At 71.8% G+C, this 55690-nt stretch carries 51 protein-coding genes and 1 tRNA gene (1 of these 52 cut by a window edge); 22 read left to right on the plus strand and 30 right to left on the minus strand.

Features of this window, described 5'->3' with window-relative positions; translation table 11 throughout:
- The coding region (locus tag ACFY8U_RS32085; RefSeq protein ID WP_389575720.1) for an acyl-CoA dehydrogenase family protein at positions 1-494 on the minus strand (494 nt) is incomplete at its 3' end.
- Positions 495-619: 125 nt separating this feature from the next.
- Here ACFY8U_RS32085 and ACFY8U_RS32090 point away from each other — a divergent pair.
- Complete coding sequence (locus ACFY8U_RS32090; protein ID WP_389575721.1) at positions 620-1948, plus strand: UDP-glucose dehydrogenase family protein; 1329 nt, start codon at positions 620-622, stop codon at positions 1946-1948.
- Between the two features lie 59 nt (positions 1949-2007).
- On the opposite strand, the gene ACFY8U_RS32095 is transcribed toward ACFY8U_RS32090, so the two are convergent.
- From ACFY8U_RS32095 to ACFY8U_RS32110, 4 genes are all read right to left on the minus strand, one after another.
- Complete coding sequence (locus ACFY8U_RS32095) at positions 2008-2922, minus strand: membrane dipeptidase (RefSeq protein WP_389575722.1); 915 nt, start codon at positions 2920-2922, stop codon at positions 2008-2010.
- Positions 2923-3224: 302 nt separating this feature from the next.
- A complete protein-coding gene (locus ACFY8U_RS32100; RefSeq protein WP_389575977.1) occupies positions 3225-4409 on the minus strand; it encodes a dipeptidase in 1185 nt (394 codons plus the stop codon).
- A 98-nt stretch (positions 4410-4507) separates the two neighbouring features.
- On the minus strand, positions 4508-5038 hold the full coding sequence (gene purE / locus ACFY8U_RS32105) for a 5-(carboxyamino)imidazole ribonucleotide mutase (RefSeq protein ID WP_361438702.1): 531 nt from the start codon (positions 5036-5038) through the stop codon (positions 4508-4510).
- Complete coding sequence (locus ACFY8U_RS32110) at positions 5035-6294, minus strand: 5-(carboxyamino)imidazole ribonucleotide synthase (protein ID WP_389575723.1); 1260 nt, start codon at positions 6292-6294, stop codon at positions 5035-5037. Before ACFY8U_RS32110 ends, purE begins: the two co-directional genes overlap by 4 nt.
- Before the next feature lie 43 nt (positions 6295-6337).
- Here ACFY8U_RS32110 and ACFY8U_RS32115 point away from each other — a divergent pair, with 43 nt between their 5' ends.
- Positions 6338-6856 carry a GtrA family protein gene (locus tag ACFY8U_RS32115; RefSeq protein WP_389575724.1) on the plus strand — a complete coding sequence of 173 codons (519 nt, stop codon included), beginning with the start codon at positions 6338-6340 and terminating at the stop codon, positions 6854-6856.
- A 90-nt stretch (positions 6857-6946) separates the two neighbouring features.
- Here ACFY8U_RS32115 and ACFY8U_RS32120 read toward each other — a convergent pair whose 3' ends face one another.
- Positions 6947-8218: an ATP-binding protein gene (locus ACFY8U_RS32120; protein ID WP_361601245.1), complete on the minus strand. Its 1272-nt coding sequence runs from the start codon at positions 8216-8218 to the stop codon at positions 6947-6949.
- A gap of 284 nt (positions 8219-8502) precedes the next feature.
- Positions 8503-9180 (minus strand): response regulator transcription factor, encoded by a 678-nt coding sequence (locus ACFY8U_RS32125; RefSeq protein WP_260230159.1) that lies wholly within the window; start codon positions 9178-9180, stop codon positions 8503-8505.
- A 426-nt stretch (positions 9181-9606) separates the two neighbouring features.
- Here ACFY8U_RS32125 and ACFY8U_RS32130 point away from each other — a divergent pair, with 426 nt between their 5' ends.
- Complete coding sequence (locus ACFY8U_RS32130) at positions 9607-11124, plus strand: peptide MFS transporter (RefSeq protein WP_389575725.1); 1518 nt, start codon at positions 9607-9609, stop codon at positions 11122-11124.
- An 82-nt stretch (positions 11125-11206) separates the two neighbouring features.
- Here ACFY8U_RS32130 and ACFY8U_RS32135 read toward each other — a convergent pair whose 3' ends face one another.
- The 6 genes from ACFY8U_RS32135 to ACFY8U_RS32160 form a co-directional block, all read right to left on the minus strand.
- Positions 11207-12508, minus strand: a complete 1302-nt coding sequence (locus tag ACFY8U_RS32135) for a hypothetical protein (RefSeq protein WP_389575726.1) — start codon at positions 12506-12508, stop codon at positions 11207-11209.
- Between the two features lie 14 nt (positions 12509-12522).
- Entirely contained in the window at positions 12523-13602 is a 1080-nt protein-coding gene (locus tag ACFY8U_RS32140; protein ID WP_389575727.1) for a hypothetical protein, read from the minus strand.
- Entirely contained in the window at positions 13599-14462 is an 864-nt protein-coding gene (locus tag ACFY8U_RS32145; protein ID WP_389575728.1) for a hypothetical protein, read from the minus strand. Before ACFY8U_RS32145 ends, ACFY8U_RS32140 begins: the two co-directional genes overlap by 4 nt.
- Positions 14462-15145 carry a peptidase gene (locus ACFY8U_RS32150; protein WP_389575729.1) on the minus strand — a complete coding sequence of 228 codons (684 nt, stop codon included), beginning with the start codon at positions 15143-15145 and terminating at the stop codon, positions 14462-14464. The genes ACFY8U_RS32145 and ACFY8U_RS32150 overlap by 1 nt, the downstream gene beginning before the upstream one ends.
- Positions 15146-15279: 134 nt before the next feature.
- On the minus strand, positions 15280-15753 hold the full coding sequence (locus ACFY8U_RS32155; RefSeq protein WP_389575730.1) for an ATP-binding protein: 474 nt from the start codon (positions 15751-15753) through the stop codon (positions 15280-15282).
- Between the two features lie 97 nt (positions 15754-15850).
- Positions 15851-16219, minus strand: a complete 369-nt coding sequence (locus ACFY8U_RS32160) for an STAS domain-containing protein (protein WP_361601230.1) — start codon at positions 16217-16219, stop codon at positions 15851-15853.
- A 209-nt stretch (positions 16220-16428) separates the two neighbouring features.
- Here ACFY8U_RS32160 and ACFY8U_RS32165 point away from each other — a divergent pair, with 209 nt between their 5' ends.
- From ACFY8U_RS32165 to ACFY8U_RS32175, 3 genes are all read left to right on the plus strand, one after another.
- Positions 16429-17340: an RNA polymerase sigma factor SigF gene (locus ACFY8U_RS32165; protein ID WP_389575731.1), complete on the plus strand. Its 912-nt coding sequence runs from the start codon at positions 16429-16431 to the stop codon at positions 17338-17340.
- Positions 17341-17461: 121 nt separating this feature from the next.
- Positions 17462-18634 carry a DegT/DnrJ/EryC1/StrS family aminotransferase gene (locus ACFY8U_RS32170; RefSeq protein ID WP_389575732.1) on the plus strand — a complete coding sequence of 391 codons (1173 nt, stop codon included), beginning with the start codon at positions 17462-17464 and terminating at the stop codon, positions 18632-18634.
- Complete coding sequence (locus ACFY8U_RS32175; RefSeq protein WP_389575733.1) at positions 18627-20705, plus strand: lipopolysaccharide biosynthesis protein; 2079 nt, start codon at positions 18627-18629, stop codon at positions 20703-20705. Before ACFY8U_RS32170 ends, ACFY8U_RS32175 begins: the two co-directional genes overlap by 8 nt.
- A 63-nt stretch (positions 20706-20768) precedes the next feature.
- Here the strand turns inward: ACFY8U_RS32175 and ACFY8U_RS32180 are convergent, their stop codons facing one another.
- The 7 genes from ACFY8U_RS32180 to ACFY8U_RS32210 all read right to left on the minus strand — a co-directional run bounded on the left by ACFY8U_RS32180 (position 20769) and on the right by ACFY8U_RS32210 (position 29401).
- Positions 20769-22193: a hypothetical protein gene (locus ACFY8U_RS32180; protein ID WP_389575734.1), complete on the minus strand. Its 1425-nt coding sequence runs from the start codon at positions 22191-22193 to the stop codon at positions 20769-20771.
- A gap of 148 nt (positions 22194-22341) precedes the next feature.
- Positions 22342-23406, minus strand: coding sequence for a glycosyl hydrolase (locus ACFY8U_RS32185; RefSeq protein ID WP_389575735.1), 1065 nt, complete (start codon positions 23404-23406; stop codon positions 22342-22344).
- Entirely contained in the window at positions 23403-23867 is a 465-nt protein-coding gene (locus ACFY8U_RS32190) for a hypothetical protein (RefSeq protein ID WP_389575736.1), read from the minus strand. Before ACFY8U_RS32190 ends, ACFY8U_RS32185 begins: the two co-directional genes overlap by 4 nt.
- A 149-nt stretch (positions 23868-24016) precedes the next feature.
- Positions 24017-25957: a hypothetical protein gene (locus tag ACFY8U_RS32195; RefSeq protein WP_389575737.1), complete on the minus strand. Its 1941-nt coding sequence runs from the start codon at positions 25955-25957 to the stop codon at positions 24017-24019.
- A gap of 214 nt (positions 25958-26171) precedes the next feature.
- Complete coding sequence (locus ACFY8U_RS32200; protein WP_389575738.1) at positions 26172-26978, minus strand: polysaccharide deacetylase family protein; 807 nt, start codon at positions 26976-26978, stop codon at positions 26172-26174.
- A complete protein-coding gene (locus ACFY8U_RS32205; RefSeq protein WP_389575739.1) occupies positions 26975-28243 on the minus strand; it encodes a glycosyltransferase in 1269 nt (422 codons plus the stop codon). Before ACFY8U_RS32205 ends, ACFY8U_RS32200 begins: the two co-directional genes overlap by 4 nt.
- A gap of 21 nt (positions 28244-28264) precedes the next feature.
- Positions 28265-29401: a GNAT family N-acetyltransferase gene (locus ACFY8U_RS32210; RefSeq protein ID WP_389575740.1), complete on the minus strand. Its 1137-nt coding sequence runs from the start codon at positions 29399-29401 to the stop codon at positions 28265-28267.
- A gap of 124 nt (positions 29402-29525) precedes the next feature.
- Between ACFY8U_RS32210 and ACFY8U_RS32215 the strand changes: the two genes are divergently transcribed.
- Positions 29526-29927: a phosphotransferase gene (locus tag ACFY8U_RS32215; protein ID WP_389575978.1), complete on the plus strand. Its 402-nt coding sequence runs from the start codon at positions 29526-29528 to the stop codon at positions 29925-29927.
- On the opposite strand, the gene ACFY8U_RS32220 is transcribed toward ACFY8U_RS32215, so the two are convergent.
- The 5 genes from ACFY8U_RS32220 to hutU all read right to left on the minus strand — a co-directional run bounded on the left by ACFY8U_RS32220 (position 29908) and on the right by hutU (position 36497).
- The gene (locus ACFY8U_RS32220; protein WP_389575741.1) at positions 29908-30936 is read right to left on the minus strand and encodes a S66 peptidase family protein; all 1029 of its coding nucleotides are present in this window, start codon (positions 30934-30936) and stop codon (positions 29908-29910) included. The two genes, ACFY8U_RS32215 and ACFY8U_RS32220, sit on opposite strands and share 20 nt — an antisense overlap.
- A gap of 89 nt (positions 30937-31025) precedes the next feature.
- On the minus strand, positions 31026-32273 hold the full coding sequence (gene hutI / locus ACFY8U_RS32225; RefSeq protein ID WP_389575742.1) for an imidazolonepropionase: 1248 nt from the start codon (positions 32271-32273) through the stop codon (positions 31026-31028).
- Between the two features lie 17 nt (positions 32274-32290).
- On the minus strand, positions 32291-33634 hold the full coding sequence (locus tag ACFY8U_RS32230; protein WP_389575743.1) for a formimidoylglutamate deiminase: 1344 nt from the start codon (positions 33632-33634) through the stop codon (positions 32291-32293).
- On the minus strand, positions 33625-34815 hold the full coding sequence (locus tag ACFY8U_RS32235; RefSeq protein ID WP_389575979.1) for an allantoate amidohydrolase: 1191 nt from the start codon (positions 34813-34815) through the stop codon (positions 33625-33627). The genes ACFY8U_RS32230 and ACFY8U_RS32235 overlap by 10 nt, the downstream gene beginning before the upstream one ends.
- Positions 34816-34832: 17 nt before the next feature.
- A complete protein-coding gene (gene hutU / locus ACFY8U_RS32240; RefSeq protein ID WP_389575744.1) occupies positions 34833-36497 on the minus strand; it encodes a urocanate hydratase in 1665 nt (554 codons plus the stop codon).
- A gap of 102 nt (positions 36498-36599) precedes the next feature.
- On the opposite strand from hutU, the gene ACFY8U_RS32245 reads away from it, so the two are divergent.
- From ACFY8U_RS32245 to ACFY8U_RS32275, 7 genes are all read left to right on the plus strand, one after another.
- On the plus strand, positions 36600-37922 hold the full coding sequence (locus tag ACFY8U_RS32245) for a diaminopimelate decarboxylase (protein ID WP_389575745.1): 1323 nt from the start codon (positions 36600-36602) through the stop codon (positions 37920-37922).
- A 41-nt stretch (positions 37923-37963) separates the two neighbouring features.
- Positions 37964-38428 carry an SRPBCC family protein gene (locus ACFY8U_RS32250; protein WP_389575746.1) on the plus strand — a complete coding sequence of 155 codons (465 nt, stop codon included), beginning with the start codon at positions 37964-37966 and terminating at the stop codon, positions 38426-38428.
- A gap of 154 nt (positions 38429-38582) precedes the next feature.
- Positions 38583-39956 (plus strand): APC family permease, encoded by a 1374-nt coding sequence (locus tag ACFY8U_RS32255; RefSeq protein WP_389575747.1) that lies wholly within the window; start codon positions 38583-38585, stop codon positions 39954-39956.
- Positions 39957-40126: 170 nt separating this feature from the next.
- Complete coding sequence (locus ACFY8U_RS32260) at positions 40127-40612, plus strand: hypothetical protein (RefSeq protein WP_389575748.1); 486 nt, start codon at positions 40127-40129, stop codon at positions 40610-40612.
- Complete coding sequence (locus ACFY8U_RS32265) at positions 40609-41367, plus strand: transcriptional regulator (RefSeq protein WP_361601173.1); 759 nt, start codon at positions 40609-40611, stop codon at positions 41365-41367. Before ACFY8U_RS32260 ends, ACFY8U_RS32265 begins: the two co-directional genes overlap by 4 nt.
- Before the next feature lie 41 nt (positions 41368-41408).
- Positions 41409-41813, plus strand: coding sequence for a roadblock/LC7 domain-containing protein (locus ACFY8U_RS32270; RefSeq protein WP_361438646.1), 405 nt, complete (start codon positions 41409-41411; stop codon positions 41811-41813).
- Between the two features lie 101 nt (positions 41814-41914).
- Entirely contained in the window at positions 41915-42286 is a 372-nt protein-coding gene (locus ACFY8U_RS32275) for a hypothetical protein (protein ID WP_389575749.1), read from the plus strand.
- A gap of 9 nt (positions 42287-42295) precedes the next feature.
- On the opposite strand, the gene ACFY8U_RS32280 is transcribed toward ACFY8U_RS32275, so the two are convergent.
- Positions 42296-43135 carry a MurR/RpiR family transcriptional regulator gene (locus ACFY8U_RS32280; protein WP_361601167.1) on the minus strand — a complete coding sequence of 280 codons (840 nt, stop codon included), beginning with the start codon at positions 43133-43135 and terminating at the stop codon, positions 42296-42298.
- A gap of 120 nt (positions 43136-43255) precedes the next feature.
- Between ACFY8U_RS32280 and ACFY8U_RS32285 the strand changes: the two genes are divergently transcribed.
- Positions 43256-43684 carry a hypothetical protein gene (locus tag ACFY8U_RS32285; protein WP_389575750.1) on the plus strand — a complete coding sequence of 143 codons (429 nt, stop codon included), beginning with the start codon at positions 43256-43258 and terminating at the stop codon, positions 43682-43684.
- A gap of 270 nt (positions 43685-43954) precedes the next feature.
- Here the strand turns inward: ACFY8U_RS32285 and ACFY8U_RS32290 are convergent, their stop codons facing one another.
- Positions 43955-45355, minus strand: coding sequence for a cystathionine beta-synthase (locus ACFY8U_RS32290; protein WP_361672062.1), 1401 nt, complete (start codon positions 45353-45355; stop codon positions 43955-43957).
- Positions 45356-45474: 119 nt separating this feature from the next.
- Between ACFY8U_RS32290 and ACFY8U_RS32295 the strand changes: the two genes are divergently transcribed.
- From ACFY8U_RS32295 to ACFY8U_RS32305, 3 genes are all read left to right on the plus strand, one after another.
- Positions 45475-46485 (plus strand): SGNH/GDSL hydrolase family protein, encoded by a 1011-nt coding sequence (locus tag ACFY8U_RS32295; RefSeq protein ID WP_389575980.1) that lies wholly within the window; start codon positions 45475-45477, stop codon positions 46483-46485.
- A gap of 153 nt (positions 46486-46638) precedes the next feature.
- Positions 46639-47859: an acetyl-CoA C-acetyltransferase gene (locus ACFY8U_RS32300; RefSeq protein WP_389575751.1), complete on the plus strand. Its 1221-nt coding sequence runs from the start codon at positions 46639-46641 to the stop codon at positions 47857-47859.
- 269 nt (positions 47860-48128) lie between these two features.
- Positions 48129-48983, plus strand: coding sequence for a hypothetical protein (locus ACFY8U_RS32305; RefSeq protein WP_389575752.1), 855 nt, complete (start codon positions 48129-48131; stop codon positions 48981-48983).
- Positions 48984-49058: 75 nt separating this feature from the next.
- Here the strand turns inward: ACFY8U_RS32305 and ACFY8U_RS32310 are convergent, their stop codons facing one another.
- On the minus strand, positions 49059-49397 hold the full coding sequence (locus ACFY8U_RS32310; protein WP_389575753.1) for a hypothetical protein: 339 nt from the start codon (positions 49395-49397) through the stop codon (positions 49059-49061).
- A 100-nt stretch (positions 49398-49497) separates the two neighbouring features.
- Here ACFY8U_RS32310 and ACFY8U_RS32315 point away from each other — a divergent pair, with 100 nt between their 5' ends.
- Positions 49498-49728, plus strand: a complete 231-nt coding sequence (locus tag ACFY8U_RS32315; RefSeq protein ID WP_352188531.1) for a DUF4287 domain-containing protein — start codon at positions 49498-49500, stop codon at positions 49726-49728.
- A 58-nt stretch (positions 49729-49786) separates the two neighbouring features.
- Positions 49787-50350, plus strand: a complete 564-nt coding sequence (locus ACFY8U_RS32320) for a TetR/AcrR family transcriptional regulator (RefSeq protein WP_389575754.1) — start codon at positions 49787-49789, stop codon at positions 50348-50350.
- 109 nt (positions 50351-50459) lie between these two features.
- On the opposite strand, the gene ACFY8U_RS32325 is transcribed toward ACFY8U_RS32320, so the two are convergent.
- Together ACFY8U_RS32325 and ACFY8U_RS32330 are read right to left on the minus strand one after the other, a co-directional pair.
- Positions 50460-51347 (minus strand): Bax inhibitor-1/YccA family protein, encoded by an 888-nt coding sequence (locus tag ACFY8U_RS32325; protein ID WP_361601146.1) that lies wholly within the window; start codon positions 51345-51347, stop codon positions 50460-50462.
- A gap of 311 nt (positions 51348-51658) precedes the next feature.
- A tRNA-Leu gene (locus tag ACFY8U_RS32330) sits at positions 51659-51740 on the minus strand.
- A gap of 389 nt (positions 51741-52129) precedes the next feature.
- On the opposite strand from ACFY8U_RS32330, the gene ACFY8U_RS32335 reads away from it, so the two are divergent.
- Both ACFY8U_RS32335 and ACFY8U_RS32340 read left to right on the plus strand, forming a co-directional pair.
- Entirely contained in the window at positions 52130-52900 is a 771-nt protein-coding gene (locus tag ACFY8U_RS32335) for an ABC transporter ATP-binding protein (RefSeq protein WP_361438626.1), read from the plus strand.
- 270 nt (positions 52901-53170) lie between these two features.
- Positions 53171-55690, plus strand: the 5' portion of a protein-coding gene (locus ACFY8U_RS32340; RefSeq protein ID WP_389575755.1) for an ABC transporter permease. Its footprint extends 18 nt past the window's final position; only the first 2520 of its 2538 coding nucleotides appear in the window; it begins with the start codon at positions 53171-53173; its stop codon lies off the right edge, out of view.

The raw sequence follows: 55690 nt of genomic DNA on the forward strand, positions 1-55690 counted from the left end.
TTGGTGATCCACCGCTTGACGCCGTTGAGGACCCAGAAGTCGCCGTCACGCACCGCGCGGGTCTTCATCCCGGCGGCGTCGGAGCCGGCGTCCGGCTCGGACAGGGCGTAGGAGAACATCGCCTCGCCCTTGGCGAGGGGGCCGAGGTACTTCTTCTTCAGCTCCTCCGAACCGGACAGGATCACCGGGAGCGAGCCGAGCTTGTTGACCGCCGGGATCAGCGAGGACGAACCGCAGGCGCGGGCGACCTCCTCGATCACGATCACCGTCGCCAGCGCGTCCGCGCCGGCGCCGCCGTAGGACTCCGGAACGTGCACCGCGTGCAGGTCGGCCGCGACCAGCGCGTCCAGCGCCTCCTGGGGGAACCGGCCCTCCTCGTCGACCGCCGCCGCGAACGGCGTGATCTTCGCCTCCGCCAGCGCACGGACCGTCTCCCGGAGCATGTCGTGCTCCTCGGACAGGCGATACAGGTCGAAATCGGCAGAAGCCGCCATGCTCATTCACTCCCACATCTGCTAACTACCGTTAAGTAACACAAATGGTAGGGCGTGTCCGGGCCCCCGGCCAGGGCCCGACTATGCTCGGGCAGGCATTCCGCCCGACCTCACTGGAGTCCCGTATGGCCCTCAAGATCACCGTGATCGGCACCGGCTACCTCGGCGCCACGCACGCAGCGGCCATGGCGGAGCTCGGCTTCGAGGTGCTCGGCCTCGACGTCGTGCCCGAGAAGATCGAGCTGCTCGCCACCGGTCGCGTACCGATGTACGAGCCCGGCCTCGAGGAGCTGCTCTCCCGGCACGTCGCCGGGATCGAGGGGTCGACGGGGCGGCTGCGCTTCACCACCTCCTGGGAGGAGGTCGGCGCCTTCGGCGATGTGCACTTCGTCTGCGTCAACACCCCGCAGAAGCACGGCGAGTACGCGTGTGACATGAGCTACGTCGACGCGGCCTTCGGCTCGCTGGCCGGTGTGGTGCGCGAGGGCGCGCTGGTCGTCGGCAAGTCGACCGTGCCGGTCGGCTCCGCCGAGCGGCTCGCGGAACTGCTGCCGGAGGGCGTCGAGCTGGCCTGGAACCCGGAGTTCCTGCGCGAGGGCTTCGCGGTGAACGACACGCTCCACCCGGACCGTGTGGTCGCCGGCGTGCGGAGCGAGCGGGCGGAGAAGCTGCTGCGCGAGGTGTACGCCGGGCCGATCGGCGAGGGCACGCCCTTCGTGGTGACGGACTTCCCGACGGCGGAGCTGGTGAAGACCGCGGCGAACTCCTTCCTCGCGACCAAGATCTCCTTCATCAACGCGATGGCGGAGGTCTGCGAGGCCGCAGGCGGTGATGTCGCGAAGCTGGCGGAGGCGATCGGCTACGACGAGCGGATCGGGTCCAAGTTCCTGCGGGCCGGGATCGGCTTCGGCGGCGGCTGTCTTCCGAAGGACATCCGCGCGTTCATGGCGCGGGCGGGCGAGCTGGGCGCGGACCAGGCGCTGACCTTCCTGCGCGAGATCGACTCCATCAACATGCGGCGGCGCGGCCAGATGGTCGAGATGGCGCGGGACGCGGTCGGCGGAGGGTCGTTCCTCGGCAAGCGGGTCGCGGTGCTCGGCGCGACGTTCAAGCCGGACTCGGACGACGTACGGGACTCGCCGGCGCTGAACGTGGCCGGACAGATCCACCTCCAGGGCGGACAGGTCACGGTCTACGACCCGAAGGGCATGGCGAACGCCCGCCGGCTCTTCCCGACGCTGGGGTACGCGGAGTCGGCCCTGGACGCGGTACGCGGGGCGGACGTCGTGCTGCACCTCACCGAGTGGCGCGAGTTCCGCGACGAACTCGACCCGGCGGAGCTGGCCGGAGCGGTCGGCTCGCGAGTGATCCTGGACGGCCGCAACGCGCTGGACGCGACGCGGTGGCGCGACGCGGGCTGGACGTACCGCGCGATGGGGCGTCCGCGGGCGTAGCGAATCGTTCGGACCGGGAAAGGTCCCGCCTCCCTCGGGGGGCGGGACCTTTCCCGTAATCAGGCCGCGCGGCGCAGACGGGACGTGCGGGCGAGGAACTCCGCCTCCCGCAGGGTCCGCGTGGCGTTGTCGTGGGAGAGCCCGATCAGGTCACGGGCGGGCCAGTCGCGGCGCAGGAGCTCGGCGAAGAGCGGGGCGTAGCCGGCCGCCGGGTCCGTGGTGTGCGACAGGCCCACACAGTGCGGGCCCGCCAGGGCGCGGACGCGGTCGAGGGCGTCGGCGGTCGCCGTCAGGTCCTCGGTCACCGGGAGCATGCAGACGCCGCCGTTCTCGCCGAGCAGGCCTAGGACGTCGTCCGTCACCTCCTCCGGTTCCGCGCGGGTCAGCAGGACCGGGGCCCTGGTGAGCGCGAGGGTCCGGCGGGCCGTCTCCGGGTCGGCCCCGGAGAGGTCCACGACGAGCCCGAGGCGGTTCACCTCCCGTACGGCCTCGCGGGCGAAGCCGTCGAAGCGGGTGAGGCTGACGGCCCGTACCCCGAGCGCGTGGTACGCCCGGACCGCGGCGATCGAGCCGGCGAGCGCCGACCAGCTCACCGGCCCCAGGAGCGCCGCGACCCGGCCGCAGTTGACGGCGTGGCCCATCTCGGCGGTGCTCTGGGCGAGGCGCAGCTCCTCGGGGTAGGCGGAGACGAGCGCGCGGAGCCCGTCGATCCGGCGCAGCGTGCCGACGACGCCCTCGTCGCGCAGGGACCAGAGCTGCGCCCCGGCCTCCGCCGCCCGCACCGGCGCAGGGTCCTCGGGATCGAACACGTGGGGTGGGATCGTGTGCCCCTCGACGACGGGCTGCGCGGCGAGCAGTGCCTGCGCACGGGTCAACTCGTCGAGAGGCAGCGGTTGTTCGGGGGCGTCTAGGTCATCGGATGCGGCACCGGTGTGCTCGACGGCGAAGGGATGGTGATCTTCAAGATCTGCCATGGCGTAACAACTCCGAACTGAACGAGGCAGTACCGCCCACCGTGGCACGAAGCCCCTTGTGACGAGCGGTGGAGTAGGCCGTTCGGGGGAGGCGTGAGCGCTCGGTCGTCCGTGGCCGTGATCCACTCCGCGCCGACGCCGTACGCCGGTCGCTCAGCGGCCGGGGCCCGTCGTCTCGGCTGCGGGAGCCGGCGGGCGGCGCCTACGGGACGCGGCGCGGCCGGCCCTGGACCGAGCGCTCCCGGTTCGACGGAGCGCGAACCGGGAGCGGGGCGCCATCGGCCCGCGGGACTGACGTCCCGTCACGACCCTTGCGCGTCCAGGGAGTCGATCGTCGCGTTCGACGGTCCGCGGCGGGCGCGCAGGTCGCGGGAGACCGCCTCGGCGTCGCGCAGGACGCGGACCGTGTTGGACCACGTCAGCTTCGCCAGGTCGGCGTGGGACCAGCCGCGGTGGAGGAGCTCGGCGATCAGGTTCGGATAGCCCGCGACGTCGTCGAGGCCGGCCGGTGTGAACGCCGTACCGTCGTAGTCGCCGCCGATGCCGATGTGATCGACGCCGGCAACCTCGCGCATGTGGTCGAGGTGGTCCGCCACCGTCGCCGCGGTGGCGATCGGGCGCGGGTTCTCGGCCTCGAAGGCGCGGTGGAGCTTCATCGCCTCGGCGGTGGTGTCGAGGTGGTGGAAGCCGTGCGCCCGCAGGTTGTCGTCCGCGCGGGCCGTCCACTCGACGGCGGCGGGCAGGATGAACTTCGGTACGAACGTGGCCATCGCGACCCCGCCGTTCCCCGGCAGCCGCTCCAGCACGTCGTCCGGGATGTTCCGCGGGTGGTCGCAGATGGCGAGCGACGAGGAGTGCGAGAAGATCACCGGCGCGACGGAGGTGTCCAGCGCGTCCCGCATCGTCGTCGCGGCGACGTGCGAGAGGTCGACGAGGACGCCGGTGCGGTTCATCTCCCGGACGACCTCGTGGCCGAACGGCGAGAGCCCGCCGACGCCCGGCTCGTCGGTCGCCGAGTCGGCCCACGCGGTGTTGTCGTTGTGCGTGAGCGTCATGTAGCGCACGCCCAGGGTGTGCAGCGCGCGCAGGGTGGCGAGGGAGTTGTTGAGGGAGTGGCCGCCCTCGGCGCCCTTGAGGGACGCGATACGGCCCTGCTTCCGCGCCGACTCCATGTCGTCCGCGGTCAGGGCGGGGGCCAGCTCGCCCGCGTACCGCTCCAGGAGCTGGTCGACGACGTCGATCTGCTCCAGGGTGGCGCTGACCGCGTCGTCCCCGGTCAGCTCCGTGGAGACGTACACCGACCAGAACTGCGCGCCGACGCCGCCGGCCCGCAGCCGGGCGAGGTCGGTGTGGAGCGCGCCGGTCTGGTCGGCCGCGATGTCGAGCCGGTCCAGGTCGTATCCGGCGTTCTTGCGCAGCGCCCAGGGGAGATCGTTGTGGCCGTCGACGACGGGGTGGTCCGCCAGCAGTTCGAGGGCTTCCGCCAGGCGTTCCGACGCGCCCGCCGAAACGCCTGCCGGCGTACCCGTCGAAGCGCCCGTCGAAGCACCTGCCGACGCGCCTGCCGGCGTGCTCGCCGGGCGGCTCACTTGGCGAAGCCGAACGACTCCGAGCCCTCGACCTTGGCCCGCAGCCGCTTGCCCTTCTCGGTCGCCTGGTCGTTCAGCTCCTGCTGGAACTCCCGCATCCTGCCGAGCAGTTCGGCGTCGTGCGTGGCGAGGATCCGGGCCGCGAGCAGACCGGCGTTGCGCGCGCCGCCGACGGAGACCGTGGCCACCGGCACACCGGCCGGCATCTGCACGATGGAGAGGAGCGAGTCCATGCCGTCGAGGTACTTCAGCGGGACCGGTACGCCGATGACCGGGAGCGGGGTCACCGAGGCGAGCATCCCGGGGAGATGGGCGGCGCCGCCGGCGCCCGCGATGATCGCCTTCAGACCGCGGTCGGCGGCCTCCTCGCCGTACGCGACCATCTCGCGCGGCATCCGGTGCGCGGAGACGACGTCGACCTCGTACGCGATCTCGAACTCGTCCAGGGCCTGCGCCGCGGCCTCCATGACGGGCCAGTCGGAGTCGGATCCCATGACGATGCCTACGACGGGGCTCACAGGGCTCATTCGGTGATCGTTCCTCGCAGATAGCCGGCGGCGTGACGCGCGCGCTCCAGCACGTCGTCCAGGTCGTCGCCGTAGGTGTTGACGTGCCCCACCTTGCGGCCGGGCTTCACGTCCTTGCCGTACATGTGGATCTTGAGCTGGGGGTCACGGGCCATGCAGTGCAGGTAGGCGTAGTACATGTCCGGGTAGTCCCCGCCCAGCACATTGCACATGACCGTCCACGGGGCGCGCGGGCGCGGATCGCCCAGCGGGAGGTCGAGGACGGCGCGGACGTGGTTGGCGAACTGCGAGGTGATCGCCCCGTCCTGGGTCCAGTGACCGGAGTTGTGCGGACGCATGGCGAGCTCGTTGACGAGGATCCGGCCGTCGCGCGTCTCGAACAGCTCCACGGCGAGGTGCCCGACGACGTCGAGTTCCTTGGCGATCCGCAGGGCGAGCTCCTGCGCCTGGCCGGCCAGCTCGTCGGACAGGTTCGGCGCGGGCGCGATCACGGTGTCACAGACGCCGTCGACCTGCCGGGACTCGACGACCGGGTAGGCGACGGCCTGGCCGTGCGGGGAGCGGACGATGTTCGCCGCCAGCTCGCGCGTGAAGTCGACCTTCTCCTCGGCGAGGACCCGGACGCCCGCCCGGAACGGGTCCTGGGCGTCCTCCTCCGTACGGACGAACCAGACGCCCTTGCCGTCGTAGCCGCCGCTGACGGTCTTGAGGATGATCGGGAAGCCGCCGACCTCGGCCGCGAAGGCCGCCGCGTCCGCCGGATCGGCGACGATCCGGTGGCGGGGGCTCGGTGCGCCGATCTCGTCGAGCTTCGCGCGCATCACCCCCTTGTCCTGGGCGTGCACCAGCGCGGCAAGCCCGGGGCGGACGACGACGCCGTCCTCCTCCAGGGCGCGCAGATGTGCGGCCGGGACGTGTTCGTGATCGAACGTGATCACGTCACAGCCACGCGCGAAGTCACGCAGCGTAGCCAGGTCGCGATAGTCGCCGAGGACGACCTCGCTCACCACCTGGGCCGCCGAATCCTGCGGGGTGTCACTGAGCAGCTTGAACTTGATACCGAGGGGGATGCCCGCCTCGTGGGTCATACGGGCGAGCTGACCGCCACCGACCATACCGACTACCGGGAACGTCACCCTCTTAGGGTATCCGCACCATCCGGTGAGCCCTCCCCGCCTGTGCTTTACGACAGCGGAACCGGATTTTCCGAGGTTTGCAATCTCCTCGGGCGGGTCACTGGTGGTGCTGGTTAGCATGGCTTGGTTGACGAAACCGAACGGACGGGGCTGAGCAATCACCATGAGTGAACGAAGCGCACTGCGTGTGCGGCTTGACCGGCTCACACGTGAGTTCGCCAAGTTCGGAGCGGTCGGTGGTGTCGGCCTTCTGGTGGACCTCGGGGTCTTCAACCTCGTCCGCCATGTGACGGAGCTTCCCGTCGTCCGGGCGAGCGTCATCGCCACGGTCGTGGCGATCGGGTTCAACTATCTGGGCTTCCGGTACTTCACCTACCGGGACCGCGACAAGAGCAGCCGGACGAAGGAGCTGACGCTCTTCCTGCTCTTCAGCGTCGCGGGTCTGGTGATCCAGAACGGCATTCTCTACGCGGCGACGTACGGCTTCGGCTGGGACACCCCGCTGCAGAGCAACGTCTTCAAGTTCTTCGGGATCGGCGTCGCGACCCTGTTCCGCTTCTGGTCGTACCGCACGTGGGTGTTCCGGACGCTGCCGGCCCGGGAGGCCGTGCAGACCGCCGAATCGTTCCTGGAGCAGGCGCCGAAGCAGCCGACGAGGAAGCAGCCGGACCGGGTTCGCTGATTGCGGGGCGGGTGCGGCTGACCGCGTGGCGGGAGCCGCTGACCGCGTTGCGGGGGCCGACTGCTGTGGGGCGGGCGCTCGCCGGTGTGATCACCGGACGGGGCGGTCCCGCGCCTCCTCCCCGCGGCCTCTGACCTCGCGGCTCAGGAAGAGCGCGAAGACCGGCGGCTGCTGCTGGAGGAGCTCCAGCCGGCCGCCGTCCGCCTCCGCGAGATCCCGGGCGACGGCCAGACCGATGCCGGTGGAGCTGCGGCCGCTGACCGCCCGCTCGAAGATCCGCGCGCCGAGGTCGGCGGGGACGCCGGGGCCCTCGTCGGTGACCTCGATCACGGACTGGTTGCCGGTGACCCGGGTCCGCAGGGCGACGGTGCCGCCGCCGTGCATGAGGGAGTTCTCGATCAGCGCGGCGAGGACCTGGGCCACGGCCCCCGGGGTGCCGACCGCGCGCATGCCCTGCTTGCCCGAGTGGACGATGGCGCGGCCGGCGCTGCGGTAGGCGGGGCGCCACTCCTCGATCTGCTGCTTGATGACCTCGTCGAGGTCGAAGGCGAGGGCGGAGCCGGTGCGGGGGTCGCGGGAGTTCGTCAGCAGCCGCTCGACGACGTCGGTGAGCCGCTCGACCTGCGTGAGCGCGATCGTCGCCTCCTCCTTGACCGTGTGGAGGTCGTCGGCGACGGCGACCTCCTCCAGGCGCATCGAGAGCGCCGTGAGGGGCGTACGGAGCTGGTGCGAGGCGTCCGCGGCGAGCCGGCGCTCGGCGGTGAGCATCCGGGCGATGCGCTCGGCGGACGCGTCGAGGACGTCGGCGACCCGGTCCAGCTCCGGGACCCCGTACCGCTTGTGGCGCGGGCGCGGATCACCGGACCCGAGGCGCTCGGCGGTCTCGGCGAGGTCCGTGAGCGGGGACGTCAGCTTGTTCGCCTGCCGTACGGCGAGGAGGACGGCGGCCACGACGGCGAGGAGGGCCACGGCGCCGATGATCAGCAGGGTGCGGGCGACCTCGCTGGTGATCGTGGAGCGGGACTCCTCGACGGTCACGGTCTCGCCGCGCTCGCCCTCGGCGCTGCCGCGGATGACGCTGCCCTCGGGGCGGGTGCCGATCTCGATGGGGGCGCGGCCGGGGATCTCGATCAGGGCGTACCGCTTGGCGCCGCTCTGCTCGGCGAGGATGTCGGGGTTGACGGGTTCCCCGCCGAAGAGCCGGCTGTCGACGATGGAGACGAGCCGGAGGGCCTCGGAGTCCACGCTCTCCTGGGCGCTGGAGGAGATCGTGCGCGTCTCGACGATGACGAGGGAGACCCCGAAGACGGCGATGACGACGAGGACGACGGCGAGGGTGGAGTTGATCAGACGACGACGCACGGGGCCCTCCGGACGGGCGGTGTAGAGGCACCCCCGAGCCTACGGCGACGCCCCGTCTTCACATGCCAGGGAGTCCGGCCGGCGGGGGGGGTAGGCGCCTCCCGGCGCGGCAGCGCCCGGCCCAGCGAGCCGGTGCCTCCCGGCCGGGGTCCGGCCGCCCGGCACGGCGGGCCGGCATCTCCCGGCGCGGGGGCCAGTGCCGCCAGGCTCGGGTGCCGGGCCGCGCCGCGGCGGCCGACCGGCCCAGCGCGCCGGCGCGGCGCGGGGGTCCGGCCCAGCGGGCGTCAGCTCTTCTCGAAGCGGAAGCCGACGCCGCGGACCGTTGCGATGTAGCGGGGGTTCGCCGCGTCGTCGCCCAGCTTCTTGCGGAGCCAGGAGATGTGCATGTCCAGCGTCTTCGTCGAGGACCACCACGTGGTGTCCCAGACCTCCCGCATCAGCTGGTCGCGGGTGACCACGCGGCCCGCGTCGCGGACCAGGACCCGGAGGAGGTCGAACTCCTTCGCCGTGAGCTGGAGCTCCTCGTCGCCCATCCACGCGCGGTGCGACTCGACGTCGATCCGGACGCCGTGCGTGGCCGGGGCGACCGCCGGTTCCGTGGAGCCGCGCCGGAGCAGGGCCCGGACCCGGGCGAGAAGTTCGGCGAGGCGGAACGGCTTCGTCACGTAGTCGTCGGCGCCGGCGTCGAGCCCGACCACCGTGTCGACCTCGTCCGCACGGGCCGTCAGGACCAGGATCGGAACCGTGTGACCCTCGGAGCGCAGCCGCCGGGCGACCTCCAGGCCGTCCATGCCGGGCAGCCCGAGGTCGAGCACCACGAGGTCGACGCCGCCCTGGAGTCCGGCGTCGAGCGCGGTCGGTCCGTCCTCCCGCACCTCGACCTCGTACCCCTCTCTGCGCAGCGCGCGAGCCAGCGGCTCCGAGATGGATGCGTCGTCCTCGGCGAGCAGTACACGGGTCATGGAGTGATGGTAGTCCGCACGGTGGACACCCAGGGGCATGATCCACAGGGTCGCCCGGGCCCCTGCGGATCAAGGCGGGTAACCTGCACATGACCTTCGAATAGCGCCTGTTGGTTCCTTCGTCACCTGTGATCCATCTCTCAAGTCCTTCCATATCCGGCACTCTCGTGTCGTATGGTGGCGAGACGTCTGTAGCGGTAATCGGGGACCTTTGGCTCGCTAAGTGCGCCAAAGGTCTCTTTTCTGCACGAGGTCGGCATCGCCAACCTTGAGACGGCGAACGACCTGTGGGCCGGGTTCCGTGGCGCGATACAGCGTCCCGGGGCGTGGATCCCGGCGGGGTGCGACCACTCCCGCCGGTGCCGGCCTCCCCCACCGGGCGCACCACGCTCACAAGGCGCGCGTCCCGACAGAGCAAGGATCGACATGGCGTCCAGCCTGACGACGGCTTCGACCGGAACCCCTGGTTCCGAGAAGACGTTCCTCGGCCACCCCCGCGGCCTGGCCACCCTCTTCTTCACCGAGATGTGGGAGCGCTTCTCCTACTACGGCATGAGGGCTCTCCTCGTCCTGTACCTGGTCTCCGGAGGCGCGGACGCCGCGACCGGCAGCCAGGGTGGCGGCCTCGCGATGACGGCGGCCACGGCAACGGCGATCTACTCCGTCTATGTCTCGATGGTCTACCTGATGGCCATGCCGGGCGGCTGGTTCGGCGACCGAGTCTGGGGCGCCCGGAAGACCGTCACGATCGCCGGCTTCGTCATCATGGCCGGTCACGCCTCGCTGGCCCTGCCCGGACAGGCGATGTTCTTCGTCGGCCTGGCGCTCGTCGCCGCCGGCTCCGGTCTGCTGAAGGCCAACATCTCGACGATGGTCGGCCACCTCTACAACGGCCCGGACGACCCGCGTCGTGACGGTGGCTTCACCCTCTTCTACATCGGCATCAACCTGGGTGCGTTCGTGGCGCCCTTCGTCGTCGGCACCGTCGGCGAGAAGGTCAACTGGCACCTGGGCTTCGCCCTGGCCGCCGTCGGCATGGGCCTCGGCCTCGCCTGCTTCCTGGCCTTCACCAAGAGCCTGAGCCCGACGAGCAACATCGTCCCGAACCCGCTCTCCTCCGAGGAGAAGAAGCGGATCCTGGTCAAGGCCTCGCTCGTCGTCGTGCTCGCCGCCGCCTTCTACGGCGTGATCGTCGCCCTCGACGTCTTCACCCTGAACTGGGCCCTGGTCCCGCTCACCCTCGCCGGTCTGCTCATCCCGGTCGCCGTCCTGGCCCGCATCAAGCGCGACAAGGACCTCGACAAGTCCGAGCAGTCGAAGATGAACGGCTACATCTGGTTCTTCGTCGCCGCCGCCATCTTCTGGATGATCTACGACCAGGGTGGCTCCACCCTGTCGCTGTTCGCCGACTCCAAGACCGGCACGCTCTTCGGCTTCGACCCGTCGGCCACCTGGTACCAGGCGCTCAACCCCATGTTCGTCATGGCACTGGCCCCGGTCTTCGCCTTCCTGTGGCTGTGGCTGGCCCGTAAGAACCAGGAGCCGAACACCATCGTGAAGTTCGCGATGGGCCTGGTCCTGGTCGGCGCCTCCTTCTTCGTCTTCATCGTCCCGATGGGCATGGCGGGCGACGGCTCCCTGGTCTCCCCGATGTGGCTCGTCTCGATCTACATGATCCAGACCATCGGTGAGCTGTGCCTGTCCCCCGTGGGCCTCTCCGTCACCACGAAGATGGCGCCGAAGAAGTACGCCTCGCAGATGATGGGCGTCTGGTTCCTCGCCGTCACCGCCGGTGACTGCACCACGGGCCTGCTCTCGCTCGCCGGTGTGGACCTCAACGGCACCGGGATCATCGCCCTGCAGGCGGCTCTCGCCGTCGGCGCCGGCTTCGCGGTCTACATGTACCGCAAGAAGGTCCAGGCGCTCATGGGCGGCGTCCACTGACGCCTCGCACCCCGCGCGCCTGAGGGCCGCCGCACCGGTCTCGGTGCGGCGGCCCTCAGCCGTTTCCGTAGGTTCCGGCAGGTCAGCGCCTCAGCCGCGCCCACGGGGTGAACGTGAACACCGCGCCGCCGAGCAGGATCACCGTGCCCGCGACCAGGGCGAGGGCGCGCAGCGCGCCGTCGTCCTCGGCGCCCGTCTCGGCGAGCCCGCCGCCCGAGCCGGCCGAGCCGGAGCCCGCAGAGCCGGAGCCGCCGCCGGACGCCGCGTCACCGCCGCCCGCCGCGCCGCCGTCCTGCTTGGTCGTGTCGAGCTCCAGTGAGGCCTGGACGGCGCCCTTGACCTGGCAGGGGATCACGATCGGCGAACCGCCGAGCGAGACGTTGATGGTCAGGGTGCCGGGGCTGAGCGTGGACTTGCCGCTCGCGCCGGGTTTGTACGTGCCCTTCATGTCCGGCAGGTCGACCGGCTTGCCCTGCTCCAGCGGGGCGGCGTTCGCCGGGCCCTCGACCTTGACCGTGCCGCTGTCCGCACCGCCGATCTTGACGGCCATGGACGGCTTGAGCGCACCCGCGGGCAGCGGGGCGGGGCTGTTCATGACGCCCTTGGCGGTCTTGACCGTGAGGTCGTAGGAGCCGCCGCTCTTCTTGGCGTTGACGGTGACCTTGGAGGTGATGTTCGCCGGGCCGGGCGACTGGCAGGAGAACTGGACCGAGACCTCCTTGCCGGTGAAGTCGGTCTGCCCCCCGCCGCCCCCGGAGGCGCTTCCGCCGGACGTGGTCGTGCCACCGGACGTCGTGGTGCCGCCGGACGTGGTCGTGCCACCGGACGTGGTCGTGCCGCCCGTCGTGGTTCCCCCGCCCGCCGACACCTTGATCGTCGCCCCGACCGGCACCGTCTCCTTCGGCGAACACTTCGTGTCCGTGGACATCGGCTTCGAGACGTTGATGGTGTATTTGTCCGGCGTCAGCGTGATCTCGCCGGCCTTCTCCAGCTTCAGCTTGCCCTTCATGTCCGGCAGCACCATCGGGCTGTTCTTCGGGATCGCCGGGTTCTGGCGCGGTCCTTCCATGTTCAGCGTGCCGCTCGCCGCGCCGCCGACCTTGATGACGCCGGTCGGCTTCACCGTGTCCTTCTCCAGGTCGAGGATGTCGGGGTTCTTCGACGCGGCCGCGACCGTCTTCCAGACGATCTCGACCTCGTCACCGACCTTGGCCTCCGCGGGTGCGGTGATCTGCACCTTCGTGGTGCCCTGCACCGGCGGAAGGCCGGAGATGGACGGCGGAATGCACTCGGTCTTGTACGCGACCTCGGCGGCCTGAGCGGGGCTGGCGGCCAGCATGATCCCCGCGCCGCCGAGCATCAGCGCGACTCCCGCCGCGCTCATCCTCCGTTGCGTGCTCACTGATGTCCCTTCGTCGTCGGGCTGTGCTCTGACGGTGCGGACGGTGCGGAGTCCGGGGTGAACCACGGCAGGACCGCGGTCGTCGTGGTTTCGTCCCGCTCGGGGACGGGGCCGGGTCGGGGGATACGTACGAGAGCGCGTCGGCGGCGGTGTCCGGAGCGGGCCCCGGCGGAGCCGCCCGGCCGGACCCGGTCCACCACCGCCATGCCGACCCGGAAGACCGCGGCCGGGACGACCACGGCGAGGAGCAGCCAGAAGAGCGTCACGCCCCAGGGCCGGCCGACCCCCCACGGATGGTCGACCAGGACCTTGCCGGCGTACTTCACCGACACCTCGTAGTCGCCGTGCGCGCCCGCCGACAGCTCGACGGGCAGCTTGATCCGGGCCTTCTTGCCGGGCTCGATCGTGCCGCGCCACTGCCGTTCCTCGTACTGCGGCGAGAAGACGCCGTGGCTCGTGCCGACCTGGAAGACCGGGTCCTTGACGGGGGTCTGGCCGAGGTTGCCGACGGTGAAGACGACCTCGCGGCGGGCGGGCGCGCCGAACCAGACGAGGACCCCGCTGGAGCCTTCGAGGCGTACGGAGGCGAGCACGGCCAGTCTGCCGACGCCGGAGGCCTCGGGGAGCGGGGCGGTCGGATGGCCGGCGACCGTGAACGCCACGTCCACGACGTCCTGTTGGCCGGTGACTGCAGCGACGTGCACGACGCAGGGGCACGGCTTGGGCGGCTCGGCGACCGGCATCTTCTGGCTGAAGGCGCCCTTGGCGTCGACGGTGGCGGCCCGGCCGAGGGTGTTGGCGCAGGAGTTGGTGCCGCCGATGACGCCCTTCCCCGGCGCGCCCTGACCGCAGATCAGCAGCATGAGCAGCGCGCCCGGCTTCCACCCGGCCCCGCTCACGGTGATCTCGCCGCCCTTGCCGCCCTCGGTCTGCGACAGTGCGACGGTGGGCCCGGGAGCGGCCGCCCGGGCCGCGGTCGGCAGGAGGGTGAGCGTGAGCGCGGCGAGGATGAGTCCCACGCCCGCCACCGCCCAAAGGCTCCGGGCCGCCGCCCGTCCCGTACCGCTCGTGCTCATCGGTCCGCTCCTGCCGTCACGTCCGCCAACTGGGGTTGCTCCACAGGCAATCCGGGCTCCCGTACGGCCCGGGCGCGGCGTCTTCGGGCCGTGAGCGCCGCCGCCACCGCCGCCGCGACCAGGGCGGCCGCGCCGACGGCGAGCGCGCCGCCGGAGACGAACACGCGCTCCGCGCGGGCTTCCGCCGCCGGTGCGCCGGAGGCGTCCGCCCGGACGCGGACCGTGACCGAGTCGAGTGCGGGCGGGTCGGGCCAGGCTTCGGTGCGGGTGAGGCGTTCGCCGGGGCGGAGGGTGAGCCCGAGGGGCCGGGCGGGGCGGTCGAGCACCGTCCCGAAGGCGCCGTCGGCGCGCAGGGACAGGCGCGGCGCGATGACCGTGCTGCCCCGGTTGACCAGGGTGTAGTGCACGGTGCCCGAGCCGTAGAGCCGTACATGCTCGACCGTGAGCGCCGCGAGGCTCGGCCCGCTCACCCGTAGATGCACCGGCACCCGCACCTCGCGTCCGCCTGCCGCCGCGGTCACCGAACCCCGGTGGTCGCCGGGGGCGGTGTCCGCCGTGACGGTGAGGGCGAACGGCACGTCCGCCCGCGTCCGCGCCGGGACCGTCACCGTCCGTGCGGCGAAGGCGAGCGGGGCGCCCTGCCCGCTCAGCCGTACGGTGAGCGGGCGCGCGCCCGGGTTGCTCACGGAGAGCGTGTCCTGGAGGACGCTGCCCGCCGCGCCTTCGAGATAGACGTACGGCCGTCCCGCCGCCGCCTCCGCCGTCCATGCCGGCGGTGTGGGCGCGGGCATGGGCGCCGCCGCCACCGCCCCGAGCAGCGCGGCGACGGCGGTCAGGGGCCCGGCCCACGCCCTCCGCATCAGCGTGCCGTGCGCCGCGTGAGCCAGAGCACGCCGGCCGCGCCGGTCAGGAGCACCGTGCCGCCGAGGGTGCCGAGCGCCGTGGCGGAGTCGAGCGGGCCGGTCTTCGGCAGCTCGCCCCCGCTCGTGGACTCCGTTCCCCCGGAGTCGGAGCCGGTGTCCGAGGAGCCGCCGGCAACCGTGACGTCGAGTTCGAGCGACGGCGCGGGGTTGTTCCTGGGGGTGCAGACGGCCGCGTCCATGCCGAGCGCGTGGACGGTGAGCAGCCCGGCTGTGAAGGTGACCTTGCCGCTCTTCCTCGGTGTGTACGTGCCCGTCAACTGCCCTATCTTGATCGGTGTGTTGGGCGGAATGGCCGCCGTGTTCGGTGTCCCCTTGACCTTGAGCGTCCCCGTGTCGGCGCCACCGAGCTTCAGCTCGGCGCGCGGGGTCATGACGCCCTTGGGCAGTTCGATCGGGCTGTCCGAGACGCCCTTCTCGAAGGACATGGTGATGGCGTACGAGGAGCCGTTCTTGACGGCCTTGATGTCGACGGGCGAGACCGCGCCCTTGGGCCCGATCTTCGTCTCGCACGCGTAGTTCACATCGACGACGGCTGCCTGAGCGGCGGGGGCCGAGGCCAGGACCGCCGAGCCCGCCACGGCCGCTGCCAGCGTGAACGCTGCTCTCCTCCGGTACGGCACGATCCATGCACCCCTCACCGCGAAGTTACTGACGGCATATCAGATTGCGCGTCAAGGTACGCCTGGGGCGTTGAGGAGGGAAGACAAAGGGCGCACCGAAGTGCGCCCCTGATGGCCTGATCCGTGAGTGAGCGCTAGGCCGGGGCGGCCAGCTCCGCCCAGACCGTCTTGCCGGGGGCGCCCGCCGTGCGGTCGATCCCCCAGTCCAGGCAGAGTCGCTGCACGATGAACATGCCGTGGCCGCCCGGCCGCCCGGCGCGGTGCGGGGTGCGCGGTGCGGGCTGGCCGGCGCCGCGGTCGGTGACCTCCAGGCGCAGCACCTTGGCCCGGCGTACGACGCGCAGCCCCTCGGGGCCCTCGGCGTGCAGGCAGGCGTTGGTCACCAGCTCGGAGACGACGAGCAGGACGTCCTCGGCGGCGGCCCTGGCGTCGGCGGTCGCGGCCGGGAGCCAGCCCCAGTCGTACAGCGCGGTCCTGGTGAAGTCACGGGCGAGCGGAACGGTGCCGCTGGTGGCGCCGAGCGCGAGCGTGCGTACGTCGAGAACGCCGGCGTCCACGACCGGACCCACCGACTCCTCGACCTCCCTGCCACCGGCAGCAGTGTCCATCAGCGCTTTCACCTCACCGATTCACCAGACGGATTCACCAGACAACGGACCAAACCGGGGCTCTCCTGCCCGGTCCTCGGCCGACGACACACGCCGCTCAGTCGGGCAGTGCCGCCGCCAGCGATTCATGCACGGTAAAGACGACGTCCGCACCGGTGATCTCGAAGACTCTGGCCACCACCGGACGCATCCCCGTCAGATGGACGCCTCCCCCGGCGGCGTCCGCCTTCAGTCGTGCCCCGAGGAGCACGTTGAGGCCCGTGGAGTCGCAGAACTCGAGCCGTGAACAGTCGACCACGAGCCGTGAGCGTCCTGCGTCCAGTGCGTGGTCGAGTGGCGCACGCAACACCTCGGCCGTGTGGTGATCGAGCTCACCCACCGGAGTGAGGACCTCGGTCGCCCCCACGGTGCGGACCTCGACCCGCAGCCGTCCTGGCTGCGTGCTGCCGATGTGCTGGCGGTCCATGCCCGTGCCTCTTCTCGCTCTCGCGGATGCCGGTTGACGTGCCTGAACCATACAAGCGAGACGCCAAGGGTTGCACCCAAACACTGCAACAGACTGCCGCAAAACGGACAATTGGCACTTGCAACCAGGTGTGTCGAGCGGGTAGGGCTAGTAGAGAACATTCGGAACTGCCGGCTTGGAGGCGCCGCAAACCGCAGCAGGAAGAAACGATGGAGGAGACCATGTCACCCCGGCTCGACGCCACGCGTACCCACGACGCGCCGTCGGCAGAAGCAACTCCGCCCCCCACCCTCGCAGAACTTCCCGGGATCTCCGCGATCCCCGAGCTCCCCGAGATCGGGCCCTTCGACCAGGTCGCCCCGCTGGACGCGCGGGCCCTGTCGAAGACCCTGTTCGCCCGGCTCGACGCCCTCGAAGAGGGCACCCACGAGTACGCGTACGTCCGCAACACCCTGGTCGAACTCAACCTCGCCCTGGTCAAGTTCGCCGCCTCCCGGTTCCGCTCCCGCAGCGAGCCGATGGAGGACATCATCCAGGTCGGAACGATCGGCCTCATCAAGGCCATCGACCGCTTCGAGCTGGCCAGGGGCGTCGAGTTCCCCACCTTCGCGATGCCGACGATCGTCGGCGAGATCAAGCGCTTCTTCCGCGACACCTCGTGGTCCGTGCGCGTCCCGCGAAGGCTCCAGGAGCTCCGCCTCGACCTCGCCAAGGCCGGTGACGAACTCTCCCAGCGGCTCGACCGCGCACCGACCGTCGGCGAACTCGCCGAGGAACTGCAGCTGAGCCGCGACGAGGTCGTCGAGGGCATGGCGGCCAGCAACGCGTACACCGCGAGCTCGCTGGACGCCCAGCCCGAGGAGGACGACGGCGAGGGCGCGCTCGCCGACCGGATCGGCTACGAGGACCACGGGATCGAGGGCATCGAGTACATCGAGTCCCTCAAGCCGATGATCGCCTCGCTGCCGGCCAGGGACCGGCGCATCCTCTCCCTCCGCTTCGTCGCCGGCATGACCCAGTCGGAGATCGGCGAGGAGCTGGGCATCTCCCAGATGCACGTCTCCCGGCTGCTGTCGCGGACGCTGGGGCGGCTGCGCAAGGGGCTGACCCTGGAGGAGTGACCTCCGCCTCCCCCAAGAGCCTTGTGGAAAGGGCCCGTTCCTCACGGAACGGGCCCTTCTGCGTTATTGACGGGCCGCCCGGAATGGGACACATTGAGGCCGGGGTTCAGGGGGGAATCGCATGGTTTCTGCGTACGCGGAACTGGAAGAGCGCATGCGCGGCCGGCTCGGGGGCAGGGAGTGCCTCCATGTGCCGTCGTGCCGCTTCGGTCTCTATCTCGCGCTGCGCCACTGGTGCAGACCCGGCGGCCGGGTGCTGATGTCACCGGTCAACGACGACGTGATCTTCTTCGTCGTCCTCGCCGCCGGACTCCGTCCGGTACAGGCGCCGCTCGACCCTCGTGACGGCTCGATCGACACGGCCGCCGTGCCCGAGTCCCTCTGGAGCGGACTCTCCGCCGTCCTGACCACGAATCTGTACGGGAATCCCGACCCGGCTCCCGACCTGCGGGCCCGCTGCGACGCGTGGGGCATCCCGCTCCTGGAGGACGCGGCGCACGCCATCGGCTCGACGGTCGGGGGCCGTCCGGTCGGCACGTGGGGCGAGGCGTCCGTGTTCAGCCTCTCCAAGCACACCGGGGCGAAGACCGGGGGCTTCCTGGCCTTCGACGACCCGGCCCTGCGGGACGAACTGAGCGGCGCCCGGGACGAGTTGCTGCACCCTGCCCGCACTACCGCCGAACTGGCCTATCTCGTACGGCCGTACGCCGAGTCCACCGTCCGGGGACTGCGCCTGGTGAAGGCCGCGCACGCCACGCTGCGGCTCCTCGGGCGGCAGGAGCGCGAGGAGATCAGGATGCCGCTGCGGGCCGGCGAGCTGAAGCAGGCCCTCGCCGCCGCGCCGGGACTCGCGCCCTTCCACTCCTGGGTCCGCGTCGACATGCACGACTACCGCCTCGGCCCCGGCCCGGGCCGGCTGCGCCGTACGGAACGGCTCCTGGCCCGCCTGGACGCCACGCTCGCCGCGCACCGGGCAGGAACGGAGCAGCTGCTCGCGAGCGAGTGGGGCGGGCTCGACACGGGCCAGCCGCTCTTCCGGGTCCCGCTGCTCGTCGAGGACCGGAACGCGGCCGCCGCCGCGCTCGCCCGCCGCCGGATCGTCACCGGCTACCTCTACGACCCGCCGCTCGACACCTACGCGGGCGAGCTGTTCACCGACCTCTCCCCCGCCCCGGAACCGGCGTCCTGGTTCGCCCGTCACGCCCTGCCCGTGGATCCACGACGGGCCGGCGAGGTGATCGAGACGCTGCGCGCCGCGGGCGTCCGGCCGGTGCGGTACGGCGACCGTGGCTGAGACCGTCCGGCTGCGCGAGCCGGAGGGGGAGGAGCGGGACGGAAGCGGCTCGGACGGCCCGGCCCCGGGCGGCTCCGACGGCCGGGAGTCCGACGGCCATGACTCCGGCCACTCCGGCGCATCGGGCGAATCCGGCGGGGACTCCATGTTCCGCAACGCGTACGCGCTCATGCTCTCCACCGGCGTCTCGGCCGCGCTCGGGCTCGGGTTCTGGCTGGTCGCCGCCCGGTACTACTCCGAGGAGGCAGTCGGCCAGGGCTCCGCCGCCATCGCCGCGCAGCGCCTCCTCGCCTCCATCACGGCGACGACCATGATCGGCGCGGTCGTCCGCTACGTGCCCCGGGCCGGCCGCGCCACCGGCCCCCTGGTCGGGCGGATCTACCTGGTCAGCTCCGTCGTCGTCGCCCTGGCCTGCGGGCTCTTCCTGCTCACCCTTGACTGGTGGGGCCCCTCGTACGCACCGCTCGGCACGCTCTCCGCCGGGCTCTTCTTCACCGCCTCCTGCGTCGGCTGGGCGCTCCTCACCCTCCAGGACGGCGTCCTCACCGGCCTCAGGCGCGCCTTCTGGGTGCCGGTGGGCAACGCCGGCTTCTCCATCGGCAAGCTGCTCCTGCTGGCCGCCTTCGCCACCACGATGCCCGTCCTCGGCGTCTTCGTGTCCTGGTCGGCGGCGATCGCCCTCTCCGTCGTCCCGCTGGGCTGGCTCGTCTTCCGCCGCCTCATCCCCCGGCAGGCCCGCGCCGACCAGGACCGCGAGCCGCCCGCGATGCGCGAGATCGGCCGCTTCATGGCCGGGGACTCCGTCGGCGCGCTGTTCAGCCTCGCCATGATCAACCTGCTGCCGGTGATGGTCGCCGTCCGCTTCGACGCCGCGCACAACGCGTTCTTCTACACCGCGTACACCGTCGGCGGCACGATGGAGTTCATGGCCATCAACATGGCCTCCTCGCTCACCGCGCACGCCTCCCACAGCCCGGAGTCGCTCGCCGAGGGCGTACGCGGGGCGCTGCGGCGCATGGCGCTGCTGCTCGTCCCCGTCGTCCTCGTCCTGCTGGTCTTCGCGCCGTACATCCTCGCCCCGTTCGGCCCGGAGTACGCCGACCACGGCACGACGGTCCTGCGCCTGCTCGCCGCCGCCGCGCTCCCCCGCGTCGCCGTCGAGCTGTACATCGGCGTGCTGCGCGTCCAGGGGCGTACGGGCGCCCTCGCCGTCCTCCAGGGCGCGATGTGCGTCCTCGTCCTGGGCTCCGCCGCGCTGCTCCTCGGCCCGGTCGGGATCTCCGGCGCCGGGCTCGCGATGCTCGGCTCGATGACGCTGATGGCGGCGGCCTCGGCGCCGGGGCTGCGGGCGGCGCTGAGGGGCGGCCGGGAGGAGAGCGAGTACGGCACGACCTGGGCGCGGCGCGCCGCCGAGCGGGAGTGGACGCCCCGGGGGGCCTCCGCGGACACGGTCACACCGGCCTTCGGCCTCCCGGTGTACGTACCGCGGCCGCCGCGGCCGGATCCGCGGGCCGGGGAGGACGGGACCGGGACCTGGCTGTGGCTGCTCCTCGGTCTGTCGACCGGGCTCTTCTGGATCCCGCTCGTCCACGCGGAGGGCCTCGGCCTGGACCGGCTGTCCGGTACGGAGCTGATCGCCGCCCTGCCTCCGGTGACCCTCGCCGCCGGAATCCTGCTGGTCGTCCTGCACGGCGCCGTGGTGTCGCCGCGCCGGGTCCGGCCCCTGCTCGCCGCGACCGTCCTGCTCGCCACGTTCCTGGCCCTGCACACGGCGCCACCGCTGCTCGGCATCCACCCGGACGCGGCGGCGGGCCCCGGCACGGCCCTCGTGCCCGCCGGCGCCCTGGAGGCCCTGCCGATCGTCCTTCAGGCGCTGTGCCTGGGGCTCGCGGCCGTCCTGCTGCGCGTCCTCGGCGCGGGCGTCCGGGTCACGGCGTGCGCGGTGTGGGTCCTGGTGTGGGCGGGCTGGGCTGCCCAGCACGCCTTCGCGGCGGCCCCGCTGCCCGTCCTCCTGGGGGTGTGCGGAGCGACGATGACGGCGGTGGCGGTTCGGGGACTGCGGCGCCGCTGAGGATCTCGTGCGCGGGCATCGAACCGCCCCGGAGCCGACCGGGCTCCAGGGCGGTCCGGGTGATCAACCCGCTGCGGGGAACACGAAGAAGCCGGCGTCGGTGCTGAAGTAGCCGTAGCCGGGCTGCTTGGCGGAGAGCGGGACGCTGTCCTCGGGCAGGTCCTTCGCGAGGACCTTCTTCGTGGCGGCGTCGACCGCGAGCGCGGTCTCGTCGCCGTCCTCCGTCGTGCCGTACAGCACGCCGCCGTTCGGGGAGAAGCGCAGCGGCGTCATCGCCTTCTCGCCCTCCTTCTGCGCCCAGACCTCCTTGCCGTCCGCAGGCTGCCACACGGTGGAGCCTCGCTCGGTGGCGGCCGCGGCGAACCGGCGGTCCGGGGAGAAGACGGACGAACCCTCGGTGTTGATCGTGTCACCGGGGAAGTCGGCGTAGGAGTACTTCGTGGAGCCGCCGATCTGCTTGCCGCTCGCCAGCTCGTACGTCGCCGTGACCCAGGTGTCGGTCGCGAAGGCGCCGGCACCCCACGCGGTGAGGATCCGGCCGTCGCGGACGTCGAGGACGCGGATGCTGCCGCTGGTCCGCACGCCGTCGTCGTCCAGCTCCACGCCCTTGGGCGGCGTGACGTCCGCCGTGCTCCACACCTTCCTGCCGGTGGAGAGGTCGGACATGACGAGCTCTTCCGGCGCCGTCTCGTACGTGGATCCGTTCTCCACGTGGAAGGTGTACGTGCCGGTGATCAGCGGGGCGTGGCCCTGGCCGCCGTCGATGTCCTTGTTGCGGGGGTCGAACGAGCAGCTCGCCTGGTTCCCGCCGCAGGTGACCTTCCGGGGCTGTCCGCCGCCGATCGGGGTGAGCTGGAGGGTCGCCTGGTCCGCCTGCTCGATCAGGTGGCCCTCGTGGACGTGGAAGGGGGTGTCGCCCTTGTGCTCCGCCTTGCCCAGCTCGGCGCCGTCGCTTCCGTACACGGTGACCGTGACGGTCGTGGCCTCCGCACTCAGCCCGTCGGACTCCGTGGTGGCGCTGGTGCGCACCTCGAACGCCGGCACGCCGTCGCGCCAGGTGGTGGCGGCGACGTGCTCGGCCGTCACCTTGAGGGTCTTCCGCACGGCGCCGGTCTTCACATCGCGGAACTCCAGCTCGAGCGGCTCCGGTTCGCTGCTGGAGTGGAGGGTGCCCGTGGTGCCGTCGAGCGGTTCCTTCTCGAACTGCCCGCCCTGGGCGTAGTCGCCCGAGGCGCTCTTGACGAAGAGGAAGGTGTCACCGAGGTCGATGGGATCGGCGGCCGGCAGGCTCCACGCCTGCTTCGCGGCCAGGCCGGGTATCGCGGTGCCGCGGTAGACCGGGCCTTCGGCCTTCGGCGCCTTCTCGGGAGCCTCCGAACTCCCCTTCTCCTCCTGCTTGCCCGCCTCCGGACCGTCGGAGGATCCGCAGCCCGCGACGAGCCCGAGCGAGAGGACGAGGCCCGCGGCCATCACTGTGTACTTGTTCATATCCCCGTTGCTTTCCGCCTGTTACGCGTGGATGAGGGTGTTTCCGCAGGTCGGGCCCGCGTGATCACCACGCAGAAGCATAGGCTCACGCCCGGCGCGCCGCGGGTGGCACCGTCGAAGGCGTGACGAGGGTCGGCGAGGCCGCCCCTCAGCCCCGTGGCACCGGCTGGTTGAAGTACGGGGCGGCGCCCGCGGCCTTGTAACCCTCAAGGGCGGGGCCGGAGTTGACGGTCAGGTCGCAGTTCGGACCCGGCACGGGCCGGTTCCAGTGGACGTACGCGCGGACCTTCGGCAGTTTCGGGGCGACCTCGGGGATGTCGGCGTACCACTCCCGCTGCCGCTCCGGCCGCCGTGGATCGGGCGCGGTGGAGAACTCAGACAGCATGATGGGCTTGTCCGCGGAGAGGTTCGCCCGCAGCCACTCGTAGCTCGGGCGCTGACTGGCCTCGAAGTCCAGCCAGTTGGGCGACTTGTGGCACAGGTAGTAGTTGTACTGGTCCATGCCGATCCAGTCGACGTACGCGTCCCCCGGGTAGAGCGCCTTCATCGTATCCTTGTTGCCGAGATAGCCGGACACGGTCCACACCCACACCACGTTCGTCACACCCAGCTTCTCGAAGCGGTCGCGCAGGTGGCGGTAGGCGGCGACGTACTCGGCCGGGGTCCCGGCGCCCTCCTTGATGCGGAAGTCGGTCTCCTGGTCGAAGGAGAAGAAGACCCGCTTGCCGTACGCCTTGATGCGTTTCGCCTGTGGATCGATGATCGACTCGTCGTACATCCCGGAGGCGATGTTCTTCCAGCCGAGCTGGTTCTCGCTCCAGTTGGCGTGGTGCTTCTCCTTCCAGACGGTGGACTCCCAGGCCAGCATCAGCAGCCGGTCGCGGCCGAGCTCCTGCTCGTCGGCGGTGAGGAGTTCGCCGTCGACCGGGTTCCCCGACATGTCGTGGTACGTGTAGACGAGGTCGAGCCTGCGGCCGATCTTCCTCTCCAGGGCGTACACGGGCTCGGTGAGCGAGCTGTCCTTGTCGTACGGGACGTAGGCGCCCCACCACGCGCCGCACGGCGTGACGAGCTTGGCGTCGGGGGCGCAGCGGTCGTCGGCGCCGCCGGTCCGGCTGCTGTAGACGCCGATCGCGGCGGCGAGCGCCCCGACGGCGGCGAGGGCGACGGCCATGTGGGCGCGCCGCTGCGGTGTCCCATGGCGTCCCGTCATCGCCCGTCACCGGGCTTTCGTTTGGCCCGCGGCCGGCTCCCGGCCCAGCCGAGGATCTTCCGGGTGCGCGGTCCGCCGGTCCGCCGTGGCTCGCGCTCGACGGCACCCCTCGTGGCCGCGGGCAGCGGGACGCCCGGCAGGGCGGCGACGACGGTCACGAAGACCGCGAGCGAGACGAGGAACGCGGTCGTGGAGAAGCCCTTGACCAGGAAGAGCGAGGTCGCGGCGAGCGCGGCCAGCGACAGGCTGACGGGGGCGGCGAGCGCGAGCGCCTCCAGACGGGCGCCGGGCCGCAGCCCGCTCGGCTGCGGGTGGAGCAGCGCGAGGCCCGGCACGAGGGTCACGAAGGCGAGGACGGGGATCCAGCGCAGCGGGGAGCCGCCGGGCAGCGCGGTGGCGCCGAGCGCGAGCCAGCCGGAGGCCGCCAGGCCCGCTCTGAGCCGGAGGTGTGCGAGGGGCATGGCGTACTCCCGTGATCGGTCGGGTCGGGGCGTGTGGGGGCTCGGAAGCCGGACGGTCGGCTCGGGGCGGTGACAGCGGGACGGTCGGAGGCGGGCGGTCAGCAGGAGGTTCGGAACGGCTGGCGTCAGGCCGTTCGGGACGGCTGGCGTCAGGACGTTCGGGACGGTGGGCGGTACTCCAGGACCAGCCCGTGTTCGCTCTCCTCCACCACGCGGAACAGCGGCGAGCGCTTGAGGTCCTCGCTCAGGGTCCGGAAGCTGCCGGGCGGCAGATAGCCCTCGCCGATGACCGCCTTCTCCTGCGTCGGGGTGAGGACGACGAACGCCGGGCGGTCCTCGGGGATGCCCCGTGCGAGATAGCCCGCCGGGTCCTTGAGCATCTTCAGGTTCTCGGGGACTTCCTGCTCGGTGAAGAACCAGCGCTCGTAGTGGTCGTAGCGGTGGTAGGCGCCGGGGAAGGAGCCGGTGGTGGCGAGGATCAGCGCACCGTCCGGCGCCCGGTCGTAGGCGCGCCGGGTGAGGGCGAGCTCGGCCGGCGGGGCGTAGTGCATGCCTTCCTTGCCGTAGTACGAGGGCAGGAAGCCGGCCAGCAGGGCGGTGACGGCGAGCGGCAGTGCGACACCGGCCGTGCGACGGGCCGCCCTGGCCGCCCTGCCGACCGCGCCCGCCGCGGGGACGAGTGCGGCGGCGGCGAAGAACGCGGTGCCGGGAAGCCCGAACAGGTAGACACGGAAGAGCATTTCGCCGCCGTAGTCGTTGACCGCGAACATCGGCACCGGCGCGGCGGCGGCGAGCAGCAGTGGCAGCGCGCTGCGGACGAGTCTGCGGCGCAGCAGGACGGCCGTTCCGGCGAGCACGGCGAGCGCGAGCACCATCAGGATGTTGGCGGCGCCGACCAGTTCGGGTCCCGGTCCGGTGGGCTCGCCCGCGTATCCGGCGCGGGAGTTGGAGAGCAGGTCGCCCGCCGAGTCCTTCAGGGTGCTCATGGTCTCCAGGAAGAGGACCCGGCCCATGGTGAGGTCCCAGGCCAGCATGATGAGGCCGGTGACGACGAGCAGCCCGATGTTGCGGTAGCGGCGGGTGAGGCAGAGCGCGAAGAGCGTCGCGCACAGCATCACCGGGGTGAGCTGGTGCGAGGCGTTGATGGTCGCGATCAGCGGCGCGATGATCAGTACGGCGATCGCGCGCTGCTTCGGCGTCGTGGGCGGCGGCACGGCCGCCGCCGCAGGGTCGAGGACGGTACGGTCGCGCAGCCGTCCCGCCGATCCGGGCCGGACGAAGTGCCGGACGACGACGGCGAAGACGGTCAGATAGAGCAGGTACGAGAAGCCCTGCGGCGACAGGTAGTCCTGGCCGACCCAGTTCGCCAGTTGGAAGATCCACACCCCGGTCCACACGAGCCGCCAGTCGTCGCTGAAGGTGCGGTAGATCAGCAGCAGGACGGGGAGCGTGAGGACGCCCAGGGCGATCGGCGCCCAGTTGATGAACGAGGCCGCCGACTCCACGCCGAAGGCGCGTACGAGCGCGGCGTCGAGCGAGAAGAACCCGGGCCACTGGTCGTACGCGGACATCCCGCCCGACAGCTCGCGCTGCGGGTACACCGTGCCCTCGACGAGGAGCCGGCTGATCACGGCGTCGTGCTTGGAGGCCCAGGCGTAGCGCACGGAGTCGTAGAGGATCGCCGGCGGCGCCTTGAGCGCCACGAGCATGGCGACGCTGTACGCCGCCGGCCACCACGGAGCCGTACCGGCGCGCCGGAGGGTGACCAGGAAGCCGCAGGTCAGGACGGCGAGGGAGGCGTAGAACGCGGGCGGGAAGCGGTCGAGGAGGCCGTAGTCGGCGATGTCGCGGAAGCCGATCCGCGGCAGCGCGTACACCCAGAGGGCGGCCGCCACGAGCAGCGGCAGCGCGCTGAAGAGGGTCTGCGGGCCGGGGAGGCGCGGTACGCGGCTCGGCGCGGAGGTGTCCGCGTCCGCGTGCGGGGCGGCGTTCGAGGACGCTTCCGCGTTCGGTTCCGCCTCCGGCCGCCGGGCGGAGGGAAGCGGCGGCACGTCGCTTCCGGTGGCCGGTGCGGGCACACGCTGTTGCACGGTGGAACTCCCCTTCGAACTCTTCGCCATCAGGTCACGCTCATCGGGTTCGTCGGCCCTCGGGTTCTCCGGCCCTCGGGTTCTACGGCCCATCGGGTTCTCCGGCCCTCGGGTTCTCCGACCCATCGGGTTCTACGACCCATCGGGTTCTCCGACCCATCGGGTTCTACGGCCCGGCCCTCGGGTTCTCGCGGTGACGCCGTCCCTGTCGCGGTCAGCCCGCGAACTCCGGTCCTCTGACCAGCGCGCGGGCCCTGCGGTACATCCGCCAGCCCACCGTCGGCAGCGAGTCCGGGTACGGCGCCGCCTTGGCGCCGCGGCCGTCCATCCAGTGCTCCACGTCGGCGACGGTGTGCCCGCGGCGCACGATGAGCCGGGCGATCCGGTACCGCTCGTCCGTCTCGGAGCTGAGCGCGTGCCGGACGGCGACGGCCGAGGCGTACCCGGCGGCGACGACGGCCCGGCGCACGGCCGGACTGTTGTAGCCGTGCGGGTAGGCCAGATGCCGGACCTCGTGGCCGAGAACGTCCTCCAGGGCCGCCTTCGGCTCGCGCAGCTCGCACGTGAGCTCCTTGGGCGGCAGCGTGTCGAGCTGCGGATGGGTGGCGGTGTGCGCGCCGACCTCCATCCCGTACTGCTCCAGGAGCGGCGCCTGCGCCAGCGCCATCATCGGCGCGGGCGGCAGCAGAGAGGCCCGGCCCGGGGTGATCGCCCCGGTGGTCAGATACGCGGTGGCGGGGAGCTCGCGGGCGGCGAGCGCCTCGGCGGTCGGACCTGGCAGGTCGGCGAAGCCGTCGTCGAAGGTGAGGACGACCGGCCGGGGCGGCAGCGGGGCGCGCCGGGTGAAGTGGTCGGCGAGGACACCGATCGTGACGGGCGTCCGTCCGCTGTCGACGATCGCGTCGAGCTGCGCCTCGAACTCCTTGGGCGTGACGGTGAATTCGGCGATCCAGTCGGGCGGGTCGTCCATCACGGCGTGGTAGAGGAGGACCGGTATACGGGTGTGGGCGGGTGCGCTCATCTCGTACCCCGCATCCGCAGCCGGGCCTTGGCGTAACCGAACGGTCCGTAGAGCATGCCGCGTCGCTCCAGTCGGGAGAGGCTGCGAGGCCAGGGGTGGGTGTGCGTGCCGTGCTCGCCGGGAACGCCGCCGTGCTCGGCGGTCCGGCTCGCGGTCATGTTCTTGGCGTGGACGAGCCCGCGGGGCAGCCGGGCGAGGAGCGCGGGCAGCAGGGCGGGGCGGCGGACGAGGGTGGCGGTGAGGTAGGCGGTGAGACCGGCGCCGTACCCGAACGCCTGGTTCCGCAGGTCCGGCCAGCTCTCGCGGTGGTGGTGCCAGACGAGGGCGTCGGCGGTGTAGCGGAGCCGGAACCCGGCGGAGAGGACGGCGACGAAGGCGTACAGGTCGTCTCCGCCCCGGGCCGCCGTCCCGGTGCCGGTGGCCGGATCGAAGCCGCCGGCGGAGGCGAGCGCCCCCGCGCGGAAGGCCATGTTGGCGCCGGAGCCGAAGCTGCCGGCGGTGAACGGGAAGAGCGGTTCGTCGGCGGGCGGCCGCACCGGGTCGTAGAGCCGGGGCGCGAAGCCCTTGGCGAAGCCGCCGTGGGATTCGAGCAGGACCTGGGCGGGGGTTCGCAGCCGGGCGGGCAGGATGAGGCCGGTGACACAGCCGAGCCGCGGGTCGGCGGCGAAGGGCGCGGTGAGGGCGGTCAGCCAGTGCGGATCGGCCACGACGTCGTCGTCGGTGAAGGCGACGACCTCCGTGCGGGCGTGCGCGAGCCCGGTGTTGTGGGCGACGGCGAGCCCGGGGGTGTCCTCGCGGACGTACGTGACGCGGTCGCCGTACTTGCCTCGGACCAGCTCCTCGGTGTCGCGTGTGACGGGCGCGTTGTCGACGACGAGAACCTCGTAGTCGGGATGGTCCTGGTCGAGGAGGGAGTCCAGGGCGCGGGCGAGCTGGTCGGCGCGCTCACGACTGGCGACGACGACGCTCGCACGGGGCGGGGCGAGGTGCGGCTGGTCCGGCCGGGACCCGGGGGTCCGGGACGCGTCGCGGCGGGGCTCGTTCAGCCGGGCCCGGGCGAGGTCGGCGAGCGTCTCCGCCGGATCGGCCCCTTCGGGTACGTGCCCGAGCACCGTGGCCGCGGGCCTGCCCCTGAGCCGGACGAGCGCGTAGACGTCTCCGGGTCCGGGGGGCGGGCCGCCGGGCGCGGGACGGAGGGAGAGGACGGGGCCGTCGGGCGAGTCGAGGTCGAGGTCGACGACGGAGAGGGCGTGTGGTGGGCGCATGTGCGTGTCCCCGCTGTCGGCTCAGGCCTGGCCGGCGCCGCGCAGGCGGGCGATCCGGGTGAGGGTGCGGCGGCCGCGCGCGGCGAGCGCCGGCCGGTTGCGTACGAAGCTGTGGGCGCGGCGGGAGGGCTCGCGGGAGAGCCAGTAGAGCCCGGCGCGTAACCCGGGGCGCGTCACCGACCCTTCGTACACGGTCAGTTCGCCGGTCTTCAGGGCGTCCTTGTACTCGGCGTCGCCGCGGCCGAGATCGAGCATGCCGATCCCGGCCGCGGCGGCGGCCTCGGCCATCCGCAGATGGAGGACGAGACCGGGCGAGTACTTCGCGAACTCGGGGTCGTAGGAGGGGAACCAGCAGGAGAGGACCGTGCGGGAGCGCAGCCCGAAGTGGGCGGCGACGGGCCGGTCACCGGCGTAGAGCACGGACAGGATGCCGGTGCAGCCGGGGGCGCGCAGCTCGTGCAGGCGCCGGACGAGGGTGCTGATCCACTCCTTGGCGAAGCGGTCGCGCCGGCCGGTCCTGCGGTACTGGGCGGACTTCCACGCCATGAGGGTGCGCAGGGCGGCCGGATCGCGCTCGTCGAAGACGAACCGGGTGGGGCCGACCTGGCGGCCGAGGCGGCGCTCCTTGGCGAGGGTGGTCCTGAGGAACTTGGGCGACTGGGCGCGCAGGACGTCTTCGTACGCCGCGTAGCCCTCGCCGACGTCGATGACGGGCGAGGCGAACGGCTCGGCGGCTTCGTCGAGGAAGGCGGCCTGGCCCGTCTCCAGATTGTCGAACTCCCAGGCGGAGAGCCCGCAGACGCGCAGAAGGGCGCGGGCGGACGGCGCGAGACCCGGCCGCGTGACGGCGCCCTGGCAGTCGGAGACTCCGAGCCCGACGGCCCGCCCGCGCCCAAAGGACCCCTTCTCGTACGGGAAGAACCCGACGGGCTCCCCGCCCTCCCACCAGACGGCCACCCTGACCCGGGGCCGCACGCCGGCGACGGCCCGGGTGAACTCGGGCCCCATGAACGGGTTCTCGGGTGCGCCCGACTTCCCCCGTAACTCCCGCCACGCCTCGTCCTCGCGCGCGGTCAGCTCCCCCGGTTTCACGATCTGTACGAACTGCCTACGGCCCCCGCCCTGTTCGCGGACAGCCTGACGACGGACAGCGCTCAACTCCGACCCCCCGGTCTTCCCCCCTGAGTCCTGCCGCTACAGGACGGTACCGGTCGAAAACCCTCCGGGACAGGGCACTCGACCTATCTGTGACTGAGGGGAATTCGTGATGATCAAGCGACCAATGGGACATGCCGGTCGAGGGCGCCGGCGGCGTAGTCTTCGCGCGTCCCCGTCCCCGGCCCCGCTGCTCCGCCTCGACCTGCACCCGGGCAACGTGATCCTGACGTCCGAGGGCCCGTTCGTGATCGACTGGCACACCGCGGAGGCGGGCGATCCGGCGCTGGATTGGGCGATGTCTGCCCTGATCCTGGCAGAGGTCGCGGTGGCCCCGGTCCCGTACGCGGACGACGCCCGGACGGGTATGGCGTCCCTGCTCATCCACGCGCCCGCCGGACCTCTGCCGCTGGCCGCGGCGCACCGTCGCCGGGCCGCTGACCCACACCTGGACGCCGCCGAACTGGCCCGTCTGGACGATGCGGTGGCGCTGGTCGCGGGCGTCCGGGTCAGTCCAGTGACTGGGTGAGCTCGCTGCGTGCCGAGGTGTGTACGACGCGGGCGCGCGCCCCGTTGACGAGGGGCAGGTACGGGGGCGCGTGGCCGCATTCGACGTCGGCGACGATCGGCACGTTCAGGGGGCCGAGGGCGTCCAGTACGGCTTCGTGCTGGGTGAGCGAGGCCGCGTCGGGCGCCGGGGTCCGTCCGACGAGAACGGCGTTCGCGTGGTCGAAGAAGCCGGCCATCCGCATCCCGTGCAGGTTCCCGCAGATGGTGAAGGCTTCGTCGCCGGCCGCCTCGACGTACACGAGGAGTCCTTCCGGGGCGTGCGTCCGGGCGAAGGCGTTCACGTCGAGATAGGGCGTGCCCGTGAGATTGCGCAGGGTCTCGATACAGCCCCCGATCAGGCGTCCCTCGACATCCACGTCGCCGTCGCCGTCCAGCCGGGTCCACCGGCCGGGAGTGTCGAGCGTGAGCTCGGCGACCTCGGGGTGACGCTGCCAGTCGTCCCACCCGGACGCCCGGTGCAGATTCGGGGGGATCTGGGTGAACGGCCGGCCCTGCGGAGCGGCGGCGATGTCGAGCCACGTCAGCAACCCCTCGGGCGCCTGGTACGGGGTGTCCATCAGATTGTTGCCGTGCAGGGTCGCCACCCCGGTGAGGAGGGTCAGCGGGGTCATGAGGGTCGACATGTCCGAGTACCCGACGAGCCAGGTCGGCTCGGCGTCGCGCAGCCGCTGCCAGTCGAGCAGGGGCAGGAGATCGAGCCCGGTCTCCCCGCCCCACGGCGGCACGACGGCCCTGATGTCGGGATCGGTCAGCATCCCCATGAACTCCCGCGCCCGCTCGGCGGCGGGAGCGCTCACATGACCGGCCCCGTCCATGCAGTCCCCGACGACGACCTCGTACCCACGCGCCTCGACGTGACGGATCGCCACCTCCAGGCGCGCACGCAGGTCCTTGCCGACGCCGCTGGAGGGAGAGGTGACGCCGACACGGTCACCAGGACGGAGGGGGCGCGGGTATCGAACTGACATGCGCCGGATTCTGGCACGGGGCCCCGGTCCGCCTCCACGGAATACCCGCGTGCGGCACCGGGCACGACACGCGCCGGTCCCCCTGGCCGTCAGATCACGCGCGTCCCCCGCCGCCAGACCTCCGTCACCAGGGGTACGCCCGGCCGGTAGGCCAGGTGGACGTGGGACGGGGCGTCCAGGATCGTCAGGTCCGCGGCGGAGCCAGGGGTGAGGTGGCCCACGTCCGCGCGGCGGAGGGCCGCCGCGCCGCCCGCCGTGGCCGACCAGACCGCTTCGTCCGGGGTCATGCCCATGTCCCGTACCGCCAGCGCGATGCAGAACGGCACTGAGGAGGTGAAGGACGAGCCCGGGTTGCAGTCCGTGGAGAGGGCCACCGTCACGCCCGCGTCCAGCAGGCGGCGGGCGTTCGGCCACTCGGCGCGGGTGGAGAACTCCGCGCCCGGGAGGAGCGTCGCGACCGTCGACGACTGTGCCAGGGCGTCGACGTCGGCGTCCGTGAGGCGCGTGCAGTGGTCCGCGCTCGCCGCGTCCAGCTCCACCGCCAGCTGGACGCCGGGGCCGTACGAGAGCTGGTTCGCGTGCACCCGGGGGTGCAGGCCCCGCTCCTTGCCGGCCGTGAGGATCGCCCGCGCCTGGTCCCCGTCGAACGCGCCCTTCTCGCAGAAGACGTCCACCCAACGGGCGTACGGCGCACAGGCGTCGAGCATGTCGCCCGTGACGAGGTCGACGTACGCGGCGGGGTCGTCGGCGTAGTCCGGCGGGACGATGTGGGCGCCGAGGTAGGTGACCTCGTCGGTGTGCGCGGCGGCGATGCGCAGCGCGCGGGCCTCGTCCTCGACCGTCAGGCCGTAGCCGGACTTGGTCTCGAAGGTGGTCGTGCCCTGGGCCAGGGCCTCGCGCAGATAGCGGGCGACGTTCGCCGAGAGCGCCTCGTCACTCGCGGCGCGCGTCGCCGCCACCGTCGTACGGATGCCTCCCGCCTTGTACGGCTGGCCCGACATCCGCGCGTTGAACTCCGCCGTGCGGTCGCCCGCGAAGACCAGGTGCGAGTGGGAGTCCACGAAGCCCGGGATCACGGCCCTGCCGCCGGCGTCGACCCGGTTGTCAGTGGCGGGTGCTTTGCTGGATTCACCGACCCAGACGACTCGGTCGCCTTCGATGACGACGGCCGCGTCCTGGATCAGACCCAGGGGAGATCCATCACCGAAGGAGGGATCGTTGGTGACCAGGCTTGCGATGTTGACGATGGCGGTCGCGGGCGTCGCCACGGCGCTGTTCGCGCTCGTGGGGGCGGAGGTCGCCGCCGGGCTGTTCCTCGTCGCGGGGCCGGTGTTCATGATGAGAGATGTCTCCTTCAGCCGCGCAGGGCGGCGATCGAGTCCGCGAGGGCGCGGGGCACGTCCGGTACGGACCGGTGGACCCCGTCCCGTACGACATGGCGGCCGCCCACGATCGTGTGACGCACATCCGCGGCCGACGCTGCGAATACCGCCGTCTCGGCTGCCAGACGCGGCACCGGTCCCGCTGTCCTGACCGAGTCCAGGGCGATCGTCGTGAAGTCGGCGAGCGCACCGGGTTCCAGGGTGCCCGCCTGACCCCAGCCGAGGGCCGCGTGGCCGTCGGCGGTCGCCGCCCGCAGCAGCGCGGCGGCCGTCCAGTGGCCGCGCGTGCGGGAGCGGAGGCGTTCGTTCAGCTCCATCGCCCGGGCCTCCTCCAGGAGGTCGATGACGGCGTGGCTGTCGCTGCCGAGCGAGAGCGGGGAGCCCGCGCGCTGGAGGGCGACAGCCGGGCCGATGCCGTCCGCGAGGTCGCGTTCGGTCGTCGGGCACATGCAGGTGCCCGTGGTGGAGGAGCCGATGAGCGCGATGTCCCCGTCCGTGAGGTGGGTGTTGTGGACGCCGGTCGTCAGCGGGCCGAGGACACCGTGGTCGGCGAGCAGCTGGGTCGGGGTGCGGCCGTGGGCCGCGAGGCAGGCGTCGTTCTCGGCCGTCTGCTCGGAGAGATGGACGTGCAGCGGTGCGCCCCGCTCGTGCGCCCAGCTCGCCACCGTCGCCAGCTGGTCGGCCGGGACGGCGCGTACGGAGTGGATCGCCGCGCCGATGCGTACACCGTCGCGCTCCTTGAGCAGCGAGACGCGCTCCGCCCATGCGTCGGCCGTGCCGTCGGAGAAGCGGAGCTGGTGGCGGTCGGGGGCGGCGCCGAAGCCGGAGGAGAGGTACGCCGTGTCGAGCAGGGTGATCCGGATGCCCGCGTCGGCCGCCGCCTGGACGAGGGCCTCGCCCATCGCGTTGGGGTCGGCGTAGGGGGTGCCGCCGGGGGCGTGGTGGAGGTAGTGGAACTCCCCGACGGCCGTGATGCCGGCGAGCGCCATCTCCGCGTACACCGCCCGCGCGAGCGCATGGTACGTCTCCGGGGTCAGCCGGGACGCGACCTGGTACATGATCTCGCGCCAGGTCCAGAAGGTGCCGGAACCGACCTGGACGGTGGAGCGCAGGGCGCGGTGGAAGGCGTGCGAGTGGGCGTTGGCGAGGCCGGGGATCGTCAGTCCGCGCAGGACGACCGCGCCGGGCGGCGGAACGTCGCCCCCCGCCCCCGTGCGTACCGCCGTGATCCGGCCGTCCGCGACCTCCAGCACCACGCCCGGCTCGACGTTCGTGTCGAGCCAGGCGTGTTCCAGCCAGTACGTCGTCACCTGCACGCCAGTCCTTCCAGTACGTCGGCGAGTGCGAGCACTCCGGCCACGCAGTCGTCCTCGGCCGCGAACTCGGCCGGGGAGTGCGAGACGCCCGTGGGGTTCCGTACGAACAGCATGGCGGTCGGGATCGATTCGGACAAAATGCCCGCGTCGTGTCCGGCGCCCGTGCCGAGGACCGGGGTCTTCTCGCCCAGGACGGAGGCGATCTCGTCCCGCAGGGCGTGGGCGAACTCCACGACGGGCGTGAAGGACTCCCGTACGACCGTGAGGTCGATGCCGTGGCGGGCCGCGTGGTCCCGGGAGGCCGTCTCGATACCGGCGATGACGGTGTCCAGGGCGTCCTGGTCGGCGGCGCGGGCGTCGAGCCAGCCGCGGACCAGGGAGGGGATGGCGTTGACGCCGTTCGGTTCGACGGCGATCTTGCCGAAGGTGGCGACGGCGCCCGCGAGTTCGGCCTCGCGACGGGCGGAGAGGACGGTCTCGGCGTAGGTGAGCATCGGGTCGCGACGGTCGACGAGCCGGGTCGTGCCGGCGTGGTTGGCCTCGCCCGCGAAGTCGTACCGCCAGCGGCCGTGCGGCCAGATCGCGGACGCGATGCCGACGGCGTCGCCGGAGAGGTCCAGGGCGCGGCCCTGTTCGACATGGAGCTCGACGAAGGCGCCGATCCGGGCGAGGCGCTCGGGGTCGGGGCCGATGGCGTCGGGGTCGTGACCGGCGGCCTCCATGGCCTTCGGGAGGGTGATCCCGTCGGCGTCGCGGAGCTCGTACGCCTGCTCCTTCGTCAGCCGGCCGGCGGTGAGGCGGGAGCCGACGCAGGCCAGGCCGAAGCGGGCGCCTTCCTCGTCACCGAAGTTGGTGATGGCGAAGGGGCGCTTGAACTGGACCTCGCGGGAGCGGAGTTCGTCGAGCGCGGCGAAGGCGGACACGACGCCGAGGGGGCCGTCGAAGGCGCCGCCGTCGGGCACGGAGTCCAGGTGGGAGCCGGTGACGACCGCGTCACCGGCCGCGGGGTCGCCGAGCCAGGCCCACTGGTTGCCGTTCCGGTCGACCTCGTAGTTCAGCCGGCGGGCCTCCGCCTGCATCTGGAACCAGAGCCGGCAGTCGGCGTCGGCGCCGGTCCAGGCGTAGCGGCGGTAGCCGCCCGAGGCGTCGCTGCGGCCGATGGGCCGCAGCGAACGCCACATGGCGTGGAAGGTCTCGCTCACGCGTCGTCGCCCTCGCGCATCGGGACGCGGACGCCCTTCTCGTCCGCGACGCGCTCCGCGATGTCGTAGCCCGCGTCGACGTGGCGGATGACGCCCATGCCGGGGTCGTTGGTCAGGACGCGGCGGATCTTCTCGCCGGCCAGCGGCGTGCCGTCGGCGACCGTGACCTGGCCCGCGTGGATGGAGCGGCCCATGCCGACGCCGCCGCCGTGGTGGATGGAGACCCAGGAGGCGCCGGAGGCGACGTTGACCATGGCGTTGAGCAGCGGCCAGTCGGCGATCGCGTCGGAGCCGTCGAGCATGGCCTCGGTCTCGCGGTACGGGGAGGCCACCGAGCCGCAGTCGAGGTGGTCGCGGCCGATCGCGAGGGGCGCGGCGAGGGTGCCGTTGCCGACCATGTCGTTGAACATGTCGCCGGCCTTGTCGCGCTCGCCCTGGCCGAGCCAGCAGATACGGGCGGGCAGGCCCTGGAAGTGGACCCGCTCGCCGGCCATCTTGATCCAGCGGTGGAGGGACTCGTTCTGCGGGAAGAGTTCGAGCATCGCCTTGTCGGTCTTCGCGATGTCCGAGGCCTCGCCCGAGAGGGCGGCCCAGCGGAACGGGCCCTTGCCCTCGCAGAAGAGCGGGCGGATGTAGGCCGGTACGAAGCCGGGGAAGGCGAACGCGCGGTCGTAGCCCGCGAGCTGGGCCTCGCCCCGGATGGAGTTGCCGTAGTCGAAGACCTCGGCGCCGGCGTCCATGAAGCCGACCATGGCCTCGACGTGCTGGGCCATGGACTCGCGGGCGCGGGTCGTGAAGCCCGCCGGGTCCTTGGCGGCGGCGCTCGCCATGTCGTCGAAGTCCACGCCGACCGGGAGGTAGGAGAGCGGGTCGTGGGCCGAGGTCTGGTCGGTCACGATGTCGATGGGGGCGCCCTCGGCGAGCATCTGCGGGAGCAGTTCGGCCGCGTTGCCGAGGAGGCCGATGGAGAGCGGGCGACGGGCGTCGCGCGCCTCGGTCGCCAGCGCCAGCGCGTGGGCGAGGCTGTCGGCCTTCACGTCGAGGTAGCGGTGCTCGATGCGGCGCTCGATCGCACGCGGGTCGACGTCGATACAGATCGCGACGCCGTCGTTCATCGTCACGGCGAGGGGCTGGGCGCCGCCCATGCCGCCGAGGCCGGCGGTGAGGGTGATCGTCCCGGCGAGGGTGCCGCCGAACTTCTTCGCGGCGACGGCGGCGAACGTCTCGTACGTGCCCTGCAGGATGCCCTGGGTGCCGATGTAGATCCACGAACCGGCCGTCATCTGGCCGTACATCGTGAGGCCGAGAGCTTCGAGGCGCCGGAACTCCTCCCAGTTCGCCCAGTCGCCGACCAGGTTGGAGTTGGCGATGAGCACGCGCGGGGCCCACTCGTGCGTCTGCATGACGCCCACCGGGCGGCCGGACTGGACGAGCATCGTCTCGTCCTGCTTCAGGGTCCGCAGCGTACGCACCATCGCGTCGAAGGAGCGCCAGTCGCGCGCGGCCTTCCCGGTCCCGCCGTAGACGACGAGCTTGTCGGGGTGCTCGGCGACCTCGGGGTCGAGGTTGTTCTGCAGCATCCGGAGGGCGGCCTCCTGCTGCCATCCCAGGGTGCTCAGTTCCGTACCGCGCGGGGCCCGTACGGGGCGGGGTCCTGACATGGGTGCCTCCATCCGATGTGACGTAACTATTCACATCCTGGCCTGGTGAATAGTTGTAGTCAACAGCTGCGGCGCCACCCGTCCCGGTGGTCCCATGGATCCATGGCATCCCACCGTCGCGATCAGGCCGTCCGTGCCGCCGTCGAGCAGGGCCTCCTCACTCCTTCCTCCGGGCAGGTCGTCGGACTCCTCGACACCGCCGGCATCCGTGCGTCGGCCGCCGCCCTCGTCTCCGCCTTCGCCGCAGTCACCGACGCCCCCGTCCTGCACGCCTTCGCCGTGAAGGCCTGCCCGCTCGTGCCCGTCCTGCGCCTGCTGGACGCGTGCGGACTCGGCGTCGAGGTCGCGAGCCCCGGCGAGCTGGCCCTCGCCCGGGCGGCCGGCGTGGCCCCGTCCCGTACCGTGCTCGACTCGCCGGCCAAGACGCCCGCCGAGCTGCGCCAGGCCCTCGCGCTCGGAATCGCCGTCAACGCCGACAACCTCCAGGAGCTGGCCAGGCTCGACGCGCTCGTCACCTCCGCGCCGACCGCCTCGCCCCTGGGAATCCGGGTGAACCCGCAGGTCGGAGCCGGTTCGATCGGGGCACTCTCGACCGCGACCGCCACCTCCAAGTTCGGGGTGGCCCTCCGGGACGAGGGGGCGCGGGAGGCCGTCGTCCAGGCGTACCTCGAACGGCCCTGGCTGACGCGGCTGCACACGCACACCGGCTCGCAGGGTGTCCCGTTCTCCCTCATGGCCGAGGGCGTCGCCGCCGTGTACGAGCTGGCCGAGGAGATCAACACCAAGGCCGGACGGCAGCAGATCGACACCGTCGACATCGGCGGCGGACTGCCGGTGAACTTCGCCTCCGACGAGGAGACGCCGACGTACGCCGGGTACGCGGCGCTGCTCGCCGAGACCGCGCCCGGCCTCCTGGACGGGCGCTACGGCCTGGTCACCGAGTTCGGCCGCTCGCTGCTCGCCAAGCACGGCACGGTCCTCGCCCGCGTCGAGTACACCAAGACCTCCGGCGGACGCCCCATCGCGGTCACCCACGCGGGCGTGCAGCTCGCCACCCGTACCGTCTACGACCCGGCCTCCTGGCCGCTGCGCATCCTCGCGTACGACTCCGAGGGCCGGCCGCACGACGGGGCCGAGACCGTCCAGGACGTGGCCGGCCCCGCCTGCTTCGCGGGGGACCTGCTCGCCACCGCGCGCCCGCTGCCGCTGCTGCGGCCGGACGACGTCGTGGCGGTCCCCGACACCGGCGCGTACTACTTCGCCCACCACTACGCGTACAACAGCCTGCCCCGGCCGGCCGTGCACGGCTTCACCGTCTCGGACGACGACGGCCGTGTCTCGTTCTCGACCGTGCGGACGGCGCAGAGCCTGGACGAGATCGTCGCCGAGGCGGGCGGCGACCGGGCGGACGCCCTGCTGCCGTAGCACTGCGGGCGCTCGTCCGAGGCCGGTGGTTCGATGGAGCCATGGCTACGAAGAGCGTCACCGTCGAGCGCCGGGTCGCGGCATCTCCCGGGCCCGTCTGGGAGGTACTGACGGATCTGCGGGACATGCCACGGATCCTGAGCGGCGTGGAGCGGGTCGACGTGCTCACCGAGGGCGCCTTCGGGGTGGGCACCCGCTGGCGCGAGACCCGGCGGATGATGGGCAAGGAGGCCACGGAGGAGATGACCGTGACCGAGGCCGTGCCGCCGGACCGCTATGTGACGGTGGCCGAGTCGCACGGTATGCGCTACGTCTCCGAGATCGCGCTGCGGCCGGACGGGGAGGGGGCGACGACGGTACGGATGACGTTCTCGGCGACCCCGGCCGCGGGCAGCCGCACGGGGTTCCTGGCCAAGCTGCTGAGCGGCCTCGGCGCCAAGGCGGTGAGCCGGGCGCTGGCGAAGGACCTGGACGACGTGGCGGCCTCGGTGGAGCGCCGCCACTGAGCGTCGCCGGTGTCCTCGCCGGTGACCGTCGCGGTGACCGTCGCCGGCGTCCGTCGTCCGTACACACGTTCGCCCGTACGAGTGACAGTGCGGTCGGCATCAGGTGACGGGCTCCCGGGCAGGCAATCTCCCGACGACGCACGGGAGGCCGCCCATGACCACAGCACCACGATCCGACGAGCCCGCAGCCGAGCGGACCGGTCCGATCGGACAGCCTCCGCTGAAGCGCGCCATCGGGCCCAGACTGCTGATCCTCTTCGTCATCGGCGACATCCTGGGCACCGGGATCTACGCGACGACCGGCAAGGTCGCGGGCAAGGTGGGCGGCGCGCTCTGGCTGCCCTTCGTGATCGGCTTCGTCGTCGCGCTGCTGACCGCCGCCTCGTACGTGGAGCTGGTCGGCAAGTATCCGAAGGCGGCGGGCGCCGCGCTCTACACGCAGAAGGCGTTCAAGGTCCCCTTCCTCACCTTCATCGTCGCGTTCATGGTGATGTGCTCGGGGCTCTCCTCCGCGAGCGCGGCCGCCCGCGCCTTCAGCGGGGACTATTTCCAGGAGTTCACGGACGCGATCCCGGCCACGCTGATCGCGATCCTCTTCGTCCTCGCCCTCGCGTGTCTCGCGCTGCGCGGGGTGTCGGAGTCCGTGAAGACGAACGTGGTCCTCACGCTCGTCGAGGTCACCGGTCTGCTGATCATTCTCGGGATCGGCGCCTGGGCCGTCCTGAGCGGGGACGGGGAGCCGTCGCGGCTCGGCGAGTTCGAGGCGTCGGGCGGCGGATACGCACTGATCACGAGCGTGCTGGGGGCCACCGCGCTCGGGTTCTTCGCCTTCGTCGGCTTCGAGGACTCCGTCAACATGGCGGAGGAGACGCAGGATCCCGTCCGCACCTTCCCCCGGGCCATCTTCATCGGCGTCGCCGTCACCGGAACCGTCTACGTCCTGGTCGCCCTGGTCTCCTCGCTCCTCGTCGACCACGAGACCCTGGAGAAGTCCAGCGGGCCGCTCCTGGAGGTCGTGAAGGCCGGCGGGGTCGACTTCCCGCCGAAACTGTTCGCGCTGATCGCGCTGTTCGCGGTCACGAACTCCGCGCTCATCAACATCATGATGGCCTCCCGGCTCTGCTACGGCCTCGCCAACGAGCGGGTGCTGCCGCGTGTGATGGGCAGGGTCCTGAAGCACCGCCGCACACCCCTCACCGGCATCGTCTTCGCCACCGTCCTCACCATCGGTCTGGTCTCCACGGGCGAGATCGAAGGCCTCGGCGACACCACGGCCTTCCTGCTGCTGTGCGTCTTCGCCGTGGTCAACATCGCCGTCCTGGTGCTGCGCAAGGACCGGGTGGAGCACGCCCACTTCCGGACGCCGACGGCGCTCCCGGTCCTCGGCGCCGTCACCGCGCTGATCCTGGCGAGCCCGCTCGCCGACCGCTCCGCGGACGTGTACATCCGGGCCGGCGTGCTGCTCGCCATCGGGATCGGGCTGTGGGCGGTCAACAAGGCCGTCCTGCGCGTGCGCGGGGAGGACTGAGGCGCGCACGGGGGCGCCCGGGGCGCCCCCCATGGGTGCGAGGGCGAATTCAAGCAAGCGGACGGCATGTTCCGATGGAAAATGCCAGAACTCCTCCCCACGACCGGAACGTTGAGTAACGTCACGGTCACTGCCGTACGCCCGCACGCTGCATCGGGAGGGGAATCCGCGTGCCCGGAATCGACGAGTGCCTGCTGGAGGCCATGAGCCTGCCGGGCGCGCGCGGAGCCTGGCTGGTCGACTGGACCAGCGGGCTCGCCCTCGGCGCGGCGGGCGACTCGCCGGTCGGCGACCACGAGACGACGGCCGCCGAGGCGGCCGAACTGGCGCGCGCGGCGGCGGAGTACGACTCCTTCGCGGGCGTCCCGACGCCGACCACGGCCATCGTACTGGCGACGGCGAACACAAGGGCGTCCACCGCCCGGGCCACGCGCCCGGGACCCGAAACACCGCCCCGCGAAGGCGCGTTACCCAAGGGACCGCCCGTCGAGGATCTGATCGTCACCACCCGCAGCGGCTATCACGTCCTGCGTTTCGTCGACACCGCCTTCGACAGCAGCGTCTTCCTCCACCTGTGGCTGGACCGGGACACCGGCAACCTCGCGCTCGCCCGTCTCAGACTGCGCGACCTCGCCGAGAGGCTGGTGCTCGGATGACCGTCTCCCCGATGCTCGTCCGCCTGGCCGCCGAGCGGGCGACGGGCGCCCTGCTCCGCGACCACGGAACGCTCTACCTCGTCGACGGCCGCGTCGTGCACGCCGAGAGCCCCGCAGCCCCCGGGCTCGACGTCCTGCTGACCACCGGCGGACGGCTGCCGCGCGAGGGCTGGGACGAGGCCGTCGACCGGGCCGGCGCGCGGCGCGAGGTCGGCAGGTTCCTGGTGGAGAGCGGCCGGCTGCGCGACGGCGAGCTGGAGATCTGCCACCTCGGCGCGGTCTTCGACGCGGCGTTCTTCGCCCTCGCCCCCGCCACCGGCCCGACCCGCTTCCGTTACGGCGTGGCCCACTGGTTCGGCCCGGTGCGCCCGGTCTCCACCGAGGCCGTCGAGCGCGAGACGGTACGCCGCCGTGAACTGCTCGACAGCGTCTGGCCGTACGGAACGGTGGACACGGCCCCGGTCGTCGTCCGCGCCCCCGCTCCGGGGCAGACGGTGAGCCTGCGTCAGCGGGCGCTGCTGGCCGCCGCCGACGGGACGCGTACGCCCGCGGACATCGCGCGCCTGCTGGGCCGCCCGGCCTTCCACACGCTTCTCGACGTCCGCCGGCTCGCCGCCGCCGGCCTCGTGGAGACCCCGCCCGACCCCGTGGCGGCCGCGCCGCCCGCCGTCCCCGCCTGGATCGGCGTGGTCGCGGCCGACCCGGACATAGCCCTGCTGCGCCGGCTCCGCGACGCCCTGGAGGCAAGTCTGTGATGAGGCGTGCCCTGCGCCTGCGCGCCGAGAGGAGATTACTGATGTCCGCAGAAGCCGAGGTACTCGGCGAGCTGAGACGGCTGCGGGCCCGACTGCCCCAGCTCACCGGGGCGCTCGCGGCGAGCGCCGACGGCCTGGTCCTCGCCCATGACACGGCCGACACAGGGGCGGAGGGGGTGGCAGCGCTGACCGCGGCGGCCCTCGGCGTGGCCCAGCGGCTGACCGAGTCCACCGGGCAAGGCCGCTTCCGCGAGCTGCTCGTCCGGGGCGAGGGCGGCTATGTCGCCACGTACGCGGCCGGCGGCGCCGCCGTGCTGACGCTGCTCGCCGAGCCCCGGATCAACGTGGGCCGGCTCCATCTGGAGGCCCGGCGGTCCAGTGCCCGGATAGGCGAGCTGGTCGACGGGGCGCTGGAGCGCAAGGACCTGAACCGACACCAGGCGTAGCCGCACCCCGAGTGCGCATCCCGAGTGCGTCACCCGGATGCAGACCGAACGAAGACCCGACGAGAACCGAAACCGAACCCGGAAAAGGAAGTGCGACACCCATGGCGAACACCGAGACCGCTCTGAAGGAAGCCGCGACCATCGAGGGCGCCATCGGCGCCGCGCTGGTCGACTACACCAGCGGCATGGCCCTCGGCACGATCGGAGGCGGCAAGGATCTCGACCTGACCGTGGCGGCGGCCGGCAACACGGACGTGGTCCGCGCCAAGGTCAGGGCGATGGAGATGCTCGGCCTCCAGGAGGACATCGAGGACATCCTGATCACGCTCGGCACCCAGTACCACCTGATCCGGCTGCTGAAGGGGCGCGGGACGAACGGCCTGTTCCTCTACCTGGCGCTGAGCAAGGACCGGGCGAACCTGGCGATGGCACGCCACCAGCTGAAGAAGATCGAGGCCGAGCTGGAGGTCTGAGAGAGCCCGCTACTCCACGAAGAGGCCGCGAGCCGCCGCCTTGGTGTCGAACTCCTCCAGGCGCGCCTGGGCGTCGGGCAGTTCGTCCGCCATCGCCTCCAGGAGCACGCGGCCGAGCAGCATCGGGGCGCAGGCCGTGTCGAAGGCGAGCCCGGTGCCGACGGCGGCCGGGATCAGCAGGTCGCTGTGGGCGGCGACGGGCGCGAACGCCGACTCGGCGACCGTCACCACGGTCGCTCCCGCGCCCTGGGCGTACTCCAGGGCCTCGACGACCTCGCGCGGGTGGCGGGGCAGCGCGAAGCAGAGCAGGGCCGTGGCCCCGGCCCGTACCGCCGCGTCGATACGGTCGGTGAGCATCGAGCCGCCCTCGTCGAGGAGGCGGACGTCGGGGTGGACCTTGGCGGCGAAGTACGCGAAGCCGCGCGCCTGCGAGGAGGCGGCCCGCAGCCCGAGGACGGGCAGCGGCCGTGAGGCGGCGAGCAGCCGACCGGCGCGGACGACGGGTGCGGGGTCGGCGAGGAGCTCGGCGAGGTGCCGGAGGTTCTCGATCTCGGCGAGGACGGCCTGCTGGTACTCGTTGTGCTCGCCCGCCTCCCCCGACACCTCCCCGGCGGGGGCGACCTCCCGCAGGTGGCGGCGCAGAGCGGGATAGCCGTCGAAGCCCAGGGCGACGGCGAAGCGCGTGACGGAGGGCTGACTCACGCCGGCGAGGTCGGCCAGCTCCACGCTGGACAGGAACGCCACGTCTCCGGCGCGGCGCACCATGCAGTGCGCGATCCGCCGCTGTGTCGGTGTCAGCCGGTGCCCCTCGAAGAGCGTCTGCAGCCGTCCGGCCGGGCTGTCGCTCACGCCGTCCCCCTTCCGCCTATTCATTCACCTTGAACTCTGCATGAAGATATGCAGGAGGGCAAGAAATGCGGGGGGTACCCCTACTGACAGGTGGGGCGGGCGCTCCCTACGGTGACGATTATGGACAGCCGCGACCCCGCCCGCACCGACGAGTTCAAGACCGAGCTGGACGCCACTCTGCACGCCCGGCGGGAGCTGGGCGCGGAGTACGAGTCCGCGCTCATCGAGTCCTTCCTCGGCAGGGTGGAACAGAGCCTGGAGACGACGATCGACCGCCAGGTCCGCCGCCGCACGGCCGAACAGCAGGTGGCGACGGCCCGCGGCGTCCGCCCTCCGGGCGCGGGTCCCGAGGGCTTCGGCGAGCGCTACGGCTTCGGCATCATCTCGCTGCTCCTGGCGATCCCTCTCTCCGCGATCGCCGTCACCCAGGCGGACCTCGAAGGCCTGATCGTGGCCTGGCTCGGCATCGTCGGCGTGAACTTCGTCCACGCCACCCGGGGCCGCTTCCCGCTCGGATCGAAGCGCGACGAGGACCGGGACGCCTTCTAGCGCCTGAGGCGAAGGAGCCCGAAGAAGAGGAGGCGGGGACCGCCGCACCCCCATTGCTGGGGGGCGGGACGACGGCGGTCCCCGCGAGGGACACGGGCCCGGGTCAGGGCCGGTCTCGCGTCCGGAAGGCGTCGTCAGGAGGTCCGGGAGCCGCTCCGTTGTCCTTGACGCCGACAAGAAACACTGTGCCGGACGCGTGTTAAGCGGGTGCTGCGCGTACGTGTCGCGCTCGTACCGATTGCGCGAACGCCCGCTCGGACACGCGTCGCGCTACTTCGTGGCGCCCTTCGCCCCGCCGTTGGCCAGGAACGCGAGCAGGTCCTGACGGCTCACCACACCCGTCGGCTTGCCCTCGACCAGCACGATCGCCGCGTCCGCCGACTCACCGAGCACGGACATCAGGTCGGCGACCGGCTCGCCCGAGCCGACCTGCGGCAGCGGCGCGCTCATGTGGCGCTCCAGCGGGTCCTCCAGGTTCGCCCGCTTGGTGAACAGCGCGTCGAGGAGCTCGCGCTCGACGACCGAGCCGACGACCTCCGCCGCCATGACGTCCGGGTGACCGGCGCCCGGCTTGACGATCGGCATCTGGGAGACGCCGTACTCCCGCAGCACCTCGATGGCCTGACCGACCGTCTCCTCCGGGTGCATGTGGACCAGGGAGGGCAGGCCGCCCTCCTTGTGCCGCAGCACGTCGGCGACGGTGGCGGAGGAGGTGTCCTCCAGGAAGCCGTAGTCGGCCATCCACTCGTCGTTGAAGATCTTGGACAGGTAGCCGCGGCCGGAGTCCGGCAGGATCACGACCACGACGTCGTCCGGGCCGAGCTCCTTGGCGACCTCGAGCGCGGCGACGACCGCCATGCCGCAGGAGCCGCCCACCAGGAGGCCCTCCTCCTTGGCGAGGCGGCGGGTCATCTGGAAGGAGTCCTTGTCGGAGACCGCGACGATACGGTCCGTGACGTTCCGGTCGTACGCGGTGGGCCAGAAGTCCTCACCGACGCCCTCGACCAGGTACGGCCGGCCGGAGCCACCGGAGTACACCGAGCCCTCGGGGTCGGCGCCGACGACGGTGACCTTGCCGCCGCTGATCTCCTTCAGGTACCCGCCGGTGCCGGAGATCGTGCCGCCGGTACCGATGCCCGCGACGAAGTGGGTGATCTTCCCGTCCGTCTGCTCCCAGAGCTCGGGACCGGTGGTCTCGTAGTGGGAGCGGGGGTTGTTCGGGTTGGAGTACTGGTCCGGCTTCCAGGCGCCCGGGGTCTCACGGACGAGGCGGTCGGACACGTTGTAGTACGAGTCGGGGTGCTCGGGGTCGACGGCGGTGGGGCAGACCACGACCTCGGCGCCGTACGCCCGAAGCACGTTGATCTTGTCCGTGGACACCTTGTCGGGGCAGACGAAGATGCACTTGTAGCCCTTCTGCTGGGCCACGATCGCGAGGCCGACTCCGGTATTGCCGGATGTGGGCTCGACGATGGTGCCGCCGGGCTTGAGCGCACCGCTCTCCTCGGCCGCCTCGATCATGCGCAGGGCGATGCGGTCCTTGACCGAGCCGCCGGGGTTGAAGTACTCGACCTTGGCCAGGACGGTCGCCTGGATACCCGCCGAGACGTTGTTGAGCTTCACCAGCGGGGTGTTGCCGACGAGGCTGATCATCGAGTCGTGGAATTGCACCGTAATCTCCGGGGTCTCCGTAATGGTGCGTCCAGCGTATGCGTAGTCGGAGCGGGTTACGGGGCAGTTACATCCTGAACGGCTTGAAGGAGGTGACTGCCCCCATGTCGAGGGCGAGGGTGGCACGGCGGATCGCGGCGGGCGCGGCGTACGGCGGTGGGAGCATCGGGCTGCTCGGTGTGGCGGCGGTGGGTGTGGTCCTGGCCGAGGTGCAGCTGGCGAAGCGGAACGTGGGGGGCGGGGTGGCACCCCTGCCACCGGGGGCGGACGGGCTGTACGGGCGCTCGTTCGCGGCCTCGGATCCCGGCTCGGGGCCTCTTCGGCTGGCCCTTCTGGGTGATTCGACGGCGGCGGGTCAGGGGGTACGTCGCGCGGGGCAGACCCCGGGGGCGCTGCTGGCCTCGGGGCTCGCGGCGGTGGCCGAGCGGCCGGTGGTGCTGCGGAACGTGGCGCTGCCGGGTGCGCGCTCGGACGATCTGGAACGTCAGGTGTCGCTGTTGCTGTCGGCTCCGTCGGGCCCGCCGGACGTGGCCGTGATCATGATCGGCGCGAACGACGTCACGCACCGGATGCCGGCCACGGAGTCGGTGCGGCTGCTCGCGGCCGCGGTGCGGCGGCTGCGGACGACCGGGGCGGAGGTGGTCGTCGGGACCTGCCCGGATCTGGGCACGATCGAGCCGGTCTACCAGCCGCTGCGGTGGATGGCGCGGCGGGTGTCGCGGCAGCTGGCGGCCGCGCAGACGATCGTGGTGGTGGAGCAGGGCGGGCGGACGGTGTCGCTGGGCGATCTGCTCGGCCCTGAGTTCGCGGCGAACCCGCGGGAGATGTTCGGGGCGGACAACTACCACCCGTCGGCCGAGGGGTACGCGACGGCGGCGATGGCGGTACTGCCGACGGTGTGCGCGGTGCTCGGCGTGTGGCCGGAAACGGACCGCCTGGAGCCGGACCGCCACGAGGACATGCTGCCGGTGGCGAAGGCGGCGGCGGAGGCGGCGAAGGAGGCCGGTACGGAGGTCACGGGGGCGCGGGCGCCGTGGGCGCTGCTCAAGCACCGCCGCCGCCGGCGCCTCGCGGAACCGGCCCCTGCCCCGGACCCCGCCACCTCCCCGGAGGAGGTCCACCGGCCGTGAGGGACGCCCGCCCCACCTCCCGTGGAGGCAGTCGACTGAGCGCTCGCTTAGAAAAGAGGTCCGCGTCACACCGCTCGGGCGGTGACCCGTGCCGTACGTGCAGGTAACTTCCCTTTCAGTCCGTCCACCCCGCCGCATCCTCCTGGAGCCGTGATGCCCGAAGCCGTCATCGTCTCGACCGCCCGCTCCCCGATCGGCCGGGCCTTCAAGGGCTCCCTGAAGGACCTGCGGCCCGACGACCTCACCGCCACGATCATCCAGGCCGCCCTCGCCAAGGCCCCCGAGCTGGACCCGCGCGACATCGACGACCTGATGCTCGGCTGCGGCCTCCCCGGCGGCGAGCAGGGCAACAACCTGGGCCGGATCGTCGCCGTCCAGATGGGGATGGACCACCTCCCCGGCTGCACGATCACCCGTTACTGCTCGTCCTCCCTCCAGACCTCCCGTATGGCGCTGCACGCCATCAAGGCGGGCGAGGGCGACGTCTTCATCTCGGCCGGTGTCGAGATGGTCTCCAGCTTCGCGAAGGGCAACTCGGACTCCCTGCCCGACACGCACAACCCCCTCTTCGCCGACGCCGAGGCCCGTACCGCCGCCGTCGCCGCGTCCGAGGGCTCCACCTGGCACGACCCGCGCGAGGACGGTCTCGTCCCCGACGCGTACATCGCCATGGGCCAGACCGCCGAGAACCTGGCCCGCTGGAAGGGCATCAGCCGCCAGGAGATGGACGAGTTCGGCGTACGGTCCCAGAACCTCGCCGAGCAGGCCATCAAGAACGGCTTCTGGGAGCGTGAGATCACCCCGGTCACGACCCCGGACGGCACCGTCGTCAGCGCGGACGACGGCCCCCGTGCCGGCGTCACCCTGGAGGGCGTGCAGGGCCTCAAGCCGGTCTTCCGCCCCGACGGCCTGGTCACCGCCGGCAACTGCTGCCCGCTCAACGACGGCGCCGCCGCGCTCGTGATCATGTCGGACACCAAGGCCCGCGAACTCGGTCTGACCCCGCTCGCCCGCATCGTCTCCACCGGCGTCTCGGGCCTCTCCCCCGAGATCATGGGCCTCGGCCCGGTCGAGGCCTCCAAGCAGGCCCTCAAGCGCGCCGGCCTGACGATCGGCGACATCGACCTGGCCGAGATCAACGAGGCCTTCGCCGCCCAGGTCATCCCGTCCTACCAGGACCTGGGTCTGGACCTGGACAAGGTGAACGTCAACGGTGGCGCCATCGCCGTCGGCCACCCCTTCGGCATGACCGGCGCCCGCATCACCGGCACGCTGATCAACAGCCTCCAGTTCCACGACAAGCAGTTCGGCCTGGAGACGATGTGCGTCGGCGGCGGCCAGGGCATGGCCATGGTCATCGAGCGGCTGAGCTGAACCTGTCATGGGGGCGCCTCGGCGGCGCTCCCATGGCCTTCTGACGCGGAATCCAACCGCCCCGCGTCCCAGCCGTGACCGAATCTCCCCCAGGATGTGACCTATGTCCCGGGGGAGAGTCGTTCCCGCAGGTCACAGTAGTTCCGGGGTTAAACACCGGGCCCAAATACCTGTCCATTTCGTGACGTAATGCACTGACAGGGGGCGCACTCCCAGGACAAGCTGATGTAGGAAGTCGGGGGGATCGACTCGGAATCGGGAGTACGTCAGTGAGCGCCATGTCTCTTGCCCTGCTGGTGACCACGGCCGCCGCCACGGCCGTGGGCGCCGCCGCCCTGCACGCTGCCCACGGTCTCCGTAAGCAGGTCGTCGCTCTGCGTGGTGAACTCGCCGCCGCGCGCGGGGTGTCCGTCCCGCACGCCCGCGAGACGCCCGCCTCGGAGATACGCGCCGCGGTCGCGGAGGCGCTTGCCGAGGAGCGCGAGCGCGAGCTCGCCGAGGCGCGTGCCTTCTGGGCGGCCCAGGAGGCCCGTGACGCGGCCGACGCACCCTCCCTGCTGGGCGGCCTCGGCAGCCCCGCCGAGGACGGCGGCCCCTTCTACGTGCCGCGCCAGGCCGACTTCGTGGGCCTGGAGGCCATGGCCCTCGAGGCGATGGAGGCCGAGGCCGCCGCGCTCGACGGCACCGGGGTCGACAGCGTCCTGGAGGAGTTTCCGGAGCTGACCGAGTACGCGGAGGACTCCCCCGAGCTCGCCGCGGCCCGCCGCCGCCACCCCTCGCACCCGGACTTCGTCCCGGTGCAGACGCCCGTCGTCACCGACCACGAACGCACCGTGGCCCGCCTGGAGGAGCTCGCCGACACGCGCACCGCGCTGACGGACGTACGCCCCGGCCCGCTCGGCACGCTCGACGTGTACGTCTTCGCCGACGGCACCACGCTCTGCATGACCCCCGGCCACCGGGAGACCGCGGAGCGCCTCGCCGAGGCCCTGCGCGCCGGCCGTACGCCGGTCCTGCTCGGCGGCTCCGGCATCTCGGGCGCGTACGCCCTGACGTTCTCCTTCGGAGAAGCGGACGACGAGAACGTCTACATCCTCGCCGACCGCGTGATCGCCTCGCTCTGACCCCGCCCGGCGGCCGTTCGGCCGCCACGGTCCCCGGCGGTCCGTGCCGGCGCCGGCACCGGCGCCCTGCCGCGCCTACAGCCCCGAGCGCTCCGCCGCCTCACGTACCAGCCTCACGGCCTCGCCCAGTTCCCGTTCGCGGGGGCCGGCCGGGGCCGTTCGCAGAGCCTCCGCCAGATCGGTTCCCGCGACGAGCAGTTGGTCGGCGACGGTGAACACCCCCGCGTCCGGCATGATCCGGCCACCGTCCCCCGCCGCCCCCGGCTCCTCGATCCGCTGCGCCCACAGCGCCAACTCCCGTGCCAGCGCGAGCCCTTCGGCGGCGGCGCCACGCTGGAGGCGGCTCTGCGGGGCGGCCCGCAGCCGGTCGGCGAACCGTTCGACGGCGGCGGTCAGTTCAGTCGTATCGAGCACTCCGCGACCCTACGCGCCCTCCACGCACTGTTGCCAACGCGCCGACGCTCGGGCACGGTGTCGGGAAGGAGCACACGGCAACACGCGTCCGGAGGCGCCGATGTCCCACGCATTCTCCGAAGAGACCCACCGCAACCTGCTCGCCCGTATCCCGCATTGCACCGGTCGTGAGATCTCCGACTGGCTCCGCACCGTCGAGGAAGGCCCCTCCCTCGTCCGCTTCGAGGAGAAGGTCAGCTGGCTCCGGGGCGAGCACGACCTCGCGTACGGCCACGCGAAGGCGATCATCCACGAGTACGACCTTCGGCGAGCGGCTCGCAGACTGCTCTGACGTCGCCCCGGGTAGAGTGGGAGAACGATGGTTCTCCCACTCTGGGGGTGAAGCGACGATGGACACCGAGACCGCCGAGGCGCGGCTTCTGGAGGCCGCCGAGGAGCTGTTCGACGAGCGCGGGGTGCAGGCGGTCGGCATGGACGCCATCCGTTCCGCGTCCGGCGTCTCGCTCAAGCGCCTCTACCAGCTCTACCCGTCCAAGGACCACCTGGTGTGGGCCGTCCTGAACCGTCGCGACGTGGCCGTACGCGAGGCCATCGCCGCCCATGGAGCCGCCCGCGCCACCACCCCGTACGAGCGCGTCCTGGCGGTCTTCGACTACCTCGGCGAGTGGTTCGCCGACCCCGGCTTCCGCGGCTGCGCCTTCATCAACACCTTCGGCGAGATGGGCGGCATCTCACCGGACGTCGCCGACATCGCCCGCGGACACAAGCAGGCCCTGCGGGGGTACTTCGCCGAGCAGACCGTCGCCCTGGGGGCGCCCGGGGAGCTGGCCGACCAGCTGGCGCTGCTCGCCAACGGCGCCATGGTCGTCGCGGGCATCGACGGCTCCCCCGAGCCGGCCGCCCGGGCGAAGGACGCGGCACACGTCCTCCTGAACGCGGCACTCAAGGGCTGACCGTGCCCTCGTGACGCGGAGACGCGGAGACGCGGAGACGCGGAAGGGCCCGCCCGGCGGAAGCCGGACGGGCCCTTCGTCACACACGGGTGTGCGCACGCGTCGTGCGTCAGTCGTCGCCCTGCAGGATCGACAGCAGACGCAGCATCTCCAGGTAGATCCACACCAGGGTCAGGGTGAGGCCGAAGGCCGCCAGCCAGGACTCCTCGCGCGGGGCGCCGTAGTTCACGCCGTCCTCGACCTGCTTGAAGTCCAGGGCGAGGAAGCAGGCACCAAGGATGATGCCGATGACACCGAAGAGGATGCCGAGGCCGCCGCTGCGGAAGCCCAGGCCGTCACCGGCGCCGTCGAAGAGCGAGAAGAGCGCGTTGACCGCCATCAGCAGGATGAAGCCGATCGCGGCCGCCATCACGAAGCCGTAGAAGCGGCGCGTGACGCGGATCCAGCGCATCTTGTACGCGATCAGCACACCGGCGAAGACCGCCATCGTGCCGAGTACCGCCTGCGCGACGACACCGGGCGAGATGTACGTCGAGACGGTGGCGGAGATCACGCCGAGGAAGACACCCTCGAACGCCGCGTACGCCAGGATCAGCGCCGGCGAGGGCTTGCGCTTGAAGGACTGCACCATCGCCAGGACGAAGGCCACCAGGGCGGCGCCGACGGCGATGCCGTAGGACTTGCCGATGTTCGCCTCGTCGACCGGCAGCAGGAACCACGCCAGGGCGGCGGTGACCACGACCGTGCCGAGCGTCATGGCCGTACGGCTCACGACGTCGTCGATCGTCATCACGTTGCCGCGGGCCTGCTGCGGGGCTCCGAGCTGGGTGTCCTGCGCGTACGGGTTGGTCGCGTACGGGTTCGTCGCGCCTTCGGCGTACGGGTTGGTTCCGACGGCGGGGCCCCCGGCCTGCGGCTGCGGCGGCGCGCTGAAGCCGGCGTGGCCGTTGTCGCGGCTGAACCCCCGTCGCGAGAAGACCGGGTTGCTGCTCCTCATCTCACTCCTCCATGGCCGCACTGCGCGGCCTTGCGTCAAGAGTAATGCGCAAGCAAAAGAAACTCCCTAGTGCTCTGGGAGGATCTTTCCGAGATCGTTAGGGAAACACCGGGGGTGACAGCGGTGAGCTGCCCCGTACGGCCCTGCCCGACCGGGCCCGGCCGGAGTGTCCACTCCGACTCCGTTCGGCCGGTGATCTCCTCGTCCGCCTGCCCGGGATGAGGCCGCGCATGCCGTTGCCCTCGGAGGATGAGGCACTCGGTGCCACGTCACGCACCGCTCTCACGCGTCACACCGCGTGTCCAGTGCAGTGCCCGGAACCGGACTCGAACCGGTACGGCCCGAAGGCCAGCGAGGTTTAAGCTCGCCGTGTCTGCATTCCACCATCCGGGCATGGCGCGCGGCTCCGCGTCGGCACATGAGCCTATCGGGATGCTTCGCTCGTTCAGCGGAACGCCGGCCCGATGTTGTCTTATTTTATTGACGTCTGAGTGAGCGTCAGCGCTGGTGGGGCCTGGTCTGACGGAGTGTGACAGGGCTCGCGGACGCAAAGGTCCCTCCACCGGAATGACGGAAAGTCGCCGCCTCGACACCGCCGGGAGCGGCAATCCCCCGGGGGGGTACCGGGTCTCAGGGGCCCCGTCATACCTCAGGAGGAGAGCCGGGCTCCCCGGTCCGACTCCAGTCGCCCCCGGGAACGGGCATGTGGGCGGACGACCCGGCCCTCAACGCTCGACACGATGGAGTGGTTCCCGAACACCCCGCAGTGACAGGAGTCCCTCGTGACCACCACCCCCACCGTGTCCCGCGCCACCGCGGTGGCCGCCCGCGCCACGGATCTCTCGAAGGTCTACGGACAGGGCGAGACCCAGGTGGTCGCCCTCGACCGGGTCACCGTGGACTTCCGGCAGGGCGAGTTCACCGCGATCATGGGCCCCTCCGGCTCCGGCAAGTCGACCCTCATGCACTGCGTCGCGGGTCTGGACTCCTTCAGCTCCGGATCGGTCCGCCTCGGCGAGACGGAGCTCGGCACCCTCAAGGACAAGCAGCTGACGCAGCTGCGCCGGGACAAGATCGGCTTCATCTTCCAGGCGTTCAACCTGCTGCCGACGCTGACGGCGCTGGAGAACATCACGCTGCCGATGGACATCGCGGGCCGCAAGCCCGACAAGCAGTGGGTGGAGAAGGTCATCGACCTGATCGGCCTGTCCGGCCGGCTGCACCACCGCCCCACGCAGCTCTCCGGCGGCCAGCAGCAGCGCGTCGCCGTGGCCCGCGCGCTCGCCTCCCGCCCCGAGATCATCTTCGGTGACGAGCCGACCGGAAACCTGGACTCGCGCTCGGGCGCCGAGGTCCTGGGCTTCCTGCGCAATTCGGTACGGGAGCTGGGCCAGACGGTCGTCATGGTCACCCACGACCCGGTCGCCGCGTCCTACGCGGACCGGGTGATCTTCCTCGCGGACGGCCGGATCGTCGACGAGATGATCGCCCCGACGGCGGACGGGGTGCTGGACCGCATGAAGGCCTTCGACGCCAAGGGCCGTACGAGCTGAGGCAGCGGCGCCCGCCGCACCGCCCCGCCCGGGCACCGACGCCGCGCCCGCGCGGCGAAACGCACCGGCGCCCGTCGCGCCCGCCCGCGGGCGAAACGTACCGGCGCCTGTCGCGCCGCCCGCGGGCGAAACGTACCGGCGCCCGACGCCGGACCCCCGGCGCCCGGCGGTGACCGGTGAACGGCCTCCGGCCGTGTGCGCCCCGCCCTTCCAGTCCTCTCCCTTCCCGGCCCGCCCCGCAGGCGCCGGCCACCACCCCAGGACACACACATGTTCCGTACCGCCTTGCGCAACGTGCTCGCGCACAAGGCCCGGCTGCTGATGACCGTGCTCGCCGTCATGCTCGGCGTCGCCTTCGTCTCCGGCACCCTGGTCTTCACCGACACCCTCTCCCAGGCCTTCCGCAACCAGTCCGCGAAGAGCTACGACGACGTCGCCGTCGCCGTGAACCTCTACCCGAGCCAGGAGGAGGCCGCGAAGACGCCCGGCCTCTCCCAGGCTGTGGTCGACCGCATCGAGAAGATCGACGGCGTCACCTCCGTCACCGGACGGGTCGACGGCTTCGCCGGCGTGCCCGACAAGAACGGCAAGCTGATCGGTGTCGGCTGGTCCAACAAGGGCACCAACTTCGCCCCCGGCGCCGACGGCAAGGACCGGGCGTACGACTTCACCGAGGGCGCGGGCCCGCTCCAGGACGGCCAGATCGCCCTGGACAAGGAGACCGCGGCCAAGGGCGGCTACAAGGTCGGTGACACCGTCCGCGTCGCCACCAACGGCCCGGTGAAGGAGTTCACCCTCTCGGGCATCTTCACCACCGACGACGGCGCGGTCAGCGCCGGCGGCAGCCTGGTCCTCTTCGACAACACCGTCGCGCAGAAGCAGTACGTGAAGCCGGGCTTCTACCGGGACGCCATCGTCGTCGCCGCCCCCGGCACCGACGCCGACAAGCTCCTGGACGAGGTCCTGAAGGTCGTCCCGAAGGCCGCCACGGCCCAGACCGGGCAGGCGCTCGCCGACCAGCAGGCCAAGGACATCGAGGCCGGGCTCGGCGCGCTGAAGCAGGTGCTGCTCGGCTTCGCCGGCATCGCCCTCTTCGTCGGCGTCTTCCTGATCGCCAACACCTTCACCATGCTGGTCGCCCAGCGCACCAAGGAGCTCGCGCTGATGCGCGCCGTCGGTGCCTCGCGCAAGCAGATCACCCGCTCCGTCCTCGCCGAGGCCGGTCTGGTCGGCCTGGTGGCCTCCGCCGTCGGCTACGGCCTGGGCATCGCGCTCGCCGTCGGGCTCCGCGCGGGCATGAACGCCTTCGACCTGAAGGTGCCGGGCGGCCCGCTGGTCCTCGGTGCGACCCCGCTCGTCGCCGCGCTCGGCGTCGGTGTCCTGATCACCATGTTCGCCGCCTGGCTGCCCGGCCGACGCGCCGCGAAGATCCCGCCGGTCGCCGCCATGAGCAGCGTCCACGCCGCCGCGACGACCAAGTCCCTGGTGGTCCGGAACTCCATCGGCGCCGCGATCACCACGCTCGGCGCGGTCCTGATCGTGCTCGGCGCCGGCAAGGGCGGCGACGACGGCCGGATGTTCATCGCGGGCGGTGCGTTCACCACCCTCATCGGTGTGATCGTGCTGATCCCGCTGCTCTCCCGCCCGGTGATCGCCCTGATCCGTCCGCTGTTCGTGGGTGTCTTCGGGGTCTCCGGCAAGCTCGCCGGCCTCAACGCGGTCCGCAACCCGCGCCGTACCGGCGCCACCGCCTCCGCGCTCGCCATCGGTCTGACCCTGGTCACCGGCCTGACCGTGCTCGGTACGACCGTCGGCGCCGCCCTGGACAAGATGACGACGGACCAGATCCGGGCCGACTACATGATCACCATGGCCGACGGCGCGGGTGACGGTCTGGACGCGACGGCCCTCGATGCGATCAGGAAGACGCCGGGCGCCACTGCCGTCTCGCCGCAGCTGGCCGGCTGGTTCACGCTGAAGGGCAAGGACGTCTCGGCCTCCGGTGTCACCCCCGGCGACATCGAGAAGCTCATCAAGCTCAACACCGTGAAGGGCTCGCTCGGCTCGCTGGGCGAGGGCCGGATCGCGATCGCCGAGAAGACCGCCACCAAGCAGGGCTGGAAGGTCGGCGACACGCTGCCGGTCGAGTTCGGGGACAAGAAGAAGGGGAAGCTGACGGTCGGCGCGATCTTCGAGGACAGCGAGTTCGTCTCGCCGGTCGTCGTCGACGCGAAGATCATCACCGCCCACGAGCAGCAGTCCTACATCCCGCAGATCTTCGTCTCGATGGACGGCGGCTCCTCGGCGGCCAACGACAAGGCGCTGGCGAAGGCCATGGGCGACAACCCGGCCATCACCGTCATGGACCAGAAGGACATCCGTGACCTGTTCGGCGGCCAGATCAACCTGCTCCTGAACATCATGTACGGCCTGCTGGCGATGGCCCTGATCATCGCGATCCTGGGCGTCGTGAACACCCTGGCCATGTCCGTCTTCGAGCGTCAGCAGGAGATCGGCATGCTGCGGGCGATCGGTCTCGACCGGCGCCGCGTGAAGCGGATGGTCCGTCTGGAGGCCGTGGTCATCTCGCTCTTCGGTGCGGTGGTCGGCATCGGTCTCGGCTCGTTCCTCGGCTGGGCGATCGGCGAGACGTTCAAGAGCAGCCTGCCGGGCTACGCGCTGGTCCTGCCCTGGGACCGGATCGGGATCTTCCTGGTCCTGGCCGGACTGGTCGGCGTCCTGGCCTCCCTGTGGCCGGCCCGCAGCGCGGCGAGGCTGAACATGCTGACG

The sequence above is a fragment of the Streptomyces sp. NPDC012508 genome, assembly GCF_042902595.1.
In the GTDB taxonomy this organism is placed as follows: Bacteria; Actinomycetota; Actinomycetes; order Streptomycetales; family Streptomycetaceae; genus Streptomyces.

What these genes read in the sequence shown, in the direction of transcription:
- ACFY8U_RS32090 (WP_389575721.1), top strand. Translation starts at nt 620, where the DNA reads ATGGCCCTCAAGATCACCGTGATCGGCACCGGCTACCTCGGCGCCACG.
- ACFY8U_RS32095 (WP_389575722.1), bottom strand. Translation starts at nt 2,922, where the DNA reads ATGGCAGATCTTGAAGATCACCATCCCTTCGCCGTCGAGCACACCGGT.
- purE (WP_361438702.1), bottom strand. Translation starts at nt 5,038, where the DNA reads ATGAGCCCTGTGAGCCCCGTCGTAGGCATCGTCATGGGATCCGACTCC.
- ACFY8U_RS32110 (WP_389575723.1), bottom strand. Translation starts at nt 6,294, where the DNA reads ATGCTAACCAGCACCACCAGTGACCCGCCCGAGGAGATTGCAAACCTC.
- ACFY8U_RS32115 (WP_389575724.1), top strand. Translation starts at nt 6,338, where the DNA reads ATGAGTGAACGAAGCGCACTGCGTGTGCGGCTTGACCGGCTCACACGT.
- ACFY8U_RS32125 (WP_260230159.1), bottom strand. Translation starts at nt 9,180, where the DNA reads ATGACCCGTGTACTGCTCGCCGAGGACGACGCATCCATCTCGGAGCCG.
- ACFY8U_RS32130 (WP_389575725.1), top strand. Translation starts at nt 9,607, where the DNA reads ATGGCGTCCAGCCTGACGACGGCTTCGACCGGAACCCCTGGTTCCGAG.
- ACFY8U_RS32135 (WP_389575726.1), bottom strand. Translation starts at nt 12,508, where the DNA reads ATGAGCGCGGCGGGAGTCGCGCTGATGCTCGGCGGCGCGGGGATCATG.
- ACFY8U_RS32140 (WP_389575727.1), bottom strand. Translation starts at nt 13,602, where the DNA reads ATGAGCACGAGCGGTACGGGACGGGCGGCGGCCCGGAGCCTTTGGGCG.
- ACFY8U_RS32145 (WP_389575728.1), bottom strand. Translation starts at nt 14,462, where the DNA reads ATGCGGAGGGCGTGGGCCGGGCCCCTGACCGCCGTCGCCGCGCTGCTC.
- ACFY8U_RS32155 (WP_389575730.1), bottom strand. Translation starts at nt 15,753, where the DNA reads ATGGACACTGCTGCCGGTGGCAGGGAGGTCGAGGAGTCGGTGGGTCCG.
- ACFY8U_RS32160 (WP_361601230.1), bottom strand. Translation starts at nt 16,219, where the DNA reads ATGGACCGCCAGCACATCGGCAGCACGCAGCCAGGACGGCTGCGGGTC.
- ACFY8U_RS32165 (WP_389575731.1), top strand. Translation starts at nt 16,429, where the DNA reads ATGGAGGAGACCATGTCACCCCGGCTCGACGCCACGCGTACCCACGAC.
- ACFY8U_RS32170 (WP_389575732.1), top strand. Translation starts at nt 17,462, where the DNA reads ATGGTTTCTGCGTACGCGGAACTGGAAGAGCGCATGCGCGGCCGGCTC.
- ACFY8U_RS32180 (WP_389575734.1), bottom strand. Translation starts at nt 22,193, where the DNA reads ATGAACAAGTACACAGTGATGGCCGCGGGCCTCGTCCTCTCGCTCGGG.
- ACFY8U_RS32185 (WP_389575735.1), bottom strand. Translation starts at nt 23,406, where the DNA reads ATGACGGGACGCCATGGGACACCGCAGCGGCGCGCCCACATGGCCGTC.
- ACFY8U_RS32190 (WP_389575736.1), bottom strand. Translation starts at nt 23,867, where the DNA reads ATGCCCCTCGCACACCTCCGGCTCAGAGCGGGCCTGGCGGCCTCCGGC.
- ACFY8U_RS32200 (WP_389575738.1), bottom strand. Translation starts at nt 26,978, where the DNA reads ATGAGCGCACCCGCCCACACCCGTATACCGGTCCTCCTCTACCACGCC.
- ACFY8U_RS32205 (WP_389575739.1), bottom strand. Translation starts at nt 28,243, where the DNA reads ATGCGCCCACCACACGCCCTCTCCGTCGTCGACCTCGACCTCGACTCG.
- ACFY8U_RS32215 (WP_389575978.1), top strand. Translation starts at nt 29,526, where the DNA reads ATGGGACATGCCGGTCGAGGGCGCCGGCGGCGTAGTCTTCGCGCGTCC.
- ACFY8U_RS32220 (WP_389575741.1), bottom strand. Translation starts at nt 30,936, where the DNA reads ATGTCAGTTCGATACCCGCGCCCCCTCCGTCCTGGTGACCGTGTCGGC.
- hutI (WP_389575742.1), bottom strand. Translation starts at nt 32,273, where the DNA reads ATGAACACCGGCCCCGCGACGAGGAACAGCCCGGCGGCGACCTCCGCC.
- ACFY8U_RS32235 (WP_389575979.1), bottom strand. Translation starts at nt 34,815, where the DNA reads ATGTGGCGTTCGCTGCGGCCCATCGGCCGCAGCGACGCCTCGGGCGGC.
- hutU (WP_389575744.1), bottom strand. Translation starts at nt 36,497, where the DNA reads ATGTCAGGACCCCGCCCCGTACGGGCCCCGCGCGGTACGGAACTGAGC.
- ACFY8U_RS32245 (WP_389575745.1), top strand. Translation starts at nt 36,600, where the DNA reads ATGGCATCCCACCGTCGCGATCAGGCCGTCCGTGCCGCCGTCGAGCAG.
- ACFY8U_RS32250 (WP_389575746.1), top strand. Translation starts at nt 37,964, where the DNA reads ATGGCTACGAAGAGCGTCACCGTCGAGCGCCGGGTCGCGGCATCTCCC.
- ACFY8U_RS32255 (WP_389575747.1), top strand. Translation starts at nt 38,583, where the DNA reads ATGACCACAGCACCACGATCCGACGAGCCCGCAGCCGAGCGGACCGGT.
- ACFY8U_RS32265 (WP_361601173.1), top strand. Translation starts at nt 40,609, where the DNA reads ATGACCGTCTCCCCGATGCTCGTCCGCCTGGCCGCCGAGCGGGCGACG.
- ACFY8U_RS32270 (WP_361438646.1), top strand. Translation starts at nt 41,409, where the DNA reads ATGTCCGCAGAAGCCGAGGTACTCGGCGAGCTGAGACGGCTGCGGGCC.
- ACFY8U_RS32275 (WP_389575749.1), top strand. Translation starts at nt 41,915, where the DNA reads ATGGCGAACACCGAGACCGCTCTGAAGGAAGCCGCGACCATCGAGGGC.
- ACFY8U_RS32285 (WP_389575750.1), top strand. Translation starts at nt 43,256, where the DNA reads ATGGACAGCCGCGACCCCGCCCGCACCGACGAGTTCAAGACCGAGCTG.
- ACFY8U_RS32300 (WP_389575751.1), top strand. Translation starts at nt 46,639, where the DNA reads ATGCCCGAAGCCGTCATCGTCTCGACCGCCCGCTCCCCGATCGGCCGG.
- ACFY8U_RS32315 (WP_352188531.1), top strand. Translation starts at nt 49,498, where the DNA reads ATGTCCCACGCATTCTCCGAAGAGACCCACCGCAACCTGCTCGCCCGT.
- ACFY8U_RS32320 (WP_389575754.1), top strand. Translation starts at nt 49,787, where the DNA reads ATGGACACCGAGACCGCCGAGGCGCGGCTTCTGGAGGCCGCCGAGGAG.
- ACFY8U_RS32325 (WP_361601146.1), bottom strand. Translation starts at nt 51,347, where the DNA reads ATGAGGAGCAGCAACCCGGTCTTCTCGCGACGGGGGTTCAGCCGCGAC.